Source organism: Caballeronia sp. INML1 (assembly GCF_023631085.1).
GTDB lineage: Bacteria > Pseudomonadota > Gammaproteobacteria > Burkholderiales > Burkholderiaceae > Caballeronia > Caballeronia turbans.
In genome coordinates this window covers 1-56,685 of the sequence record NZ_JALQDT010000084.1, presented here as the reverse complement: position 1 = coordinate 56,685, position 56,685 = coordinate 1, and the positions used below count along the sequence as shown (strand labels likewise).

The following is a 56,685-nucleotide window of genomic DNA, read 5'->3' as shown; positions in this document are numbered from 1 at the left end:
GCACGACCGAATACGGGCGCTGGCGCACCGCTTCGGTCAGCACGCCGCCTTCGCCATAGCCGACGTATCCCGGCGGCGAACCGATCAGGCGGCTCACGTTGTGCTTCTCCTGGAACTCGCTCATGTTGATGACGGTGGTCGACTTTTCGTCGCCGAACAGGATGTCCGCCACCGACAGCGCCGTCTCCGTCTTGCCGACGCCCGACGGCCCCGCGAGCAGGAACACGCCCATCGGCTGCTCGGGATCCTTCAGGCCGGATTTGGCGGTCTTCAGCACTTCGGCGATCTGATCCATCGCGTGATCCTGACCGCGGATGCGCGCCTTCAGCGTGTCGGCCATGCGCATTACGCTCTGCGCCTGATCGCGCAGCATCTTGCCTACGGGAATGCCGGTCCAGTCCGAAATCACGCGCGCGACCACGTCCGGATCGACGTCGATATGCACGAGCGGCTGGCTGCCCTGCGCCGTTTTGAACGTCTCGGCGGCGGCCGCGATGGCATCGGAGAGCGTTTGCAGCACATCAGCCGATGCGCCTTCGGCCTTCGCGCGATGCCGCGACGCACGCGCGTCGAGCAGCGCGCGCGCCGCTTCGCGCTGACGTTCCCAGACGGCGCGCAGGTCGTCCGCTTGCGCGCCGAGTTTCGGCAGTTCCGCGTCGATTTCGGCGAGACGCGCGAGATCGACGGGCTGCTGGTTGTCGGCATCGCGTTCGAGACCGTTCTTTTCGCGCTGCAACGCCTGAATGCGGCGCTCGGTGTTTTCGAGCACGTCGGGCTTCGCGCTTTGCAGGACCTTCACGCGCGCGCAGGCGGTGTCGAGCAGATCGACGGCCTTGTCCGGCAACTGACGGCCCGTGATATAGCGGCTGGACAACTCGGCCGCCGCGACGATCGCGTCGTCGCGCAGCACGACCTTGTGCACGTCCTCGTACTTCGCCTTCAGGCCGCGCAAGATGAGCACGGCGGTATCGAGATCCGGCTCGTCGAGCTTGACGAGCTGGAAGCGCCGCGCGAGCGCCGCGTCCTTTTCGAAATACTTCTTGTATTCGGCCCACGTCGTCGCCGCGATGGTGCGCAGCTCGCCGCGCGCGAGCGCCGGTTTCAGCAGGTTGGCGGCGTCGGAGGTGCCCGCCTGACCGCCCGCGCCGATCAGCGTGTGCGCTTCGTCGATGAACAGAATGATCGGTTTCGCCGATGCCTTCACTTCCGTAATCACGCCCTTCAGGCGGTTCTCGAACTCGCCCTTCACGCTCGCGCCCGCTTGCAGCAGGCCCATGTCGAGACCGAGGATGGTCACGTCCTTCAGCGAATCGGGCACATCGCCTTCGACCACGCGCAGCGCCAGTCCTTCGACGACCGCCGTCTTGCCGACGCCCGGATCGCCGACGCAGATCGGATTGTTCTTGCGGCGGCGCGCGAGGATATCGACCATCTGGCGGATTTCGGCATCGCGGCCGAACACCGGATCGAGCTTGCCCGCGCGCGCCTTCTCCGTGAAGTTTTCGCAGAAGCGCGCGATGGCGCTGCCGTCGCCGCTTGCCGCCGCCGATGCATCGCCCGCGCTCTCGCCGATCGCTTCGCGCGTGCCCGCTTCGACGGAGCCGCCGCAGACGCTATCGAACGAGCGGATCAGCGTTTCGCGGTTGAGCGCGCGCAGCGGCGCGGCGTAGTCGCCGGTCGCGTAATAGGTCGGGCGCGCGAGAAACGCGAGCAACGCCGCGCCGGAGCGGATGCGCGGCTCCTGCATATCCACCGATGCGATCAGCCACGCGTCCTGCAGCATTTCCAGCAGCAGCGGCGAGAACGCGGGACGGCCCGCGTTGCCCGTCTTCATCTGTTCGAGCGACAGGTTGATCGCGCGCTGCACCAGCGCCGCATCGACGTCGTGCTGGCGCAGCAGCAGCGCGATATCGGCCTGATGGTTTTCGAAGAGCTTGACGAGCAGATGCTCGACCGTGATCTCGTAATGACCGCGCGATACGCACAGCCCGACGCCGTCTTCGAGCGCCTGTTTGCAAAAGCCGTTGAGGCGGCCCACCAGGGGCTTCAGTTCGACCAGCAGCATGTTTGTGTTCCTCTTAGTCTTGCAGCAACGGCCAGCAAATGGTTAGAGAGAGTAGTGAACCCGGGTCGGCGACTTCGCCTCGCCGGGATTGAGCCAGGTGTCGAAACCGAGCCGCGACCACGCGCCGCGTCCCAGGCGCGCGGTGCCGGCGTCTTCGTGGCGCAGTTCCAGTTCGACATCGACGTCGAGCGGATCAGTCAAGTAGAAGCGCGTGAAAAAGCGCAGACGCGCGTGCGCGCTTCCGCCCGGCAGCATCTGATGAAACAGTTTTTGCGGCACGTCCGCGAATTCGATGCGAATCGCGCCTTCGTGATCGTCGATTTCAGCGCCGAGCCACGCGTCTTCGCCGAGGCGGCTTTGCTGCCGTCCCAGTTGCCAGCGCTGATCGGCGGGAATCGGCACCGCGCGCATCACGCCGCAGATCACCTTGACATCGGCGGGCGCGAAGGCGTCGGCGAGCAGGGTTTTCAGGCCGAGCGCCGAGCGCGGCCGCTGATTGAGCAGGCCCGCGTAGCGCAGCAGTTCGGCGCTGCCGGGCAAGAGATCGGCGCGCAGGTCCGGATCGTGCAGGCCGACGAACGCATACAGCTGATTGAGCGACGCCTCGTGCCGATCCTCGACGATGCGCTGCTCGACGCGGTACTTGGCCCACGCGTCGAAGAGCAGCGGATACATCGCGTAATGCACGACGTCGAGAAAGTCGCGCGTGACGTGATGGCCTTCGCGCTCTTCCTCGAAGAGATCTTCGGTGTAATAGGTCGGCAGCGGCGAGGCGACGCCGTACAGGCCGAAGAAGTTCGCCGTGATGCGATAGCCGCCCGACGGCATCGACTCGATACGGTCGATGTCGTTCTCTGGAAAGCCGAGCCCGAGCCGCGGGCGAACGCGCAGGTTTTCCTGATTCAGCCCCGTATGGCGGTCGTACAGGCGCAGCAGCCGGATCGCCTGGAAGTAGGAATACTTCTCACCGTTGGTGAGAAGCAGCGCCTTCACAGCATCGGCTGTTGTCCGAGTCTCGGCGGCCATTTGAATACGGTTCCGGAAAGCGTGTCTTCGAGTTCGACGCGCGTATAGGCATTGATGCCGGCGTAATCGCCGAGGAAGCGTTCGATCATGCAGCCGAACAGATACAGGTCGCCGATACCGGCGTAATGGTCCTCACGGCAACGAATGCGGATCAACTGGCCGCGCTGCATCCCGCCGCGCCCGACGAGACGCGACTCGCGCGTGGCCGTCACATCGACGATGCCTTCGATGCGGCGGCGATTCGACTGCTCCTGCCCTTGCCGTCCGTTGAACACGTACAGGCCGAGCATCTTGCGCAGGTTTTCCGCGCTCGCGAGCGACAGCAGATTCAGCGACACGTGCGATAGCAGGCACCACAGCAGTTCCTCGCCCGCGGGCGGGTCCTGCGCGGGCGTGATCGCGCGGATGTTGGTAAAGCTCATCTGATCGGGCGACGTGCTCGTCGGCACGTTGATGTCGCCCGGCTTGAGACCTTCGGGCAATGCGCGATTCGTGCACGTGACGCGGATCGACAGCGTTTCCGGCAGCGGCGTTTCGGAAGGCGGATAGTTGAGCGACAGATACACGTCGCTGCCGCGTTCGACGTTCGCGCTCTTCAACGTCGTGCGATAGCTCAGTTGCGCGCCGCGTCCGTCGTGGCGGAACATGCTGAACGGCTGATACACGCGCTCCTGCGCGCGGCCCTGCTGATAGCCGAGCACCTGGTCGACGGAATACACCTGAAAGTGCCGGCGATCGCGTCCTTCGGGATTCACGCGATATTCGGTCGCGCGATGATCGTGCGTGATCGGATCGGCGACATGCGAGAACACGTTGACCGCCGGGACCACGTTGAGCATCAAGCTGCCGGTGTCGAGTTCGGGCATCCAGCCATGCAGGCCGTCGAGCGTCATGACGATGCTGAAGCTCGAGCCGCTCGCATTCGCGGTCCAGCGCTCGAGCCCGGCGATATCGATGAAGAGAAACTTTTCCGGTTGCGTGAAGAATTCCTGGATCGTGCGATAACCGCTCGAAGCATGACTCGGATAGCCGATGAGACCCGCGTCGAAGCCGCTCGTGCGCAGGCTTTTCGCGCCGAGCGACAGGCGCTCGCCGCTGCCGCCGGAGATGCGCACGTCGGTCACGTGATTCATCAGCAGCAGAAGCAGTTTCGATGCATCGACATAGCCGCCGCTCAGGAACAGGCGGATCGAATCGCCGTTCCATTGCGCGATGCTCAGGCCGCCTTCCATTTCGAAGTCGATCATCAGCACCGGCGCCGTGCCCGCGTGACTCAGCAGATTGACCCCGGCGATGCGCAGCGGCTCGACGTCGAGATCGCAGCTCGTGCGAAAGCGGCACGCGGTGCCATCGACCGGTACGGAGGCGAGCTCGGTGCCCGCCGCGACCCGCGATGCGCCCGTACGCGGACCCTTCGCGGTGAAGCCGATCAGCGTCGAAGCCGGCACCGGCCGCAGATAATGCGGGAACAGCAGATTCGTGAGTTCCTGAACGAACTCGGGGAACTGGTCGTCGAGTTTCTGGCGCGTGAGGCCGTTGAGAAACGCGACGCCTTCGAGCAGACGCTCGACATCCGGATCGGCCGACGTGCCGGACAGCATCGGCGCGGTGGCGGGGTTCGCGAGCGCGAACTCACCGGCCAGGCCCTTCAGCTTGTTCAGCTCATCCTGATAGTATCGATTGAACATGCTTCACCGACTCGGCGGCACCCGGAAGAAAAAGGTTTTGACGATGCGATCAGCCGACGCTCACGCGGCCGTTCGCGCCCACGGTCGTCGAGATGCGCAGCGGAATTTCGCGGTCGTCCACTTCGAGCGAACCTTCGAGCGAGAAGCGGATGGACAGCACATCGGTTTCCTGACGATTGAGCGTGACGCGCGGTGACTTAATACGCGGTTCGTAGCGCACCACCATCCTGCGGATTTCTTCTTCGATCTCGCGCGTGGAACCCATCGCGGTGGTGCCGGCAAGGTTGGTGAAATCGGGCACGCCGAAAAGCGGATCGATCTGCACGCTGCCCTGCCGCGTGTTGAGCAGGCGGCTCAGGTGGCTCATCACCGAGTCGAGCAGAACGTCGACCTGGGTTTCGTTGGAGCGCTGCTCGCCCGCATTCCAGGTGGCGATGCGCTCCAGCAGCCGACGTTCTCTCACCTCGCCTCCTGCCTGCTACGTTCAGGACTTCGGCGCGAGCCAGGAATCTTCGGCTTCGATGCCATCCGGATCGAACGTCCACGTGATCTTCTCGTACGTGAACGAGATGTCTTCCATGTGGCCCATCTGCTTGTTCTCCGGCGACAGGCAGTTCGGCGTCCACGACTTCATGTTCGTCAGAATCGCGTTGGAGAGCTTCACGGTGTAGTACTTCTCCTCCGTGCCCTTGGGCGAAATGCGGTAGAACTCGAGCGTCACGTCCTTCATCTGCTCGCCCGACGTCAGCGCCTGGAACAGCTTCGGCGACGACTTGTCGATTTCCTTGGTGAGCGTCATCGGCAGATGCACGCGCTTGCCGGTGGGCAGGCCCGTTTGCGGGCTCTTCGGGATTTCGATGGTGTGATCGACGGCTTGCACGAGGATCTTTCCTTCGTGACCTTGAACCTTGGTCGAGCCTTCGATCTTGCCTTGGTTCTGGCCTTCGAGGGTGAGGTAGCACGGCATCGGCATGATATTTCCCCTAATGGGTAGCACTCTGTTTGGATGTCGGAGCGGCGCGATCTCTGATGAAGCGCCGCCTCCGGTTTTTTGCTCAGCTCTTGTTTGCGCTGCGCATGTTTCACATGTTGCAGAAGGCCCGTTACCGCCTGGTTTCAGTTCCTCCGCGCTGCGTTACAGATGAAACACGCCCTGCGCCACGACGCTTCAATGCTTATTTTTTGTCCAGCTTGCCGACGAGCGACAGCGTGAACGACGCGCCCATGTACTTGAAGTGCGGACGCACCTTCAGGTCCACGCGATACCAGCCCGGATCGCCTTCGACATCGGCCACGACGATCTCCGCCTGACGCAGCGGACGACGGCTGCGCACGCCTTCGGCGGGGTTGTCCATGTCCGCGACGTACTGGCGAATCCACGTATTGAGTTCGCTTTCGAGATCGACGCGCTCTTTCCATGTGCCGATGTTCTCGCGCTGGATCACCTTGATGTAATGCGCGAGGCGGCTCACGACGAACATGTACGGCAGTTGCGTGCTCAGCTTGTAGTTCAGCTCGGCGTCCTTGCCTTCCTTCGTGTTGCCGAAGAACTTCGGCTTTTGCGCCGAGTTCGCCGAGAAGAACGCGGCGTTGTCGCTGTTCTTGCGCATCGTCAGCGCAATGAAACCCTGCTCGGCAAGTTCGAACTCGCGACGCTCGGAGATGAGCACTTCGGTCGGAATCTTGTTCTGCAGCTCGCCCATAGATTCGTACGTGTACACCGGCAGATCGCCGACCGTGCCGCCGCCTTGCGGTCCGATCACGTTGGCGCACCAGCGGTAATCGGCGAAGCTCGACGTCAGGCGCGAAGCGAACGCGAACGCCGCGTTGCCCCACAGGAACTGGCTGTTGCCGCCCGAGACGTCTTCCTTGTAGTTGAACTTCTTGGCGGGCACGGTATCGGCGCCATACGGCACGCGCAGCAGGAAGTGCGGCAGCGTGAGGCCGACGTAACGCGCGTCTTCCGACTCGCGGAACGCGTTCCACTTGACGAACTGCGGACCTTCGAAGATCGACGACAAGTCCTTCAGGTTCGGCAACTGGTCATAGCTGTCGACGCCGAAGAAATGCGGACCGGCCGCGGCAATGAACGGCGCATGGCTCATCGCCGAGACGCTCGCCACGTTCTGCAGCAGCTTGACGTCCTGCGTGCCCGGGCCGAACTCGTAGTTCGCGACGATTGCGCCGAACGGCTGGCCGCCGAACTGGCCGTATTCGGCCGTGTAGAGATTCTTGTAGAGACCCGAGTTGGTGATGTCGGCGGCATCCTCGAAGTCTTCGAGAAGCTTGCCCTTGCTCACGCTCAGCAGTTGAATCTTGACGTTCTCGCGGAAGTTGGTGCGGTCCACGAGGAACTTGAGCGAGCGCCACGCCGATTCCATCTTCTGAAAGTCGGCGTGATGCAGGATCGCGTCGACCTGCGCGCACAGCTTCTGGTCGAGGTCAGCGATCATGCTGTCGACCGTTGCCTGCGTGATGCGCTCGACCGCGTTCTGCGGCTCCAGCAACTGGCCGATGAAGGCCTGAATGCCCTGGCGCGTGATCGAATACGCTTCGTCGCCCGGCTTGATGCGCGCCGACTCGATCAGCTGGTCGAGCAGCGAAATGCTCGCGTCCGCTTCCGGCGCGGCGGTGGCTGCCTGTTCTTTTTCCATGTCGCTCATGTCACTTTTCCTCGATGCCGAGTTCGCTCATCAGACGCGCGCGCACGCCTTCGTCTTCGATCAGTTCCTGAACCCGCTTGCGGAAATCGGGAATGTTGCCGAGCGGTCCCTTCAGTGCCTTCAGTGCATCGCGCAGGGCGATCATCTGACGCAGTTCGGGCACCTTCTCGACGATCGCGTCGGGCGAGAAATCGTCGACGGACTCGAACTTCAGGTTCATCGCGATCTTCGCTTCCGGGTCGGCGTTCGCTTCGAGGCGGTTCGGCACCGCGAGATCGAGCGAGAGCTTCTGGCCCTTGAGCACTTCGTTGAAGTTGTCCTTGTCGACGTTGACCGGCTTCATTTCCTCGATCGGCGTTTCGTCGTCGCGCAAGGTGAAGTCGCCGAGTACCAGCAATTTGAGCGGCAACTCGACTTCCGCCTTGGCATCTCCGGTGGCCGGACGATACACAATATTGACCCGCTCCTTCGGAGCCACTGAACCGTCAGATGCCATGCCTACCCCCTAACCCAATACCAAAAGTGTTGATGAAAAATCAGGCCGCTTTGTTAGCGTCGCAGCGCGGTGGCGCGTGAATGTCGCTTGAGTCGCACGATCGTTCGCGAAAGCTGGCGCATCGGCGTCATCGCGTGCTGCTGGCGACACGGAACGATCTCATGCCGTATCGCCGGTCATTGCCGCAAAGAGAACCGGGTTCGGGGTTCTATTCGTGCCTTAGGCATAAAACCCGCGTGATACGCTGACTTTCCTGTCGCTGAGGGCATTAACGACCGCGTTCGCAAATTCTTGAAGGCGTTTCGATGCTCAAGGATTTTTTATTTCTGCCGTCAACAATCGGAGCGTCATCGAACGACGCGACATGCCTCGACACAGGCAGGCCGCCATATCGCCCTTACGTGAGAAACCATTGTGGCAAACCAGTATGAAGTGCAGGGCGACGTGCTCATCGTGAGCCTCGAGGGCGCGCTGAACAGCACGAACGCGGCGCAGGTCGAAGCGGAAATCCAGCGCCAGCTCGATCAGGGCCTGAACCAGTTGCTTTTCGATCTGAGCGCGCTCGGCTATATCTCCAGCGCGGGACTGCGCGTCGTGCTGATCGCGGCGAAGCGTCTCAAGCAATCCGCCGGACGGCTCGTGCTCTGCGGTATGCACGACCAGATCCGCGAAGTCTTCGAGATCAGCGGATTTCTCAACATTCTCAACGTCACCGATACGCGGGCCTCCGCGCTCGAACGCTTCGACGAAGTGGCGTGAATCCCGCGTGTTTCATTCGTAACCTGGGCGCGTTTTTCTGAAACGCGGCGGTAACGGCGCGCACCCAGAATTCATCCCATGCACAGAACGAACTGCGCACAACCAACGAACAACTGGAGAACAAATCATGCCGATGCCCTGCTACCTCACGCTCGAAGGCCAGAACCAAGGCAAGATCGAAGGCTCGAACAAGGTTCGCGGTCACGAAGGAAAGATCCTCGTGCAAGCCGTCGATCACACCATCGAAATCCCGAAGAGCCCGCAGACGGGCCTGCCCACCGGCAAGCGCGTGCATGGCGCGATGACGCTGACCAAGGAAATCGACAAGTCGTCGCCGAAGCTGTTTCAGGCGCTGGCGTCGGGCGAGCAGATGAAGGACGTGACGCTCGAGTTCTATCGCATTTCGCCCAAGGGCACGGAAGAGAAGTACTACACCGTGAAGCTGTCGAACGCGATCCTCACGAACATGCAGTCGTGGACGCCGAACTGCCTGTCGCTCGAAAACAAGCAGATGGGTCACATGGAGAATCTGTCGTTCACGTACGAGAAGATCACCTGGACGTACGAACCCGACGGCATCGAAGCCGAGGATTCGTGGCTCGCGCCGAAGGCTTGAGCCGGATCGATCCATCGCGGTAAGCAAGGCCGCCTCGTCATCGAGGCGGCCTTTTTGTTTGCGGTTTCGAGCGCATGTTTCATCCGTAACCTGAGCCGGCTTTTCTGAAACTTCACCGTAACGGCTGACGCGCAGAATTCATCCCATGCACAGAACGAACTGCGCACAACCGACAAACAACCACTGGAGAAGAATCATGCCGATGCCCTGCTACCTCGCCCTCGAAGGCCAGAACCAAGGCAAGATCGAAGGCTCGACCAAGGTTCAAGGTCACGAAGGAAAGATCCTCGTGCAAGCCGTCGATCACACCATCGAAATCCCGAAGAGCCCGCAAACGGGCCTGCCCACCGGCAAGCGCGTGCATCTGCCGATGACGCTCACCAAGGAAATCGACAAGTCGTCGCCGAAGCTGTTCCAGGCGCTGACGTCGGGCGAGCAGATGAAGGACGTGACGCTCGAGTTCTACCGCATTTCGCCCAAGGGCACGGAGGAGAAGTACTACACCGTGAAGCTCTCCAACGCGATTCTGACGAACATGAAGTCGTGGACGCCGAACTGCCTGTCGCCGGAGAACAAGCAGATGGGCCACATGGAAGACATCTCGTTCACATACGAGAAGATCACGTGGACGTTCGATCCGGATGGCATCGAAGCCGAGGATTCCTGGCTCGCGCCGAAGGCTTGATCGAATGACCCGACGTGCAGGCCGCCTCACATGAGGCGGTCTTTTTTGTTTGCACGAGAAAAGGAAGAGCGATCAGGCGGTAAGCGCTGCCATCGCCGCCGCGCGATCGTGCACTATGCGAAACAGCGAATCGAAGCCGATCACCTGAAACACCTCGTGCACCTGTGGCAGCAAGCCGGCCAGCACCAGATCGTGTCCCGTGCCGCGGGCCGCCTTCGCCGCCTTCAGCAAGACGCGCAAGCCGGCGGAGCTCACATACTGCACGTCGCTCATGTCGAGCAGCACGCGGCGGCTCGCCTGCACGCGCTCCGGCAACACGTCCTCGAGCTGTTTCGACGTCGTGCTGTCGATGCGTCCTTCCACGGCGACCACCAGCACGTCGCCTTCGCGGGTTTCATTGATATTCATCGGGTTCCTCGGTAATTCATAACGCGCATCACGCAGCCGGCTGCGCGGCGATGCGCTTGCTGAAGTGCAGGCAATTGCGATCGTCGCGGCGCTCGTAGGTCACCGCATCCATGACCTTTCTGACCAGGAAGACGCCCAGACCGCCGATCGCGCGATCATCGACATCGCTTGTCACGTCAGGGTCCGGCAACTGGAGCGGATCGAAGGCGACGCCGTCGTCGCTGACCTCGGCGCGCACCGCGTCGGCCGCGATCGTCACGCGCACGCGAATCGGATCGTGCGCGGAGCCGTACGCGGCGATGTTCGAGATCACTTCGTCGAAAGCCATCGCGAAGCTCTGGAAGAGCGGCGGCGGCAGGCCGTGCGCGTCGAAGAGCGCCTCCAAGCGATCCACCAGGTCGCCGATATCCGGCGTCCGTGCGTCCAGTTGCGTGTCGAGCGTGCCGGTTGCGCTCATGATGTCGTCGGTCCGGAAGCCCCGTAATGAATCGCGAGGCAAGTGATGTCGTCGGATTGCGGCGCGCCATCGGCGAAACGATGCACGCTGTCGAAAAGGCGCTTCAGCAGCACTTCGACTTCCACGCCCTTCGCGTCGGCCAGATGCTGCGCGAGACGCAGTTCGCCGTATTCCTCGTCGGCGGGATTGAACGCTTCGGTCACGCCATCGGTGTACAGCAAAAGCGTCGTGCCGGCGTCGAGACGCATGTGTCCTTCCGCGAACGGCGTGCCTTCGATCACGCCCAGCGCCATGCCGCCCGTGCCCGGCAATTGCGATATCGAGCCGTCGGGCGCGATCACGTAAGGCGGATTATGGCCGCCATTCGCGTATTCGAGTTCGCCGGTCGCCGTGTCGAGAATGCCGTAGAACAGCGTGACGAACATCGTCGCCTCGTTGTCCTGCGCGAGCAGGTCGTTAGCGAGCGCGAGGCACGCGCCCGGACTCGCCGCGCTCGGCGCGATCGCGCGCAGCAGCGTGCGCGCCACCGCCATGAAAAGCGCGGCGGGCACGCCTTTGCCCGACACGTCCGCGATCACCACGCCGATCTTCTGATCGGACAGCCAGAAGTAATCGTAGAAGTCGCCGCCGACTTCGCGCGCCGGAACCATGCGCGCGAACATCTGCAAGTCGGGACGCGACGGAAAGCGCGTCGGCACGATCGACTGCTGCATACGCCGCGCGACGTCGAGTTCCTGCTGGATCGACACGAGCTTCGTATGCGCGTTGAAGACGTTCTGGATCGTCAGGAACCAGGGCCGCCACGCCTGCGGAATATCGGGAATCGACTTGACCGAGCCGCGGTCTTCGTCCTGGATGTAGCGCACGAGCTTCTGCGCGGGAAGAATCGCGTCGTTGTACGTCATGCGGCTCGCGATCATCAGCATGAGCGTGAGGCTCAGCACCAGCACGAGCACGCTCGGCACGCCGGTTTCGAGCGCCACGCGCTGCAGGTTCCAGCGCGGCAGCAGCAGCACGAGACGGAAAGGCGCATGGCCGATGCCGACCGCTTCGATGTAATAGTCGTCGAAGATCGTGAGACGGCCGTCGGCGTCGCGCAGCACGCGCTCGACGTCGCGGCGCAGCGCGGGCGGAAAGGCGTCGGCGGCCATCCGCACTTCCTGCGCGCCCGCGTGCACCAGTTCGGGATCGGCGAGCAACTGTCCGCGGTCGTTCACGATGAACATCCGCCCGAGTCCCGGCGGCCACGTACGCACGAACTGGTTGAGCCAGCCGAGCGTCAGATCGAGCGACACCGAGCCGCGAAACGCGCTGCCGTCGAACACGCCCGCCGATGCGGTCACCATCAAACCCTTGCCGGCTTCATCGACATAAACGGGCGTCCAGAACACCGAACGCTCGGGCCCCGGCGCGCGCTGCACTTCCGTAAAGAACTCCTGCTTCCTGAGGCTGTCGGCGTAAAAGTAATCCTTCGACGCCACCCACGGATAAATATTGATGAAGCGCCGCGCCGACGTGTAGTAGACCCACGTCGCGCCCGGCAGATTCGCCATGATCGTCTTGAACGGGCCGTTCAGGCTCAGCGCCATCTTGAGTTCGCGATCGAGCGCCCGCGTGCGCGGCCCGACGAGGCCTGTCAAGTTGCCCGCGTCGGCGGGCGTCCACGGCGCGGGCAGCGCATCGAGCTGAATGCTGTCCGGCTCCCTGCCGGGCCGGAGCGCGTCGAGCAATGCCGTATCGGGGGCGCCCTGCGGATGCAGCCGCAGCCACGTCTCGCCCTGAATGCGCATGGCGTTGACGGCGTCGGTGCTGCTGCGCACGAGCGCGTCGAGCGCGATCGCCTGCTCCTGCATCCGCTGGCTCACGCCGGAAGTCTGCGCTTGAAGCGTCATCCGGTATTGCAGATAGACGAGCGCGCACGCCACGACGAGCACGCCGACGAGCGCGATACGCATGACGCGGTTATAGCGGGCGAACAGTGCCGCCGTCAGATCGGACATACGTTGCTTGGGTTATCGGGCTGGCGTCGGCCATCGCCCTTCGGTTGTTCTCGTGCTTCCGGCCGATCGGAAACATCGGCAAGAGTGTAGCGAGCCGCCGCGCGTCCGATGCCTCGAAATAAGCGCCAAAGAGGCGAGTGTTCGGGGCTTCGCATCAGACGGCCGGCGGCCGGTACTTGAGGATCGTCCGCTCGATGTTCGAGCCTTCGACCATCGCGAGGGTCGGTTGCGTCTCGTCGAAATTGACGCCGTACAGATTCGCGTGCCGGAGCAGCGCGCCGTCGAGCCTCGCCTTGCGCAGCGAACCTTTGAACAGGTTGATCGCGGTCAGATCGGCGCCGCTGAGATCGGCCTTCGCGAACTTCGCGCCTGGCGCCAGCGCGCGCCGGAAGATCGCCGTCGCGGCTTGCGCGTTGCTGAAATCGGCATCGTCCAGCAACGCGCGCTCCAGATTCGCGCCGCGCAGTTGCGCGCCCTGCCAGTTCCCGCGGACGAGGTTCGCGCCCGCCAGTTGCGCGCCGTCGAAGCACGCCGACTGCGCGCGCGATGCGCCCAGGTTCGCGCCGGCGAACGTTGCCTGCCGCGCCTGTGCGCCGTGGAAGACCGTCTGCTCGCAGCGCGCGCCTTCGAAGTTGCCGCCGTTCAGCACGCTTTCGCGGAATGTCGCACGATCCAGTGCCGCGCCACGGAAGTTCGCGCCGGTCAGATCGCCGGCATCGAAGTGGGTTTCCTGCGCATGACATGCCGATGCATCCGCGCCCGCCATCTTCGCCTTGTTGAAGAGCGCGCGGCCGAGCCGTGCCGCGCCGAGCCGCGCGGCGCTGAAATCGGCCATCGAGAAATCGCCGCCCGTCAGGTTCGCGGCGCGCAGATCGGCGTCGGTGAACTTTGCGCCGCCGCCGCTCGTGTCCATCAGTTCGGCATCCTGCAAATCCGCGCCGCTGAAATCCGTCTCCCGGAGCAGCGCCTGGCTGAACTTCGCGCGTTGCAGCGCGCTCTTCGCGAACGAGGTCTTTTCGAGCAGCGCCGCCGAAAAATCCGCGCCGGACAAATCGAGCGCGGACAGATCGAGGCCGGACAGATCGTAGCCGGCGAGGCTCTCGCGCGCCGCGTGCCGCGCGATCACCTGCTCGCGCGTCAGTTGCGCCGTCGGCGGCTGCGGCAACGGCGGCGCGGACAAGTCGGGCGCGTCCGGCATGGCGGGTGTTGCCGGCAGCGCCGCCAGCGCCGCGAGCGCGGACGGATCGACGGAAGGCAGCGGCGTGCCGGGCTGCGGCAGCGCGGCGAGATCCGCGGTTGCCGGATTCGACGCCAGCCAGCCGTTCACCTCGCCCTCGCTCATGCCGGCCTGCTTCAGCATTTCGCGCGTGGCGTCCTGCATCCTCGCCGCCATCGACGGCAAGTCGGCGAGGTTCGGCTCCGGTCCCGGGTCGGCGGCCTTCAGAAGCGGCGCGAGGTCCGCGTCGCTCAGGCCGTGCGTCTGCATGAACGCACGCGTGCGCGCGTTCTGCGCCGCGGTCATGCGCTCGATTTCGGCGAGGCTCACCGGAGCCGGCGGCTCCTCGACCTTCAGGAACGGTTCGAGATCCTTCGCGGTCAGTCCGTGCCTGTTCATGAAGGCGTCGGTCTGACGGTTCAGGTCCGCGGTCATCGTCTGGACCTGAGCCAGTTCTTGCGCCGCTTCCTCTGTGATCGGCGCGGGCATCGCCGGGACGGACAGCGCGGCGGGCGCCGTTGCCGCCGCCGTGCTTGCGGCGATCGGCGCGGCCGGTTCGGCGGGCGTCGCGTCGGCGGCTTTGGTCAGGCTGGCCAGCAACTCGTCGCGATAATGCTCGAACGGCAACGGCGCCGATGCCATCGGTTCCCACGCGGCCAGCATGTGCGTGACGTCGCTCGCGTCGGAATCGGTGACGGCGGCGAGCGCGCGATACAGAACCATCCCGCATCCGAGCTCGGGAAACAGCCAGACCGTGTCCGCCCGCGCGTCGAGTTCGCGCACGACCGCTGAATCGGACGCCGCATCGGACGCCCGGCCGTACACGAAGCAGCGCGCGCGCAAGCCCGGCAACTGGCCGCGCAACAGCGGACGACGCGCATCCATGCCCTGAATCTCGAACGTCTCGTCGCCGGCGAAATAGCCGGACGCGCGCCATTGATCGGACGGCGCGCTCATGAAGAACTGCTCGCGCGTGTCGGCGGGCAGATGCGGCCAGTCGGTCGCGAGCCAGCGTTCATCGCACGCGCCGAGATACTGCTGGCGCTGCGGCGACATCGGATCGAACGCCCAGAAGCCCGCCGGGTCGGGACAATCGGCGCGGCCGAGCATCCGCCGCGTTTCGTATTCGACGTTCGGCAGCGCCAGACGCGCGCCGCCGTCCTGCCCGGGCGATACCCATCCCTTGCCGGACGGATTCGCCGTCCAGCCCGCCCCGCCGAACGCCGTCGCCGGGACGATCGGAATGCGCGCATACGGCGCTGGCCGCGAGGGCAATCCGCCGACGCCGAAGTGCCGCTCGCCGCTGACGACGAGCGTTTTCGCGAGCTCGCCCACACGCACGCTCACGCGCATCTGCTCGACCTCGCTGCCGAGCGGCGCGCAGGCCGCGCCGTAGACGAGATATTCGCCCGCCGGCTTCGGATAGCCCTGATCGAGCATTCCGTCGTTGCCGAGCGCCTGCTCGACCAGCGCCCAGACTTCGTTTTCCGGCACGAGACCGTCGATCCCGCCGGGCGCGTCGAAGCGGAAACACGCCATCAGGCTCAGCGCAAGCGAGTCGCGCCGCGCGAAACGGAAGGCGCGGTAGAGCAGCGCCATATCGAGCGATTTCAGGACTTTCATCGTTCAGCCCAACTGGATCAGTTTGCCGGTGCAGGCCACCCAGGAATCGGCGTACAGGAGCACCGTGGCGCCGCTCACGGTCGTCGATCCGAGGCCGCGCAGCACGGCCTTGCCCGCGGCGTTGATCTCGACATCGGCGGTTGCCTGCGCCGACACGGAAGCGCCGCTCAGGTTCGCCTTGCCGATAGCCTTGAGCGCCAGGTCTGCCGCCGCCTCGACGGTGACGGCCGGCGCCTTGATCGTCGTCGTGGCGACTCCGGTGATCGCGACATCGCTGCCGGTGGCGCCGAATTTCGCCGGCGTGGTCATCGCGATGCCCGCCGCGGACATCGACAGCTTCGCGAGCGAGCCCGCCGGCCCCACGGTCATGGCGACGCTCGCGTTCGCGCCGAGATCGGGCGTCGACATCGCGAGCTTCGCGCCCACGCCCGCGAGACCGACGCCGAGATTGACGCCCTTGTCGTCGAGCGTGACGTTGCTCACGTAGGCGGCTTCGGTGTTGAGCGTCGTGGCGAGCGATCGCGCCGCGTACTGCATGAAGCCATAGACGCCGAGCGCCTCGGCCCCGGCGAGCGCGTACTGCGCGTCCAGCAGCCCGGTCGTGTTGGGCGTCCACGCGCCGGCTTTCGCGCCGTCGCTCTGATACGCCTTGTAGGTCGAGGCGATCGCGAGCGCCGCCTGCGCGGCGAGCGCGGTGCTGGCCGCGATCTTGACGCCCGTCTTCACCGTGTTCACGGTCGCCGTGACGAGCGGCAACTGGCCGCCGGACAGCGTCACTTTCTCCACCGCGCGCTGGTTCTGCTTCTGATTGAGCGTGATGCCGGTCGAATCGTCGATGGTCAGCGACTGCACCGATGGCGACAGCCACGAGCCCGCGCCCGACGCGCCCGCCGCCGCGCCCATGAGACCGCCGATCGCCGCGCCGGCGACGGTATTGCCCGCAATCGACGATGCCCCGCCGCCCGATGTCGCGGCGAGCGCCCCGAGTCCCGCGCCGCCCGCCGCCGCCCCGGCGATCCCGCCCACCGCCGCCGCGTTGGGCAGCCCGGCGAACACGCCGTTCCACGTGACGCTCATGCCCGCCGACATCGCAAGCGTCGCGCCGAGCGTCGCATTGTTGTTGACGGCCGCCGACAGCGTCGTCGCCGCGCCGACCGTCAACGTGTTCTTGCCGCCGACGCTCGTCGCGTTGGTCGTGCCGAGCGTGACGGTTTCGCTGTTGCCCGCCGTGCTGCTCCAGATGCTGCCGCCGCCTTTCGGATCGATCGAGCCTATGCCGATCGTGCTGTTATGGAACGGCGAATGCAGCCACATGACTTCCTTGCCTTCGCTGTCGCCCATATGCAGCATGTTGCCGCCCGCCGTGCTGATGCGGTTCTCGTGCGCGCTCGCCTGTTCGACGACGCTTGGATTCTCCGAATTCGGCACCGCGCCGACGATCACGGGCCGGTCCGGATCGCCGTCGGTGAAGGACAGCAGCACCTCGGCGCCCTTGTGCAGCGGAAAGTGCATGCCGTGGTCGCTGCCCGCATAGGGCGTCGCCATGCGCACGCGCGCGGAGCCCTTGTTGGGATTCTTGTCGGTCAGATCGAACGGCAGTTGCACCTTGTACTGACCGAACTCGTCGAGCTCCGCGTACTGGCCCGAACCTTCGCTGTCGATGAACGCGGTCATCGTGCCGGCCACGCGCGGCTTGGACGTCGCGCGCTGCGGCCGGAACTGCACGTTCGCGGGAATCGCGCGAAAACTGTTGCGATACGACGTCTCGCCGCGCGCGCCACTGGCGCCGGCCAGCAGCGCGCCCGCCTGCGTGCCCCGGTGATGAATCTCCGTGATGAGATAGGTGTCGTTGAAATCCTGCCGGTAATGGCCCGCGAGCCGCGCGAAGTAGCCGCTGCGCAGCCCGACCGCCGTCGCCTCGCCCGAAAACACGCGGCCCTGGCAGACGAGCGCCTGCGCGCGCAGTTTCGCGTAGCGCCGGCCTTCGGTCTCGCCGCGAAAATTCTCGCCGTAGAGCATGACCTGGCCGAGCCCGTCGTCCGATACGGTTTCGACGATCTTCAGCGGCACCGCCGCCTTGCGATGATTGAACTCCTGCAGGATCACTTCCTTGGGCAAGGGCTTCTGGCGGCTCACGAAGTCGCGCACGGAGCGCCCGGAGACGCCGGTGTCCATCTCGTCGTCGGGACGATAGTCGACTTGCACCGCGTTCGCGTCGTGCATGATGCGGTCATCGACGACGATCAGTTGCCCGCCCGCGTCGTGATCGAAGTAGTAATACATGCCTTCGTTTTCGAGCCAGCGCGACACGAAATCAAGATGCGTCTCCTCGTACTGACAGACGAAGCTGCGCGGCCGGTACGCGCCGTTGCGCTCGAAATTGCCGCTCAGGCGGAAAGCGTAATCGCTGTCGGTGAACTGGCTGTCCTTCAGCACGCGCTCGAGCGTGGCGGGAATCGGCTGTTCGTCGAGATACACCTCGGAGATGCGATACAGCGACAGCCGCCATAGACGCGGCACCAGCACGGCGCGATAGAACACGTAGCCGTCCGCACGATGCAACTGGTCGAATTCGGCCAGCACGCCGTGATACGGCACGTTGTCGCGGCCATCGGGCGGATAGATGACGAACGTCGCGGGATGCCTGAGCATGGCGTCGAAATCGATCGACGCATCTTCCGACACGAGGGTCAGCGTGAAGCGGAAGGGCTGCGAGATCGCCTCGAAGCCTTCCATTTCGACGACGGCGAACTTGCCGGCATCGTGCGCGGCGGATCGGAAATCGAAGCGCCGATTCGCGAGTACGTTGTCAGACGGTGCATTCACAATGCTTTCCTCACAGGCTTTTTTGGGTTCGAACAGCCCCGCGGCGTCGCGCGCCGCTCGCTTGGTCGCGCCGCGCGTCCTTCACTGCCGCAGGTTCCGGGCGTTCGCATGGCCGTTTCATGTGTGCGCGAGCCTCAGCTCATTACCATGACGATCGCCTGGCTCGGCGCCACCACCGAGCCGACGATATTGCCGTCGTTGTGCTGCGTCATGTCGCCGAGCCGCACGGCGGGCGCGCCTTCGAGCATCACGCAGACGCTGCCGAGCGGGAAGGCGACCGGCCCCATCACCTGATTCGATACGACGCCGCCCGCCACGCCGGCCTGATCGCCGTCGCTCATGGAAATCTGCGATGCGGTCGTCAGCGCCGGCATCCCGCCGATCATCACCTTGGTCGTCGCCGGATTGCCGAGCATCGGCATCCCGATGTTCGGATAGGGAATCGGCACGGGCGGTGCGGGCGGCGCGGGCGTCTTGCAGACGTCGGGCGCGCCCATGCACTGCCCGGCCTGTTTGGTGACTGCGAACATGGTGTTCCCCTTAGCCGAGATCGATTTTTTCGCCGTCGATACGCACATGGCCCTCGGCCAGCACGCTCGCGTGCTGCGCGGTGATGTGCAGCCGCTCCTCGACCTGCATCCGCACGCGGCCGGCGCGCGTTTCGTCGACGTCTTCGGTCCAGCGGAAACTCGTGCGCGCCTTTTGCACCAGCCGCTCCACCGTCGATGTCATCTCCCGCGCGACCGTCCGCACGATGCCGAAGCGCGCCTGCGTCTCGCGAATCGACGCGTTCATCCGGTCGAAGGCGAGATCGCCGATCACGCCCTCCACGGCCACGCGCGGCGCACCGATGGCCACCTCCGACGTCGCGTTCATGCGGATGCGCGCGGCGTCGATCCGCAGCCCGCCTTGCGCCGCGTGCAGCGCGACGCCGCCCGGCAGCAGCAGATCGGCGCTGTCCGGGACCGCGCGCGCCAGCACCGCCAGCACGTAAGCCGCGACGTTTGCGCCGGCGCGGCAGACCAGCACGGAATCGCCGCAATCCGGCTCGACGAGGCAGCTATCCGCGCGCAGCGCGCGCTCCAGAGAGCCATCGGCTGCGCTCAGGAAGTACCACTGTCCCGCGCGCCCGGTCACGGTCGCGTAGACGAGACTGGCCGCTTCGTCGTTGCTCGCCCGCATCATCGGGACCAGATTGGTTTGCTTCATGGTTCGTTCCGCCTGTCGAGTCGTGTGTCGAGTCGTGTTTGCCGCGTCCGCTCTGCCGGGCGCGTCATCGGGCGCGCCACTCTTCGGCCTGCAACAGCAGGTCGTCCGTGGGACGCACGTTGCTCAGGTTCGCGCCGTCCCAGCGCGTGCGTTCCTGTTTCAGCGCGTGTGCGTTGGAGCCGCTCAAATCCGCGCGGGAGCCGTCCGCCTCGGAAAAATCCGCATGAGACAGCTCGCAGTTCACGAACCGCGCGGCTTTCAGCGATGCGCGCCGCCACGTCGCCTTCTTCAATACCGAGCGGTCCCAGTGCACGCCATCGGCGCGTGCGTCGGAAAAATCCGCCCCGCTCGCATCCGATAAATCGAAGCGCGCGCCCTGCAAGTCGGCCTGCGCGAGCCGCGCGCCGAGCAGCGCCGTGTACTGGCCTTTCACGCCGGCCAGCATTGCGCCGTCGAGTTGCGCATCGATGAAACTCGTGCGGTCCAGCGCGAGCCCGCCGAGATTCGCGCCTTGCAGTTGCGCGGCGTCGAGAATCGTCATGGTCAGGTCGCACGTCCGCAGATCATGGCCGCGAAGGTTCGCGCCCTTTAGATAAGCATTGCGCAACGACGCGCCCGCCAGCTTGGCGCTCGCGAGATCGGTGTTCATCGCGGTCCAGCGAACGAGCGTCGCGCGCGAGAAGTCCGTTCCGGCGAATACGCTGCCGTAGGCATCGGCGCGAATGAGCCGCGCCCCGGCGAACGAGCTCGCGTTGCAATCGCAGGCGTTGAAATGTGCGCCGGAAAAGTCCGCGTCCTGCGCATTCGCTGCGCGCAGATCGACGCGCGTGAATGTCGCGCCCGCGGCCTGCGCGCGCGTCAGATTCGCGCCGGACAGTGCGACCTTTTGGAATTCCGCGCCGGCGAGCATCGCGCCCGACAGATTCGCGCCCGCTAGCGAGACATTCGTGAAGCGGCTTCCGGACAAGTCCTGACCGGACAGATCAATGCCGCTCAGATCGATATCGGCGATCTGCCGGTCGCGGGCGAGCGCGTTCCTGAGCTGCTCCGGCGTCATGCTGCCTTTCTCCGCGTGCGGCGCGCTTTGCCTTGCCTGCCTGTTGCTTTCATCGCTTGCTCCGTCGTTGTTGCTTCTGCGTGAGTCTCGCGCGACGGTGCTACCGCCGTGTTGCAATGTCCGGCGGCTGCGTTACGGATGTAACCGGAGCCGTTCACGCGGCGACGCCCGGCACGATGTCCGCGCGTGCCGTCTCGTCCTGCCGTGCGCCGCCGTGGCCGAGAAACGCCAGGCGCTTTTGCAGCACGCTCGCGCTCGTCAGTTCCAGGATTTCGGAAAAGGCCATGCGCGTCATGGATTTGGGATCGGCCGTGCGCGCGCCCTGCTCCGCCATCAGCGTGGCGATGACCTCGCGGTAGTCCTCGATGCCCGCCACCATGATGTCGAACCAGCTCAGCCACGCGGCCTCGATGGTCTCGTCCTGCACGAGCAGCTTGCACAGACGTCCGATGCGCGTCGCCTGATCGAGCAGGATCACGTCGATCTCGCTTTCGTTCGCGCCGAGGCGCTCGCGCAGGCCGGCGTCCCATCGGACGCTGATTTCGGGAAGGAAGATGTAGCGCAAACCCTGCACGATGCCGATGCGGCTATCGGCCGAGGGAATCATCGTGAAACCGTCGATCGCCCAGCCTTCGCCGGGAAAGCCGACGATCTGGCGCACGAGTTCGACCGTATCCGCGATGCGCGTGGGCACCTTGAACATGACCGTGAGGCCGGGACGCGCGTTGTCGGTCCACTCGCCCGGCGGCAGCACGCGGCCGACGAAAGCATCGGTCTGCGCCGCGCCGTTCGCGAGCGAGAACACGCTCGCGGCGAGCCTTGCGGCGTCGAAGCCCGCTTCGGCTTTCACTTCGAGACCGACGGATAGTTCCTGACTCGATCCATACCGCCCGAGCACGGGGCGCAGCACGACTTCGCGCACGCGCGCGTCGCTCGTCAGCAGCGTGACCAGCGGCCCGACGAAATGCCTGAAACGCGCGCCGACCGGATAGACGACCGACGCCGGCATCGTGGGCGCGCCATGACCGCGCAGTCGCGCGAGTCCGCCAGCCGAAATCTGCTGTGTCAAGCCCACGAAATAATGATCCACAGCGTCGGCCATCGCCGTTCCTTGTTGTTGTGTCGCGCCGGTTCGAGTACGTCGCAGTGTAGCCATGCGCGGCGCGGCCAAAGCTCCGAGCAGAGCGCCAAAGAGGCGACTATTCGTGGCTTTGCCGCGCCGCGTGTTTTGCATCGCGCGTTGCATCGCGCTTGCTCGGCGCCGGCTGTTCGCTAACCTCGCGCTTATTTCGCGACACCGACCCGCTGGCAGCTCGCGAGCGCGCCGTTGCTGCCTTGCGTGTAGGCGAGGCGGTATCCGCCGTTCGCGAGACCGTGCTTCGACGCCAGTACGATCTGACCGAGCGTGCCCCTGGCGGCGGGACGCGCCATCGACGGCTGTTGCTCGATGATCAGATCCGCGAGTTGCGGATTCGCGCGCGCTTCGTCCGCGCCGATGATGCGCCGCACGTTCGACACGCTGCCGCGGTACCACCCGTAGAACGGCCGATACGCCGGCCCCGCGTAATGGCTGTCGATGATCATGTACGGATCGAGCGTCTTCAGCGCGTGCAGCACGTCGTTATCGTTGAGGATGTAGGCGAGATCGCCGCCGAGACGCGAACCCGGCTCGCCGATGTGCGCCGGATCGTAGCGCCAGCCTTCCGGCCCGTTGCGCAGCTCGGACCACTTCTTCCCCGTCCAGGTCACGACATGCGACAGCGCGATGGTGCAGGTTGCCGTCTCCGGAACCGTCACGTTGTTGACCTTCGGCGGCGCGACCGTGATGTACAGCAGATCGCCCGGCAGCAGGTGCTTCGACGTGTCGTCGAAGTTGCCGTGATTGATGTCGAGCAGCACGCCCGTCTGTTGCGGACCGGCCCATTTGGGCGTGCTCGCCGCGCCGGCGGGCGTCATGCACGCCTGCGTGGTGATGCCGGTTTCGACTTCGCGGTTGTCCGTGGTCAGTCCCGCGAAGTTGTAGACCCACGCGGTGAAGTCGGAGCAGTCCACGCCGTGCCATTGAATCTGCGCGGGCGGCAAGGCCTGCGCGCTCGCTTCGCCCTGGTGCTGAACGATCTGCGAGCCGTCGATGCCGCTGCGCTGCGCGGTGCAGGTCATGCCGTACTTCTGCGTCGAACTGCTCTTCTCGCCCGACGTGCTGCCCTTCGACGAATTGCGATACCTCGGATCGGCCGACGACGAATCGTCCGGCGGCAGCCAGCCCGGAACGTGGTGATGGCAATAGTTGACATTCTGATCGACCCAGTAATTTTCGACTGCGATCACGAGTTCGCGCTGGAACATGGCGATGTCCGTGCATCCGGCGGGCGGCTCGATCGCGCCGTACTGGCCGGCGAGCGGGCCCCAGCTGCTCGTCGTCTGGAAGGTCGACCAGTTGGTCTTCGTCATATTGCCGGTGAGCTTCGCCTGCACGTCGTTCCTGCGGCCTTCGAAGAGCGCGAGGTTGTCGTTCAGCAAGGCGATGCGGTCGCCGCACGTCGACGCGCTGCCCTTCGCCGTCTGGATCGCGCCCGGCATCACCGGCTCCAGTTGCGCGACCGACGTGATGCCCGAGCGGTTGCGCGGGTTCGACATGTGCATCGACGCGCCCGCCGTGATCGAGCAGTTGCCGCCGTCGGGCGCGCCGAGCGTGCCGTCGGCGGCGACATTGCCCGCGCCCGCGTGGCACGAAGTCAGCGTGTCGCCGTTGGCGGCCTGCGCGACGATGTCCTGCGTGCTCGCATCGATGGAACTGCCGTCGGTAGTGCGGCTTTCGGATTCCGCGCCGAGGGCGAGCGCCATCTTCGCGCCGTCCGTGACCGCCGACGCCGTGCCCATCGCGACGAGCGTCGGCGTCGTCTGCTGCACGTCGATATCGCCGGCGAACGCGTTCACGCGCGCCATCGCCGCGGCGATATGGCCCGCGACGAGGCCGCCCGCGGCGCGCGCATCGGCGACGACCGCGTTCGAGTACGCGGATACGACCATCTGCGACGGCGCGCTGAGATAGACCGCGTCGAGTTCGCCGGAGAGGCTCGTGGCCGTTCCATTCGCTTCCTCCTCGAAGCTGCCGCCCGTCACGCGCACGAGCAGCGGATAGCGCAGCGTGCCGCGCAGGCTGAACGTGCCGTCGCTATCGGTGGTGGCGACGGCGGCGGGTTTGTCGGACACCGTGCCGTCGGCGGAGATCTCGTGCGCGGTCACGGATGCGTTCGCAACCGGACCCATATACACGCCGCCCGACGTGGACGGCGTCGAGCCGCCGCACGCGGAAAGAAACAGGGAAAACGCCGCACCCGCCGCGACGGTGGAAAGAATGGGCTTCACGATGACCTTTTCGTTGGAATTTGCGCGCCGCAGGCACGGCGTGTGACATACGGATGCGGCTTCGCAAAGCCTTGCATCGACGTCGCCAGCGTAAGGGAAGCGTATGAAAGCCGATCCTGCGATCAGACTCGAAAAGCAGCGGCTTTTCGGGGAAATGGGCGCGGCGCGCGGCGAACAGGCTCCTCGACGCTCGCAAGACCGTCGACGTCTAGCTCCGCAAGCTGAACTGCAACATGTTCTTGGCGAGACCGATCCACGAACGGCAAAAAATCAGCATGGTCTTCCGAAGCACCTGGTCGCGGGGAAGCTCTTATGAATCGCCGTGCGGAGAACGTGGCGGCTTTCATCGCCATTGCGGAAAAGCTGTTTCAGTCGGAGAAACTGCCGGAAGGCGAATGCCGCGTCGCCGCGCGCGTGTTCGAGCGGCTGCAGACACCATCCGACGATGGCGTTCGGCCCCAGACGCGCTATCCCGCATGCGAGTGGCTCGACGCCACGCTTGCGCCCTTCATCGACGACGACACCGCCTACGTGCTCTTCACGCCCGGTGAACTCCGGCAGGACGACGGCGAATGGATCGATCCGGGCATGGGCGGCGGCATTCATAACGTTCGCAATAATCCGCATGCGATGCGAGCCGGTTCCGTGCCCTTTCTCGCCGTCTGGTCGCTGCTGACGAAAGACGGCGACTGGCGATCCTCAATCCGGCGCACGTATCGCCCTCTCAATACGAATCCCATGCCGCTTCATCTTCGCGTAGAGTGCGGGCTTCGACACCTGCAGCAGCTTCGCGCAGTTCGTCACATTGAAGCCGCACGCTTCGAGCGCGGCCTGTATCGCGATGCGTTCCGCTTCCTTCAGCGAAACCGGCGCGCCAAGATTGTCCGGCGACGCGCGGCCCGTCTGCGCGACAGGCGCACTGCCGAGAAGCGACGACACATCCGCGATACGCTCGCCCTCATTGAAATTGACGATCTTCTCGACGAGATTTTCGATCTCGCGCACATTGCCCGGCCAGTCGTGCGCTTCGAGTTGCCGCAATGCCTCTTCCGCGATCTCCGGCGTCGGCTTGTGCATGCGCGTGCAGTATCGATCGAGAAAGAATGCCGCCATTGCACGGATATCCTCGCGACGCTCGCGAAGCGGCGGAATCGTGATTTCGATCACGTTGCAGCGGTAGTACAAGTCTTCGCGGAAGGTCTTCGCGATCACCATCGACGCGAGATCACGATTGCTCGCGCAGATGATGCGCACATCGACGGGAATGCCGCGCGTATCGCCGATGCGCGTGACTTCGCGCTCTTGCAGCACGCGCAGCAGCTTCGCCTGCACGTCGATGGGCAGCTCCGATATCTCGTCGAGAAACACCGTGCCGCCATCGGCCGATTCGAACTTGCCCGGACGGCCGTCGCGCGCCGCTCCGGTGAAGCTGCCGGGCGCGTGGCCGAACAGCTCGCTTTCGATCAGCGCATGCGGCAACGCCGCGCAGTTGATCGCGATGAACGGCTGCGCGGCGCGCGCGCTCGCATTGTGGATCGCCTGAGCGAAGACTTCCTTGCCGACCCCGCTCTCGCCCGACAACAACACGTTCGATGCGCCGCGCGCCGCCTTCTTCGCGGCATCGACGGCGCGCTTCAGACCCGCGCTCGATCCGATCACGCTACCGAACGTGAAGCGGGCGTGATTGCCCGCGTAGCGCCCGGCCATCTTGCGCACGCGCCGCATCTCGCGAAACGTGTTGACGACCGACACCACTTCGCCGCAACGGTTCTTGATCGGAATGGCGGTGTCGAGCAGATGCAGATGCCGCGCCGGCGAATCGATGATCAGTTCGCGATCGACATAGCCCACGCCCGTGCGATAAATCGGTCCGACGATCGGCTCGAAATCGATCACTTCGTTGAGCGTCTTGCCGATGCTCGTCTTCGGATCGATGCCGAGGATGCGCCCCGCGACCGAATTGACGTGCCGCAGCACGTGGCCTTGCCCGATGACCATCAGACCGTCGCCGATATGATCGATGATCGCGCGCTGTTCCTCGACGAGCGTGTCATAGGCGGCGAGATCAAAGGCGCTGTGAAGCAGGACGTCGAGCGTCGCGCCGAGCAGCGCGATCCACGGAGCGGGCGTCGGATCATCTGATGAAGGCGAACGCAACGCGACGAGAAAGACCCGCCGCCCGTGCGCATCGACGCGCAGCGCGAACGCCTGCGCAACCGATGCAGCCGCGCCTTGCAACGAGAGCATCACGCACCGTCCATCCGATGTCGCCGTCGCCGCTTCCGCGAGGGCGGCGAGCCGATCCGACGGACACTGCGCGAGGAACGCATCGAGCGTGGCATCGGCGATATGCGCGGCGCCTTCGAGCACATGGCCGCCGCGATCCAGCGTGCAGATGCATGCCTTCGCTTCGCGCGCCGCGAGACGGCGCGCCAAGCGCCAGCGGGGAGACGCGAGCGCGCTCTCCAGCGTGGCGATGTCGGGATCGAGCGCAACGGTGGCCATGTCTGCCTGCGAACGGTCGGGCAACGGCTTCGAATATATCAGGACAAAATCCCGCCGCCCGGCGTCGCGTGGCGCATCAGTCCTTCTGCGCGATCGCGGTCAGCGCGCCGCCGTTCAGCCGATACACCGTGACCGGCGCATCGATCCAGTCACCGTTCGCATCGAACTTCACGGGGCCGAGGATGCTCGCGAACGACTGAACGCGCAACGTCTTCACGAATACTTCGGGTTTCGCTGATCCCGCCTTTTGCATCGCGTCGGCGACCACGAGCGTCGCTGCGTAGAACGCGGGCGCGTAAGTATCGACATCGGCGCCGAACGCGCTCTTGAACTTCGCGCGGAACGTCTTGCCGTCGGGCAGCGTGTCGAGCGGCGCACCGCCCTGCGCGCAGAACATGCGCTTGTCGGCGACGCCCGCCGAGAGCTTGTCGAACTCGGGCGAACAGATGCCGTCGCCGCCGACGAGCGTCGCGTTCACGCCGAGCTCGCCCATCTGCCGCGCGAGCGTCGCGGCTTGCGCGTAGTAGCCGCCGTAGAACACGACCTGCGGATTGCGCGACTTGATCTGCGTGAGGATCGCCTTGAAATCGGTTGACTTGTCGGTGCTGTATTCCCGCGCGACGACCTGCATGCCCTCCTTCTGCGCGGTCTTGATGAACACGTCGGCGACGCCCGTGCCGTATGCGGTCCGGTCATCGATCACGGCGGCGCGCTGCGCGCCGAGCACCTTCGATGCATAGACCGCCATGCGACCTCCCATCACGTTGTCGTTGGTGGCGAGGCGAAACACGTAGCGATAACCGAGATGCGTGAGATCCGGATTCGACGATGCGCCCGTAATCATCACGACATGCGCATCGTTATAGATACGCGCCGCCGGAATGCTCACGCCCGAGTTGTAATGGCCGATCACCGCCGAAACGCCATCGTCGACGAGCTTCTGCGCGACGTTCACGCCGACTTTCGGATCGCCCTGATCGTCCATCGAGATCAGCTCGAATTTCACGGGCTTGCCGGCGATCGTAAAGTCCGTCGCGTTCAGCTCGTCGATGGCGAGGCGCACGCCGCGCTCGTCGTCCTTGCCGCTTTGCGCCGCGCTGCCGGTGAGCGGTCCCGCCACGCCGATCTTGACCACTTGCTGCGCGTGTACAACGCTGCACAGCATCGCAGCGGATACGACGCACGCAATCGCCATGTTCATCGGTTTCATATCGTTTCCCCAGTCGCTGTGAATGACAGACTATCCAGAACGTCCCGTACCGGCGACAACGTGTCGAACTCGAAATCCGGACGCGGCTGCCACGCGCCGAGCGTATCGCCGCCGCGATTGATCCACGCCACCGCCATGCCGAGCGGCTTCGCGCCGTCGATATCGGCCCAGCTCGCGAGCGAGCAATGCAGCACCTCCTGCGCGGGCAGCGCGAGGCGGTCGAGCGCGAGCGAGAAGATCGCCTGCGACGGCTTGTACGCCTGCGCCATCTCCGCGGTCGTCACGTGCTCGAAGTAGCGCGTGAGCTGCGTGCGGCGCCACAGGTCGCTATCCATGTTCGTGATCGGCATGAGCGGATAGCGCGACGCGGCCCAGTCCAGAAACGGCGCCGCGTCCTCGTGCGCGGGCGATGCCTCGACGAGATGCGTGAGGAACACATCGGTCAGCGCATCCATCGTGTGGCCACGGCGCGCGCCGGGCCAGCGCGCATCCAGCACGGCCGCGAGCGCCTGCTGCGCGACATCGCGATAACGCGCGTACGCCTGGCCGCGGTAGAGCCGCACGTTGCGGATGTCCCAGTCGAGATAGATGTCGAACGGTGCGTCATTGGTTTCGACGGACAGCCGCCGCAGCACTTCCGTCATGCCGAGCGTGCCGCCGCGATCGACATCGACGAGCGTGCCGAAGTAATCGAAGGTCAGGGCTTTCGGGTTCATCGTGCATTCTCCTTGCGCGTCGCGAAGGCCTTCACGCGCTCGGCGGCGTCGGGGTCCGCGAAGGCCTCGATGGTCGCCGCGAATTCGAGTTCGAGGCTGCGCGAAAGCGTGTCCGTTAGTGCCGTGGTGACGGTCCGCTTGAGACGCGCAATCGACGTGTGCGACTTCCGCGCGATGCGCGCCGCCAGCGTCATCGCCGTGGCGAGCATCGCAGCGCGCGGCACGACGCGATTGACGAGCCCCATCGACAACAGCGACTGCGCGCTTTGCCGTTCGCCGAGCAGCCACAGTTCCATCGCGCGTTGATGGCCGACCGATTGCGGCAGCAGATGCGTGACGCCGCCCGTCACGAACTGGCCCCACTCCATTTCCGGAAAGAACGCGACGAGATCGTCCGACGCCACGACGATGTCGCAATTGAGCATCCACTCGAAACCGCCGCCGACCGCGAAGCCATGCACCGCACCGACGACCGGCTTCGCGTTGAACATCAAATCGCGCGTGATGCGCTGGATGCGCTCGATGTGACTACGAATGTTCGCATCGCTCGCGCTCTGCTCGCCGAATTCCTTGAGATCGTCGCCCGCGCAGAACGCGCGGCCTTCGCCCGTCAGCACGATCACGCGGCACGACGCGTCGTCGTTCGCGCGTTGCAACGCGTCGTGCAGATCGTCGAGCAGCGGCCCGCCGATCGCGTTCATGCGCTCGGGGCGCGCGAGCGTCACGATGCAAACGGGCCCATCCATGCTTGTCTTCACGTAGCTCATGCGGGCTCCTTGTCGATCCAGCGTGTCTTGCCTTCGGTGCGCGGAAAGTGTTCGAACGGGACCATGGTCACGGCCGCGCTCGCGCCGATGCGCTCGCGCACGGTCGTCTCGATGCGCAGCGCCGCATCCGGCCAGCGCTCGACGGGCAAGCCGTTCGCGGCCTCGACGGTCATCGCGATGCGGTCGTACGGACCCGGCCCTTTCAGCACGATGCGGAACATGCCCGACGCCCATTGCGGCAGCGCCTCGACCGCGAGCCGCACCGCGCCCGGAAACACGTTCACCCCGCGCACGTTGAACATGTCGTCGGTGCGGCCCGTCACACGAAAGCGCCACGCGCTGCGGCCGTCCGGACCAGGATCGGTGGCGGTCACCGTGACGACGTCGCGCGTCCGATAGCGCACGAGCGGCTGACATTGCTTGCGCAAGTGCGTGCAAACGAGCTCGCCTGTCGTGCCCGCTTCGATCGGCACACGCGCGAGCGTCTCGGGGTCAACGATCTCGGCGAACACCACGTCCGCCGCGTGATAAAGCAGATCGTGGGTCCAGTCGGTCTGTCCGCCAAGAATGCTCAGCACTTCCGATAGGCCGAAGTTCGCATTGCGCACCTTGAAGCCCCACTTCTCTTCCATCGCGGCGCGCAGTTCGGGATTGTCGAGACCCGCTTCGCCGCCGAAGAGACCGAGCTTCAGCCGGAGATCGCGCGGCGCGGGGCCGCGGGTCTCGCGCAACACCTGTTCGATCAGCGCGGGATAGGACGGCGTGCAGGAAATCGCGTTGATGCCGAGATTGAGGATCGAATCGATCAGGAGCCGCGTGTTGCCGACGCCGAACGGCACGACCGTCGCACCGGTGGCTTCGAGAATCGTGTGATCGGTGAAGCCGCCCGTCCACATGCAGTAGTTCAGGCAATGCACGACGCGATCGTCCGGACGGAGGCCCGCCGCCCACATCGAGCGCGCGCCGACGCGGGCGATGTCCGCAGCGTCGCGAGCGCTGTTGGCGAGAATCAGCGGCCGGCCGGTCGTGCCCGACGTGCGATGCAGCCGCGCGATGCCGGCTTCCGCGCACGCGGCGTAATTGCCGTACGGCGACGCGCCTTCCTGGCTCACGCGCAGCTCGTCCTTCTCGGTGAAAGGCATGTCCTGGAGCGTATCGAGCGTGATGTCGTCGCGGCCGGTCCAGTGCGCGAGCTTGGTCCGGTAGAACGCGGACATCGAGCGCAGATACGGCCAGTGCGATGCCCAGAGCGCGTCCTGCTGGCGGCGCACGTCGGCGGGCGGAAGCGTTTCGAACGCTTCGTCGAAAAAGACGCCGTGCGTCGGGGAATGATCAGCCATGTGCCTTCTCTCGTCGTGTGAGCGGGTCATCGCGGCGCGCGCTTCGATCGCGCATCGCTCGACGATGGCGCGCGCGTGGCTCGCCGTGCCGACCGGGCCGCCGGCATCGGAAGCGACAATGTCGAACCAGTACAGCGAGCCTTCGAGGTCGCGGAAAGTCGCGGTCGCGAAGACTTCGGCGCCGAGCGGCGTGGGCGCGAAATGATTAAGATGCGTCGTCACGCCGACGGACAGTTGCCCTTCGCCGACAGCATCGCGCAGTGTTTCGGCGCACGCGCGCTCGATCAGCGACAGCAGCGCGGGCGTGGACAGCACGTCGGGGTAGCGCTCGCCCGTGCGTTGCGCGTGAGCAGACGCGAGATCCGCGGTCGTGACGGTATGGGTGAGCGTGGTGGCTCGGCCTCGTTCGATCATGTGCAGCTCCGGGTTGTCTGGAGCGCAATTAATGCAAGGGCCGGGCCAAATGCGTCAAGGCCCCGGCTGGCGGGGCTTTGCGGGTTTGCGGATGCCGCGGGTCGGCATGGTGGAAAGATTCTTAACGTTGCGATTCGAAACGGTCGTCGGATTGTTTTACGGTGATAGCTTCCCGTCATCGGCGTCAACACCACCCCGAACCACCAACGGAAAGCAAAAAGCCGCCTCGACGTTTTCGAAATTATTTTCAGCGCGATTCCTGATAATACGAATTGTCACGCATGGGGGTACGGCGGGAGGTGCAGTCGCACCCAATGGGGGAAGGTTCGGCCCGACCGAACTGAATCTGACTTTTTGCCGAATCTGCGCTACGTGAGCCTGGCGTCCTGCAATTCGCGGAGCCGCTCGCCAGCGCGCACTTCAGCAGTATTCAGGTCGCTCGAAGATTGATCCCGCGAGCTGCGCGAGGCCCGTCTCGCCGCGCCATCTGAACGGCCGCTCGCTCTACGATGTGAGCCTCGATATCGAAGCGTGAAGGTCAGTCGTGAGACATCCGAGGCCGATGAGCGTCTTTTCGACGGCCACGTCCAGCGGCGTATGCGGCTCGTGCCCGAGTGTGTGGACGAGCCGCGCGTTATTCAGATGCACGGGCGTCGTCCATAGATAGCGCATTTCCCGAAGCTCCCTGAACGTCACATTGAACGGCGCGGCGAGCGCAAGCAGCCACCACGGAAAGCCGCCGACAGAGGGCTCGCGTCCGATGCGGCGCGCGACTACACGACGAATCGCGTCGGCCAAGCCGGTGCCGTCCTCGTCCCAATGACCGCTCATGTGGAAGCGCGCGAACGCATCAAGCGAATGGCGGTGCGCAAGCAGTTTTACCATCGTGCGAGCCACATCGGGCAGATACGCCCATTGATGTCCGATGCCGCGCGCACCCGGATTGCTGATCTTCGTGACCGGCTTTCCGGGCTTCACGAGTCCTTGCGCGAGCCAGTTATTGCCCGCTCTTGGCCCGAAAAAGTCCCCCGCGCGCACTATCAGCACGCGCGCGCCTTCCTTGCTCGCGCGTTGCAGACGCGCTTCCATTTCCACGCGAATCGCGCCTTTCCTGGTGACGGGATGCTGCGACGCGTCTTCGTCGATGAACGGAAACGCGTCCGGCCCGAAGTTGTAGACCGTGCCCGGCAACACGATGGTAGCGCCCTGCGCCTTCGCGGCCGCGATGGTGTTGTCGATCATCGGCAGCACGAGTTCGGCCCAGCGCTTGTAGCCCGGCGGATTTACCGCGTGCACGATCACGGATACGCCCTGCGCCGCGCGCGTCACGTCGGCCGCGTTCATCGCATCGCCGTGAATCCATTCGATGCCGTCGCCCTTTGATGCCCCCGCGCCACGCCGCAGCCCGCGCACGCGCCAGCCCGCGTCGCGCAATTGCCGCGCCACTTCCCCGCCAATGCCGCCCGTCGCCCCAAGTATCAAAACCGTTTCGCCTTGCGCCATGTCACGCCCCCAAAGTTGTTGGCGGAGCCATTCTCCGCCCTTCGCGCGCACATTAAAATTGGCGAACTTCGTTTATCCGATATACAAAAACGTATGGCAGACGACATCGGCTGGGAGCTCTACCGAACGTTCCTCGCAGTGCTGCGCGAAGGCTCGCTGTCGGGTGCAGCGCGGGCGCTCGGCATCACGCAGCCGACGGCGGGGCGCCACGTTGAAGCGCTCGAACGGGCGCTGAAGGTGAGCTTATTCACGCGCTCACAGAACGGGCTTCAGCCAACCGACGTTGGGCTTGCATTACAGTCGCACGCCGAAGCGATGCAGAGCACGGCGGCATCGCTCAAGCGCGCGGCGAGCGGCCACACGGGCGACGATGGCGCGGGCGTGCAGGGCGTCGTGCGCGTATCCACGAGCGAAGTGGTCGGGGTCGAAGTGCTGCCGCCGGTCATCGCGGCGTTGCGCGAGCGGCATCCGCGATTGATCGTCGAACTCGTGCTGTCGAACCGCGTGCAGGACTTGCTGAGGCGCGAAGTGGATATTGCCGTGCGCATGGTGCGTCCGCGTCAGACGCAACTCGTCGCGCGGCGCGTCGGCGTGATCGACGTCGGGCTTCACGCGCGGCGCGACTATCTCGACCGTCACGGCACGCCGCGCAGCATGGCGGCGCTCGCAGAGCACGCCGTCATCGGCTACGACCAGCCAAACGCGTTCATTCGCGATGTGAGTCGCACGTTGCCGGGTTTTCGTCACGCGATGTTTTCGATGCGCGCCGATAGCGATCTTGCGCAACTCGCACTCATCCGCGCGGGCGCGGGAATCGGCGGATGTCATGTCGCGATTGCGCGCCGTGATGGTCTCGTACGCGTGCTGTCGAAGGCGTTCGCGCTCCAACTCGAAACCTGGGTGACGATGCACGAGAATCTGCGCGCGAGCCCGCGCTGCCGCGTTACCTTCGATGCCCTCGCTGACGCGCTCGAACAGTACGCGCGATAACGCCGCGACTGCCGCTCGGCACGGTGCTGACTGCCTGCGCGCACGGCTTTGTCGACATCTGCTGTATCGCGCCGCGACCGGCATCGGCGAGGCAATGCAACTGTCGGTGATCATCGCAATCGGCACCCGCTACTTCACCCGCTTCCGGTCAACTGCGGTGGGCGCGGTGAACTTCTCGTTCGGCGTCGGCGCGATCGTCGGCCCTATCGCAGGCAGCGGCTTGCTTGCGATGCGGCATACGTGGCGGTTTCCCATGGTCGTATTCGGCCTCCTCTGGGTGGTCGCGATCGTGCTGCTCGCTGTGGCGGTGCGCCCATGGTTCAGCGAAGTCCGGGCCGCGGAAGCGAGCCGCAATAGCGCGCAGATTTCCGCGGCGCCGACGCTGCTCAACCGCAACACCGCTCTGTTGACGGTGCTCAGCCTGATCGGCAGCCTGATCATCTATGAGTATCTCGGCATGTACCCAACGTTCCTGCGCGAGCATCTGGCCTTCACGCCGGCCGTTACCGGACACGTGATGAGCGCCTACGGAATCGGTGTGTTCGCATCGATTGCTGGCGGCTGGATCGGCGACTCCCTGTCGGCTCGCAAAATGCTCTCGGTGAGCTTTCTGATTGCCGCCGTGCTCGGCTACGGGTTGTTCTACTCCGCCACCAGCGTGGCTGCACAGGAAGCGTTGTCGTTCGTGTGGGGGCTCGTCGTCAGCGGAACCATTTATGTGAACCTCGCCGGTTATCACAGCGCGTAAAGCATCCGATGATTCGCGGCCGACTCGTCGAAATGTGGCGCGAGGCGCGCAAGACGCTCGATCCGGTCGCGGCGTGGGCGTCGATCTGCGAAGACCCAAAGAAGGCGAAGCGCTACAAGAGCGTGCGCGGCCTCGGCGGTTTCGTGCGCGCGGACTGGGACACGGCGACCGAGATCATCGCGGCGGCGAATGCATATACCATCGGCAAGTACGGACCCGATCGCGTGATCGGCTTCTCGCCGATTCCGGCCATGTCGATGGTGTCCTACGCCGCCGGCGCGCGCTATCTGAGTCTGATCGGCGGTGCGTGTCTGTCGTTCTACGACTGGTATTGCGACTTGCCGCCTGCCTCGCCGCAAATCTGGGGCGAACAGACCGACGTACCCGAATCCGCCGACTGGTACAACTCCACGTACCTGATGGTGTGGGGCCCGACACTGCCGGCAACGCGGTGAGCCAGAACAACTGATCTTTCGTGAAGTGGAAGCCGCCTTTATCGAGACTGACGACCACCACGCTCCAGAGCGACCACACCGCGAAGGCCAGCGCGAGCGCGGGAATTGAAATCCAGAGATTGCGGCGGGCAACTGATTCTCCCGTCGCACGCCAGAAGACGGCGTTCTCGGGCTCCCATCGGGTGAGCAGGTATCTTGATGACATGGCTAGTGTTTGGGTTGAAACGTGAAATGCATGCTGATGAGACTGACGGCGGTGGCGCCGAACATCAGCATGAAACAGGTGGTGCGTACGCCCGTGAGATCGACGAGCACGCCGAAGAGGATCGGCAAAAGGAAGCCGGCGAGACCGCCCGCAAGGCCGACGATGCCCGACACCGCACCGATATTCGCGGAGAACTCATCCGAGACGAACTTGAATACCGACGCCTTGCCGATCGCCATGGCAACGCCGACAACGAACATCAGCGCCGTGTAGGCGACCGGCCCCGTCTCGATGCGAAACGTGCATGGACCGTCCTTCGCGTGGACGACGAAATCCGTGACCGGGTATCCGCCGTGAGGATGAGGCGGCGATGTGCCGCTAGTCAAAAAGGATTAGCGGCACCGCCGTGTACGACCGGGGCCGAGGTAGATGCGCATTGCCCATCAATGCCTTTGTCGCGCCGTTTAGCCGACGCTATCCGAAATGCACGCGGCATTCGAATAGCACTCGGCTTGGCGGCCCGGATCAGGCGATCCATCCACCGTCGACCGTCAGGCTCTCGCCGGTCGTATAGCCTGCTTCGGGGCTGGCGAGATAAGCTACGGCCGCCGCGATTTCTGCCGGTTTGCCGAAACGTCCCACGCTTGCGAGCTTCGTCATCGTTGCGTGGTCTTCCGTGCCGGGCTGGGGAGCAAGTTCTGTATCGATCGGGCCGGGCTGGACGGCATTCACGGTCACGCCGTATTTGCCGAGTTCGCGAGATAGCCCGCGAGTAAAGCCTCTGAGAGCGAACTTCGATGCTATGTAGAGCGTCACGCCAGGCAGGGGCGCGGCTTCGCCAAAGGCCGAGCCCACGTTGATAATGCGTCCCCATCCCGCCGCGACCATTCGCGCTGCCGCGTCTTTTGCCAGTTCGATCGGCGCACGCACGTTCAGGTTGAAGTGAGTGTCGTATGACGTCTCCGAAGAATCGAGAAATGGGCCGTACTCGACCGTGCCAGCGTTGTTAACAAGGATATCGAGCCGCCCCTCGAAGCGGCCGCCGAACGCGCCGTTCAGTGAGTCAGTAAGGCTCTTGACGCCTTCGGGCTGCGACAGGTTGGCGCCGACAGCCTCAGCCTCGCCACCGGCATCACGGATCTCCTTGACGACTGCTTCGGCCCGCGCCGGACTCGACGCATAGTGAACGATGACCGACGCGCCGTCGCGCGCAAGACGTGCGGCAATAGCTGCACCGATTCCTCGCGAAGCGCCAGTAACGAGGGCGAGTTTGCCTTTCAGAGCTTGAGTCATTTTTTCCTCAACAGGTAGGTTTCAAAGCGGTTCTCCGGCCCGGGTAGCCGGGGGGGACCGCTGCATCGGAGCCAATGTTTTCGTGCACCGGCTGATGCGTATCCTCCGCTCGGGTGGCATCGCGCGGTAGTCGCGCGTGAGGAATAGCTCCTATTCCTGCGACGAGGGGGCAGACCGAAGCAGTCAGCGCCCAGGTGCGAAGCGGCTAGGCGGTGAGGTCCTCGCTCGATTTGCGCTCATTGAGAAGGTGCTCGACAAAAGCGACGAAAGCACGCGCCTTCGTGGTTGCCATGCGGCCGGACGGAAAAACTGCCCACAGATCAATCGGCGGCAACGTCCAGTCAGTCAGGACGGCCTTGACTGTGCCGTTCGCGAGTTCGGGGGCGAACATCCATTCCGAAGCGACAGCAAGGCCCATGTGAGCGAGTACCGCCGAGCGCATGCCTTCAGCTGCGTTCACGCTTATTCGGCCAGACAGCGTCACGGTTGAGTCGGAGCCGTCACTGCGGCTGAACAACCACGATTCACCGCCGCCTCGGACGGAGTACACGACCGCTTGATGTCGGTTTAGCTCGACAGGTGTTTGCGGACATCCCGCTTCCGCGAAATATGACGGTGTGCCGACGACGAGCCGCCGCCCGGTGGCGATACGGCGCGCAGTCATGGTCGAATCGTCCAGGGTGCCCATACGCAATGAGACATCGACGCCCTCTTCAAGCAAATCGACGGACCGGTCATGAAGTACGATATCGATGCTCAGACTGGGGTGTTGATCCAGGAAGGACTTCAGTGCCGGCAAGACGTGCAACCGTGCGAAGGTGACGGCTGCGCCTATGCGCAGTCGGCCGGACAAGCCATCCGCCGATTCACGCACTGCTTGTTCGGCCAACTCCGCCTCGTCGATGGCTCTGAGTGCGTGATCGTAGAACCGCTGACCGGCATCCGTCGGCGCCAGGCCCCGTGTCGATCTTAATAACAGACGGGCGCCCAGACGTTCCTCCAACTGTGCGACTGCCTTTGAGACGGCTGGTTGGCCCAGCTTCAACCTGCGTGCGGCGGCAGAGAATGAACCCGCATCGACAACTGTTACGAAAGTCTCCAACGCCACCATGCGGTCCATGTGCATCCTCCTGGCAGGATATCAGCGCAAGTGCGCAGTGTAGCGAACGGACGACCTCACGAGACAAAGCACGCCTTAGCTGGCGCCGCCCCGAAATCTTTCCGACGCGGCGCTTCATGCCGTCGAAATTGAAGGCGTTTCTCGATGCGCTGAAAGCGTGGGAGGGACCGCTTTGGCTTCCGTTGCGCTGAAGCCCGAGCCGTCGCGCTAGCGCCAGCCGAGCGCGGGGGCGACGTGCGTGAGGATCGATTCGATCACGTGTGCGCAGTACTCCACGCCGAGTTGATTCGGCACGGTCAACAGTAGCGTGTCGGCTTCCGCAATGGCCTCGTCGGCTGCGAGTTGCCTGACGAGCGCGTCGGGCTCTGCCGCATAACTGCGGCCGAACACTGTCCGGATGTTGCCGTCCAGCAGGCCGATCGTGTCGTCGCTGTTCGCATCGCGTCCGAAGTACATGCGGTCGCGATCGTTCATCAGCGCGAAGATGCTGCGACTCACCGACACGCGCGGCACGCGTACGTGTCCGGCGTCCTTCCATGCCTGCCGATACGCGCGAATCTGCTCGGCCTGCTGAACATGGAGCGGACGGCCCGACTCGTCGTTCTTCAGTGTCGAGCATTGCAGGTTCATGCCCATACCGGCTGCCCAGACGGCGGTGGCATCCGATCCCGAGCCCCACCAGATGCGATCGCGCAACCCTTCGGAATGGGGCTCGACGCGTAGCAGGCCCGGCGGGTTCGCAAACATCGGTCGGGGATTTGGCTCAGCGAAACCTTCGCCGCGCAGCACTTCGTAGAACACTTCAGTGTGTCGACGGGCCAGATCGACGTGTGTCTCACCTTCGCCCGGCGCATAGCCGAAATAGCGCCAGCCGTCGATCACCTGTTCGCCCGAGCCGCGGCTGATGCCGAGTTGCAGGCGTCCACCGGCGATGAGGTCGGCCGCGCCCGCATCCTCGGCCATGTACAGCGGGTTCTCGTACCTCATGTCAATGACGGCCGTGCCGATCTCGATGCGGCTGGTTCTCGCACCCACAGCCGCCAGCAGCGGAAACGGCGACGCGAGCTGGCGCGCGAAATGATGCACGCGGAAAAACGCGCCATCCGCGCCGAGCTGCTCCGCGGCAACCGCGAGGTCGATGGATTGCAGCAGGACGTCGGAAGCAGAACGCGCAAGCGAATGGGACGAAGGAGACCAATGGCCAAACGATAGAAAACCGATTTTTTTCATGTCAGCGTTGCGCGCAAGCGTGAGAAGACAATGAGCGTATGTTGCCCGAGTCGGGCAGACGCCGCTTGCACGCGCGCTGTCTGCCCGTTCTTTCTTCGCGGATCAGGCCGGAAAGTCGGTGGATGCGGAAAGCGCCTTCCAGGTTTGCGTTGCGGCAGTCACGTGCGCATTCTTTTCCGCGAGCGCCTTGAGCGTGTCCGTGCCGAACGGCAAACGCAGCGGCGGCTTCATTCCATCCGTGCCCGTCTAATCAAAAGTCCCTGTCGCGCCGACATTCCTTACCACTTCGTTTCGAATCCATCACGAACGAACGGAATGCGATATAGGAGAGCGACTCGTCGACTTCCAATAGAAAAAATTCTGGATCTCGGTCGCTTGTCCAATCCCCCGCTGATTGCGACCTGCTGTGACGAGGGAAAACCCTCAGCGTCGAACTTCCACCCCACAGCTCCGTCGGGCGCGGCACACGGGATGCGCCCCGACCGATCGTTACCCTCGTGATAACGAACGCATTCTGAAGCTGATTGAAACCACTTCGTCCGCTCCCTAGACTTGCCTCATGTCCTGAGCGAGAGTCCACATGTCCATTCAAAGTCAGAGCCAATCCCGCTGGGCCACGCGCCGCGCGGAAAAACATCGCCGGCTTGCGCGGGTTGCATCGATCGCGGATGGCATGGTGCTGCCCACCGGGCGCATCGTCGATGTCCTGCAAGCGCTCGTCGCACCTGGCGACCGCGTCGTCGTCGAGGGGAACAACCAGAAGCAGGCGGATTTCCTGTCGCGTTCGCTTGCGAAGGTCGATCCGGACATCGTCCACGACCTGCATCTCATCATTCCGAGCGTGAGCCGCGCCGAACATCTCGATCTCTTCGAGCGCGGCATCGCAAGGAAACTCGACTTCGCCTATGCCGGCGCGCAAAGTCTGCGCATCTCGCAGTTCCTGCAGGACGGCATCCTGGAGATCGGCGCGATTCACACCTACATCGAGCTGTATGCGCGGCTCTATGTGGACCTGACGCCGAACGTCGTGCTGTGCGCGGGCTACAAGGCCGATCGCGCAGGCAATCTCTATACGGGTCCGAGCACGGAGGACACGCCCTCGCTCGTCGAAGCCGCGGCGTTTCGCGACGGCATCGTGATCGCGCAGGTCAACGAGATCGTCGACGATCCGAAGGACCTGCCGCGCGTCGATATCCCCGGCTCGTGGATCGATTTCGTGGTGCAGGCCGACAAGCCTTTCTTCATCGAGCCGCTCTTTACGCGCGATCCACGTCTCATCACGCCGATCCAGGTGCTGATGGCGATGATGGCGATTCGCGGCATCTACGAGCGGCATCAGGTGCAGTCGCTCAATCATGGCATCGGCTTCAACACCGCGGCAATCGAACTGATCCTGCCGACCTACGGCGAAAGGCTCGGCCTCAAGGGCAAGATCTGTCGCCACTGGACGCTGAATCCTCATCCGACGCTGATCCCGGCGATCGAAACCGGCTGGGTCGAGAGCGTGCACTGCTTCGGCGGCGAACTCGGCATGGAAGCGTATGTCGCGCAACGGCCCGACATCTTCTTCACCGGCCGCGACGGCTCGATGCGCTCCAATCGCACGATGTGCCAGCTCGCCGGGCAATACGCGGTGGACATGTTCATCGGCTCGACGCTGCAGATGGACGGCGCTGGCAATTCGTCGACGGTCACGCATGGGCGGCTCACCGGCTTCGGCGGCGCGCCGAACATGGGCCACGATCCGCACGGCCGGCGCCACGCGACGCCCGCATGGCTCGATCTCCTGCAAACGGATAGCCCCCTCGAACGCGGCCGCAAGCTCGTCGTGCAAATGGTCGAGACGTTCCAGGCGGGCGGCCAGCCGACCATCGTCGAATCGATCGATGCCGTCGAGGTGGGCCGCGAGTCCGGCATGCCGCTCGCACCGGTCATGATCTATGGCGACGACGTCACGCACGTGCTGACCGAGGAAGGCATCGCATATCTCTACAAGGCGCGCTCGCTCGAACATCGCAAGGAGATGATCGCCGCCGTCGCGGGGGTCACGCCGATCGGTCTCAAGAGCGACGCAGGCAAGCTTGCGGCGCTGCGCCGCGACGGCTTCGTCGCGCTGCCCGAGGACCTCGGCGTCCATCGCAGCGAGGCGAGCCGGTCGCTGCTCGCCGCGAAAAGCATGGCCGATATCGTCGACTGGTCGGACGGGCTGTACGAACCGCCCGCACGCTTTCGGAGCTGGTAATGCGCGAGAACCTCGCTATGAATGCGGCGCGGCCGCTGCGCCACGCACCGGATCTGGCCGAGCGTTTCGGCGCGCATGTGGTGGAAGCGCTGATCGATGAAGTCACGCTCGCGCCGAAACCCGGCCTCGTCGATATCCGCAGCCGCGGCGCGCATCGCGATCTCGACTGGAGGCTGATGTGCGTATCGGCGCTCGCATTGCAGCCGACGTTCGTCGAGCTGGCGCGAGCCGGCTTCGAAATCGAGCCGATGCTCGCGCTGCGCGAGCGCATCGGCGCAATCGGACGCGACGGCGAAGCGCGCATGCTCGGCGCGACTGGCGGGGTGAACACGCATCGCGGCGCGATCTGGGCGCTCGGGCTGCTCGTGACCGCAGCGGCACGCGCACCTTTGGAACTTGCACCGCGAGCCGTCGCGTTGCGTGCCGGGTCCATCGCTCGCGTGCAGGACCGCCACGCCCCGGCGATCACCGGCAACAAGGGCGAGCAGGCGTGCCTCGACTACCACGTCGGCGGCGCGCGCGCACAGGCGCAGGCCGGCTTCCCGCATGTCGTGGATATCGCGCTGCCGGAGCTCATGCGTTCGCGCTCGCGTGGCGACAGCGAAACGGCTGCGCGCCTCAACGCATTGCTCGCCGTGATGGCAACGCTCGATGACACCTGCGTGCTCGCGCGCGGCGGCCCTGACGCGCTCGCCGAAATGCAGCACGGCGCGCGGTGCGTGCTCGAACGAGGCGGCGCCGCCGCGCTCGCGGGGCGCCGCGAACTGAAGACCCTCGACCGGCGTCTCGTCGAACTGCACGTATCGCCCGGCGGCGCCGCCGATCTGCTCGCCGCAGCCATCTTTCTCGACCGGCTTCGAGGCGAAGCCAATCATCCGTCGAACGCATAGGAACACACATGGAAACCATCGTCCTCGAATTCCCGGCGGGGCAGCCCGCGCAAGGCCGCGCGCTCGTGGGGGTCGTCGCTTCGGGAGACCTCGAAGTGCTGCTCGAAGCGAACGCGGCGAATCGCACCGTCGTGAACATCACGACCTCCGTCGACGGAAAAGGCCGCCTCTGGCAAGCCGTGCTCGAACGCATCTTCGGCGACGGATCGCTGCCCGCCGCGAAACTCGAGATCAACGACTCGGGCGCGACGCCGGGCGTCGTGCAGATGCGCATCGGGCAAGTCTTCGAACAACTGAAATCAACCGGCGGAGCGTGAACATCATGGATACACGGCAACTGCTCGAACGCCAGAGCTTCATCGAGCTCGATGCGCGCAGCCGCGCAAAAAGACTCCTCGACAAAGGCACGTTCAGCGAACTGCTCGACCCGTTCCAGCGCGTCACGTCGCCGTGGCTCATGCGCCAGGGCATCGTCACGCAGGCCGACGACGGCATGGTGGTCGCCCGGGGCACTATCGACGGAGAGCCCGCCGTCGTGCTCGGCATCGACGGCGGATTCCAGGGCGGCAGCATGGGCGAGGTGTCGGCGGCGAAGATCGCGGGCAGCCTCGAACTCGCGGCCGAGGACAACCGCAACGGCATTCCGACGCGCGCGGTCATCCTCTTCGAAACGGGCGGTGTGCGCCTGCAGGAAGCCAATCTCGGGCTCGCGGCGATCGCGGAGATTCACGCGGGCATCGTCGACTTGCGGCGCTACCAGCCGGTGATCGGCATCACGGCCGGACCGATCGGCTGCTACGGCGGCATGTCTATCGCGGCAGGCCTGTGCAGCTATCTCATCGGCACGCGCGAAGCGCGCCTCGGCCTCAACGGGCCTGCTGTCATCGAGCAGGAAGCGGGCATCGCCGAATTCGATTCGCGCGACCGTCCGATGATCTGGAGCTTCACCGGTTGCGAGCAACGGCATCGCACGGGACTCGTCGATGACTACGTCGCCGACGACGCCGATGCGATGCGCGCGGCCGTCATCGACCTGTTTCGCGCGGGCCGGCCCGAGGCATGCCGCAGCGAACGCGTCGCGGGTTTCCTGGCGCGGCTTTCCGAGGTCGATCCGGGCGTGCAGGCCACGCCCGAACAGGTAGCCGCCATCTACGGCAAGGGGTTTCAGTCATGAGCACACAAGAGCTTTCGAAGCGCGGCGCGGTCTGGCTCGACGCGCTCACGTACAGCGCGCCGTTGCAGCCCGGCTATCCGCCGTCCGTGCGTGTCGCCGATGCGCGGCTGGGCGAGCATCGCGCACGCTTTATCGCCGTGGTGCCCGATCCGGACAACCCGTTCCCGCGCGCGCGCGGCGGCGAGGTCGGGCTTGTCGAGGCGTGGGAACTTGCGCGGGCGGTGCGCGAAGTCATTGCGGCCGACAAGGAGCGCGACGAGAAGCGCGTAATCGTCGCGGTCATCGATGTCGCGAGTCAGGCGTACGGACGGCGCGAAGAAGCGTATGGCATCCACCAGGCGCTCGCCGGTGCCGCGGATGCTTACGCCAGCGCACGGCTCGCGGGTCATCCGGTGATCGGGCTGATCGTCGGGCGCGCGATGTCCGGGGCGTTTCTCGCGCACGGCTATCAGGCGAACCGGCTGATCGCGCTCGCCGATTCGCAGGTCATGGTTCATGCGATGGGCAAGGAATCGGCCGCGCGGGTCACGCTGCGCTCGGTCGCGGATCTCGAAGCCTTCACGGCGCGCGTGCCGCCGATGGCCTACGACATCGACAACTATGCGTCGCTCGGGCTGCTGTGGAAGCTCCTCAGCGTGAGCGATGCCGATGCGCCGACCCGCGCCGATCAGACGGCCGTCGAGACGTCCCTGCAAGCCGCCTTCGACGACATTCGCCGCGACCCTTCGCGCGGGCTGGAAAGCCGGCTCGGCAGCGAACACCGCGCGGCCTCCGCGACCGTGCGGCGCAAGTTGCGGGAGCAGTGGCGCTAGAACCGGCCCTTCGCAGCGGCTCGCTAGAAGCCAATAAATTTATTAACGGAGACACGAAATGATCATCTACGGAACCGCCCTTCTGGCGTTCTGCCACCTCGCAGGACTATTTCTCGGCGATCTGCTCGGCGTTGCCATCGGCGTGAAGACCAACGTCGGCGGCGTCGGCATCGCAATGTTGCTGCTGATTTTCCTGCGCCTCTATCTGCACAAGAAGGGCTGGCTGCCGAAGGAGACCGAAGCGGGCGTGGGCTTCTGGGGCGCGATGTACATCCCCGTCGTCGTCGCGATGGCGGCCAACCAGAACGTTGTCGCCGCGCTCAAGGGCGGTCCCGTCGCGCTGCTGTCGGCGTTGGGCGCTGCCGCTGTCTGCGCGGGCTGCATCGCCGTCCTTTCCCGCACCGGTCACGACAGCACGTCGTTCGTGAACGCCCCGCACCTCGAAGAAATCTGAAGCAGGAGACCGCCATGCTGCATATGCTCGACAAGATTCTGATCCAGAACGGCCTCGTCACCGCGTTCTTCCTCGTGGGCCTCATCATGTGGGTGTCGTCGGTGATTTCGCGCAAGCTGACCTTCGGGCGCGTGCACGGCTCGGCGATCGCGATCGTCATCGGCCTCGTGCTTGCCTACCTCGGCGGCGCGTTCACCGGAGGACAAAAAGGTCTCGCGGACCTGCCGCTGTTTACCGGCGTCGGTCTGATGGGCGGTGCGATGCTGCGCGACTTCGCCATCGTCGCGACCGCGTTCGAAGTGCAGGCGACCGAAGCCCGCAAGGCGGGACTGATCGGCGTGGTCTCGCTGCTGCTCGGGACAGTGCTGCCGTTCATCGTCGGCGCGAGCATCGCGCATGCGTTCGGCTACACGGACGCGGTCAGCATGACGACCATCGGTGCGGGCGCGGTCACGTATATCGTGGGTCCCGTGACGGGCGCGGCGATCGGCGCGAGCTCGGATGTGATCGCGCTCAGCATCGCGACGGGTCTCATCAAGGCGATCATCGTGATGATCGGCACGCCGATCGCGGCAGGCTTCATGGGGTTGAAGACGCCACGGTCCGCGATGATCTTCGGCGGGCTGGCCGGCACGGTGAGCGGCGTCAGCGCGGGGCTGGCCGCAACCGACCGGCGGCTCGTTCCCTACGGCGCGCTGATCGCGACCTTCCATACGGGCGTCGGCTGCCTGCTCGGGCCCTCGCTGCTTTTCTTTGCGACCAAGGCGCTGATGGGCGCGTGATGCGTCCGAGAGAACCATCGTGTCCATCACCGAAGAAATCATCCGCCCGCACGACCTCCTGTGGATTGCAACGCCGCAAGACATCCGGCCGATTTCGGACGTGCCTGCATGGGCTTCGCCCGAGTGGCTGTCGGTCGCGCCGGTCGTCGTGCGGCGCGAGGCGGTCGCGGAACATGGCCTCGTGCCGGTGGGGATTCGAGGGCGCACGCGCGGCGAGCGCTTCGCGGCGTTCGTGGCCCGCGAGCGCATCGTGCGGCGCGTGACACCCGAGGCGCTCGCCCGGGGGCGCGGCTGGCGGGCACACGTCGCGCTCGCGAACCTGCCCTGCATTCGCGCACTCGATCGCATCGCGCCCGAACTCGACCGGCTCGCGTTGACCTGGGGCGTTGCCGGCAGCGTCGGCTTTGCGCTGGCAAGCGGCGTGAGCACGCTCCGGGAGGACAGCGACCTCGACCTTCTGGTGCGTGCGGAGCGGCCGTTGCCGCGAGAGGAAGCGCGGGCGCTGCTGTCGCTGCTGCGAGCCGCGCCCGCGCGCATCGACATGCAAGTGGATAACGGCCACGGCGGTTTCGCTCTGGCGGAGTGGGCCGGCCGGGCCGACCGCGTGCTGCTGAAGACAGGGCGCGGTCCCGTGCTCGTAGCCGATCCCTGGGCGCCCGACGCATCATGAGCGTGCTATTCACGTTTCCCGGTCAGGGCTCGCAGCGCGCCGGCATGCTGCATGCGTTGCCGGCGCACACCGAAGTCGCCCGCACGCTCGAAGAAGCCAGCGACGTGCTCGGCTACGACGTGAAGTGCATCGACGACGCGGCAGCGCTTCGCTCCACCGTCGCCGTGCAGCTTTGTCTGCTGATCGCGGGCGTCGCTCAGGCGCGCGTCATTCGGGCCCGCGGCCACGAGCCCGACATGGTGTCGGGACTTTCGGTCGGCGCGTATCCCGCCGCCGTGATCGCCGGCGCCCTCGCCTACGCCGATGCCACCAGGCTTGTCGCCTTGCGCGGCCAGTTGATGGAGCGCGCCTATCCGGGCGGCTACGGCATGACTGCGATCATCGGCATGACGCAACGGGCGCTCGAACGGCTGATCGCGCAAGTGAATAGCGACACCGAGCCCGTCTTTCTTGCGAACATCAACACGGAAACGCAGATGGTGGTCTCGGGCAGCGATGCCGGGATGCAACGTTTGTCCACGCTCGCAATCGAACACGGCGCGCAACGTTGCGAGCGTCTCGATGTCGCGGTGCCATCGCATTGCGCCCTGCTCGACGCACCCGCGGCCTCCCTCGCCGATGCATTCGCAGACGTCCACGTACGTGCGCCGGGTATCGCGTATCTGAGCAGCAGCGCCGCCCGGCCGCTGTTCGACGGTGCGCGCATCGCCGCCGATCTTGCCGGCAATATGGCGCGGCCGGTGCGCTGGCACGACACGATGAGACTTGCGTGGGAGCGCGGCGCGCGCCTCGCGATCGAGATGCCGCCCGCAAATGTCCTGACGCGCATGGCCAGCCCGATTTTCACGGAGGGCGTCGCGGTGAGTTGCAGCGAGACCTCGCTGCCGGACCTCGGCGCGCTCGTCGAACGCGAACGCAGACGCGACGAACGGTGAAGCGTCAGCCAGCGCTTCTTGTGCGCAAGCGGCAGACGGCCATCAGCGCGAGCAGGTTCGGGTCGCGCTCACGCGCGCGCAGGAAGCTCACGCCGATAGTCTGGCGCATCAGGTATTGCGGCTTGAGCGGAATGAATTGCACCTTGTCGCCGAAGACCCCGCGCACGCGCCCGGGCAGAAGCGTGTAGCCGACACCGCCGCTCACCAGGTTCATCAGCGAGAAGATATCGCCGGTTCGCATCGTCACGTTCGGCGTGAAGTCAGCGACGCGAAATGCCTCCACGAAGCCGTGATAGGTCGCAAAGCCCTCGCCGAGCGAAACGAATGCCTCGTCGCGGCAGTCCCGCAGGTCGACCGCCTCCTGGTTTGCGTAGGCGGAACCCGCCGGTGCGGCGAAAAAGATGTCGTCTTCGAAAAGGGGGATGGATTCGACCTCGGGTTCGGCATCCGGCACCGCCATCAGCGCCGCATCGATTTCGCCCCGCTTCAGTTTGTCGAGCAGTTCCACATTCGGACCGAGCACCAGTTCGACGTGGAGTGTCGGCCGGCGCACCTTGATATCGACGACGATGCCGGGCACGGTTTTGATGGTCAGCGAATACAGCGAGCCGATCTTGAGCCGGTCTGACGAATAACCCGCGGCCTCGCGTGTCGCACGAATGCCTTCGGACATCAGCGTCAGCACCTCCTGCGCCACGTCGGCGAGCATCTGCGCCGCTTCGGTCGACTTGAGATTGCGGCCCTCGTGGCGGAACAGCGCGCATCGCACGCCTTGCTCGAGCGAGTGCAGCGCGCGGTGCACGCTGACGGTGCTCACGTTCAGCGCTTCGGCCGCCTTCGCCAGATTGCCCGTCTCCATGAATGCGAGCAGGACTTCGAGCTTGCGGAAGGTTATTTCGTCGTCGATTCGGTCGCGCATCGTCGGTCATGGAACGGTCGAGGTTGTCGATTATCGCCCCGCGAGTGCGGCGAACGAATAGCGTTTATCCCTCAATCCGCTTCTACACTTCGAATACCAGAAGGCATCGCCCGAGATCCTCGAGAAGGTCGCGCGTATCAAGGCAATCGCCGATCGCCACAACGTGAGTGTCAAGGCCGCGGCGCTGCAATTCGTGCTTGCGAATCCGGTCGTCGCGGCAGTGATTCCGGGCGCAAGCAAGCCCGAACGCATTGCGGAAGATCATGCTGCCGTCAAGGAAGCGATTCCGGCGGCGGGCGTTCGCCTGGGAGATCCCCACCTGAAAGTCCGTGTAGTCCATCGTTTCGCCGCAGTGTCAAAGGAACCGCTAGGCGCGGCGCTGAACTACATACTCGAGTAAGTGACACAATAGGCCGCAGGCGTGACCTCGAGTCAACTCCCAACGTGGAGGCAACGGCAACTATGGACGGAAGCATCACATCCCGGGTCATCCGGTATTTCACGCCGGCTCTCGTTGTCGCGATATTCGCATTGGGTTCGGCACACGCCCAGTCCCCATCGTTCGATTCGTTCGCCGTTCCCGCCGGCAGCGCACCGCACGACGTCGCTCCGTCTCCCGACGGCACCGTCTGGTACACCGCGCAGGCGCAAGGCGCAGTCGGACGGCTGGACCCGCGTAACGGCAAGACCGATCGGGTCCTGCTCGGCAACGGGTCGGCACCGCACGGCGTGATCATCGGTCCGGATCGGGCGGCATGGATCACGGACGGCGGCCTCAATGCAATCGTGCGCGTCGACGCCGGGACACTCGCCGTCACGCACTTTCCATTGCCCAAGGACCGACAGAACGCGAACCTCAACACGGCGGTTTTCGACAAGCGAGGCCATCTCTGGTTTACCGGGCAACGTGGTATCTACGGTGAGCTTGATCCGGCAAGCAAGAGGATGCGTGTGTTCGACGCTCCGCGCGGACCTGGGGCCTACGGAATCTGCGTCACGCCCGACGGGAGCTTATATTTCGCATCCCTTGCCGGCAGCTACCTTGGCCGCATCGATCCGGTGAGCGGCGCGGCGAAGGTCATCGAACCGCCGACACCGGACCAGGGCGCGCGCAGAGCGTGGTCCGATTCGCGGGGACGCGTCTGGATCAGCGAGTGGAATGCAGGAAAGGTCGGTATGTTCGACCCAGCAACGAATCAATGGCGCGAGTGGGGTCTGCCGGGCGCAAGTCCGCATGCTTACGCGATATTCGTCGATGACCGTGACATCGTCTGGCTTAGCGAGTGGAGCGCCAACGCGTTAGTCCGCTTCGACCCGCGCACGGAGCGTTTCGAGACGTTCGCGCTGCCGCGGGCGCACGCGAACGTGCGTCAGATGATGGGTCGCCCAGGAGAAGTCTGGTTGTCCGAATCCGGCACCGATCATCTGCTGCGCTACCGGTCCGGCTCATCGAATGCCGGCGGTAACTGACGGCACTTGATCTGCGTGATGCCCGGCGCTTCCTGCAAGGCGCGCACTTTCCGTTATCTTCACCAGGCGTTCCAATGACAGACGACTCCGATCACGATTCTTGCCCCGATCCCGACAAACTGACGGGTCCTGGTGGCATGACGATGCGCCAGGTCTACGAAAAGGTGCAGCAGTCAGTACAGCGAGACCAGGAGGCACAGGCTGCGCACAAGTCAACCTCGCAAACGAACCGATGGCGACGGTGGGTGCGTTACGTCTGGGGCCGTTCCGGACGGCGCTAGTCGCGTCATTCATCGAGTTCGAAAGCTATTCGGCGGTTCGCAACCCTGAACCGCCGGTTGACGTGCTTCGAATCGGACTTTCGAGCCCACTGCATCGAACAGAATTGACCAAGTTACTCTATTGTTTTCATCACATCACGCTGACCCGAACATGAACGTATCCGAACGCCTTGCACAAGCGGGCCTCGAATTGCCGCCTCCAATCGACCCGCTCGGCTCCTATCGAACGGTCTCCGTCTCCGGAAGTCAACTCTATGTCTCCGGTCTCGGGCCCTTCGAGGGTGGCAAGCCGATCGTCGGAATAGTCGGCGCCGATGTGTCTCTGGAAAGAGCCCAGCACGCAGCGCGTCTGACGATGCTCATGATCCTCGCCTGCGTCGATCAGGCGTGCGGGCTCGACAACGTCGAGAGATGCAGCCGGCTGACGGTCTACGTGCGTGCCGATCAGTCGTTCACCCAACATCCGCAGGTGGCCAACGGCGCCAGTGACCTCTTGCTGACATTGTTCGGGCAAGACAAGCTTCCGGCTCGAAGCGCGCTCGGGGTGCATACGTTGCCGATGGGCATCCCGGTTGAGATCGACAGCATCTTCGAATTGAAGCGATGAAGCTGCCAATTCATCGGCTGAGTCGGTCGTCGGACGGCAGGAAGTAAGCTCAGAGGGCCGTCAGGCGGCGGTCCGGAGCATCGTCGAGATTGGCGCGGGTCGTTGCGGCTCGCGCGATCTCGAGCCGGTTGCCACCGCGCGATTTTGCGCTGTAGAGCGCGCGATCCGCGGCGGCGAGAACTTTTGCGAGCGTGTCTTCCTCGGTGCCAAAGCGCGCCATGCCGATGCTCACCGTGGCCGCGATCTCCACGCCGCCCGTCGTGCGCGTGACCGTCTGCGAGAATCGGCGAACGACGGCTTCGGCCAGGTCTTTCGCGCGGGCGCTTTCGTGCCCCGGCAGCAGCGCGGCAAACTCTTCGCCACCGATGCGCGCCAGAATCACATCGCGGCCGAGCACGCTGCGGAGAATTTTGGCGAACGACTTCAGCACTTCATCGCCGGCTTCGTGGCCGAAGCGGTCATTGACCGCCTTGAAGTGGTCGAGGTCGAGCGCGAGACAGGACACTGGCGGAAAGGCGTTGCTTTCGCGGATGGCGCTTGCGCCTTCTTCGAAGAACCATCGGCGGTTGCCCAAACCAGTGAGGTAATCGGTCTGCGATTCGCGTCGCAGATCGGCGTGGGCTTCGTCGCGCGCGAGGCGCAGGAGCGTCATCGGCAGGACGACGGAATAGAGCACCCCTTCGTACATCGTCGCCTGGCCGAAGAGCGCCAGCAAGTGCGGTCCGAACGATGCCGCCAGCCACGGCAGAATGGTGACCCTGAACGCGTAGAAGAGCGCGTGACCGCCCGTGACGGCCACGGCGATGTTGCGCGACTGCTTCCATTTTGAATCGCGCATGCCGAGGAGTTCGCGCGCGGTCAGGCCGCACACCACGGAGATGGGAATGGCGCTGATGTATGCCCACATAACCGCTTCGCCGCGCTCGCCCGCGATGGCCCAGGCGAACGCGAGCATCGACATAATGCCGAGGGCGATCCGGCCGTAGCGGCGTTCCTTCAGGAGCGCGACACCTTGCAAGTTCAGCAGATACCCGCCGACGATGATGAGATTCGCCAGCGCGGAGCCCGCGACGCCGGGAAGGCCGGGAAGGTTATGCCGGAACGCGGCGGCGGCGCAGCCTAATGCGAGCGTAGCGTAACCCGCCGCCAGCACGCCAAGTTCGCGCCTGCGCCGCGGATACGACCGGCGCTCCCAGAGCGTCAAGGCGCCGCTGGCGAGGAGCGTTCCGATTGCTAACAGGTAAAAGGTGATGAGGTCGACACGCATGCGCTCGTTGAGCCTTCGCCCAGCCGAAGACGATCTGACATGACTCGTTTACGGCAGAAAAATCAGAAAATTGAGGCGCATGTCTTATTGGGGCTGACGCGTTCAACGCGATTTGCCGCGAGCCGTCTTTTCCCGAAAGCCGTCAATGCGGCGGGACGCGACTCGAGGTGGCCGACTGCTTTGCCCGGTGTCGTCCGCCGTGGTTCGCACGACCTCACTTCCGATCCAGTGAGTATCGGCCAGGGCCTGTTGCTGCGAGCAGCAACAGGCCACCCATGATGCTGACGTTCTTGTAGAAATTGATCATGTTTGCGTACTGCGCCGTGCCCGTCATGGTCCAGTAGTGGTGGCCTATGAACGCGGTGCCGAGCGTATACAGGGCCAGCAGCAAGGCAAGTGGGCGGGTGTAAAAGCCGACGACGATCGCGATGCCTACCACGAATTCCATGACGACCGCGACAACCGCAGAAAGCATCGGCGCGGGTGCGCCGACCGAAGTCATATAGCCAACAGTGCCTGAGAAGCCCGTCAGCTTCTGCCAGCCAAAGAGCACAAAAAGCGCCATCAGGAGCACGCGAGCGAGGAGAAGAAGTGCGTCCTTGCCTTGATCGAAAGAGTAGTAGCGCATGGTAGTTTCGGCCTCGCGTAATAAAGGTGTTTGTTACACAGTCTGTCAGCAAGTTCGGCGGCGCGCATCCCCGATTCTCGGCGATTTCAGGTTTGCTGACGACCGTTCTCTGCGCGCGCTTGGCAGCGCGCATGCTTGCCGAGAGCGCCCGCGAGTTGCCCGATGCTCGACCAGCTCGCCTGCGCGACGTTCAGCCATTGGGTAATGCTGCCCGGGGCGAGCAGCGCATACGCGACGATGTTCGCAAGCAAGCCGGTGGCCACTGCCCACCAGTCTTCCGTGCTTCGCACTTACGCCGCAACACTTTCGACAAACTGCCTGACGTTGTCCAGGACGGGTTGTTGATCTCCGGCGAAAGGCCAGTGATCTGCCCCGTCGAGTTCGACGAACCGCGCATGCGCGATATGGCTGGCGAGATGGCGGCCAGCGCCGATGCGAACGGCGCGGTCGTCGTGACGGTGCAGCACCAGCGTCGGGACGGAAATCTGGCCCAGAAGATGCCGCACATCCATATCGCGCAACGCCTCGAGCACGCCCTTGATGGCTCCCGGGCTCGACGCAGCCCGAAGCATGCCTGCCCACCAGGCTCTCGCCCGAGGATCGCCGGACAGGCTCGGCGCGAAAGTCTCAATGCCCGCAGGCCCACCCCAAACTGCAATGAGTTGCCGCAGCCATTCGTCGTACTGACCTGCCAGCAGCGCGTGGCGATAATCATGCGTTGCGGTCCCCTTCGCCAGTGAGCCGAACAGAATGAGGCCGGCGACACGGTCGGGGTGATCGACGGCAAACTTGATGCATGCCGGTCCGCCCTCCGACGCGCCGAACAGAACGACCCGACGGCTGCCGGCGGCGTCGAGTACCGTCCCGATGTCCTGCGCGGTTGCGTCGACGCCGGGATTGAACCCGACTCTGTCGGAGAGCCCGACACCGCGGCGATCGAGCAAGATGAGACGGCCCATTCTGGCGAGGGAGGACAAAAACGCCCGGCAACGTGGCTCCTCCCACACCCGCTCGACGTGGGAGACGAAACCGGGCAGAAGCAGAACATCGATCCGGCCGACGCCGCAGGCCTGGAATGCAAGATGGACGCCGCCGCCGCCGACGTAGCGCGTCGACGGCGGATCGTCGATGGACAAGGCTGCGCTGTCGCTCAGCAGCGCGCGCGTCTCGGATTCGGGCGCCACATGAAGCTCGTCGCGAAGGCGGCGTGTCAGGGCCTCGAGGTGGCGCTGGGCCGTGGCCCGGTCTCCGGCAAGCAGGAGATTGCGGATGAGGTGACGGCCGTACACTTCGCTAAGCGGATCGAACTCGACAAGACGGCCGGCGTGCGCGGCCGCCGCAGCGTACTCACCGGCCGCATTCCTGTCGTGCACCACTCTCTCTAGCGCCTGGATCGCCCGGCCTCGCAATGCTTCCCGGCGAAAGAAGGCCCACTCGTCGAACTCCGGGCAGTCGCCGGGTGAAAAACCCTCGAGAAAGTCGCCCGAATACGCGCGGCACGCCCGCTCGAACTCCCCGCGGTCGCAGGCTTCTTCGAATAGCCGGGCATCCACCTGCAGTTCGATCGATTCCGACCATCGAACTGTCGAGCGGTCGATGGTCAGAACACTGTCGCCAAGCGAGAGCTGGAGGCGATGCAGCAGACGCCGCAGCCGCGCCCGCACAACCTCTTCGCAGTCTTCCGGCCACAACATCGTGGCGAAGGTGTCGCGCCCGACCGACGTCCTCGCTTCGGCCAGGTAGACGAGCAGAGCCAGTCCCTTGCGCAAGGCCAGCTGGCACAGCCGGCCGTCCCGACGGATCTCCGGAAATCCAAGCGTTCGCACGCTGAAAAAAGCCATGGCAAGACAGCCCTCGACGACGGCGTCCCGGGGACGCTCAGGGGACGACGCAATCCTAGCATTTGCCTGCAGACGATGGCCGCTGTGCTCATCGCGACAGACTGAACTGGGGGATTGCCATGAAGAAACTCGGCGAGCATGCCATTGTGATCGGCGCCGGCATAGGTGGGCTCCTGGCCGCCCGCGTCCTGTCGGATTTCTATACCAACGTCACCGTGCTCGAACGCGATGCGTTTCCCACCGACGACAGCCCGCGCAAGGGCGTGCCGCAGGGTCGTCATACTCACGGGCTCCTGGCCCGCGGCAGTGCGATATTCGAGGAATTCTTCCCGGGATATAACAATGACGTCGTCGCGCAAAGCGGCGGTCTGATCGGCGATGTAGCCAACGATGTGATCTGGATCGGCCGCAACGTCAGGCTTGCCAACGGCACAAGCGACCTGAGCGGTCTGCTTGCGAGCCGTCCGGTGCTCGAAGGCCATTTGCGTCGACGGCTTCTGGGATTACCCAACGTGCATGCCATCGAAAATTGCGCTGCGCGGGCGATTGCCACCGGTCCCGATCGCAAGAGCGTGACGGGCGTGCGCACATTCGCCAAGGGCAAGCCGGAAGAGATCATCGACGCGGACCTCGTCGTCGATGCGACCGGTCGCGGCTCATCCAGTGCCGCGTGGCTCGATGACCTCGGCTACCCCCCGCCCGCCGAGGAGAAGGTCGAGATCGGCATCTGCTACACGACCCGTACCTATCGGCGCCGGCCGACCGATCTCGACGGCAAGCACGGTATCGTCGTCGCTGGCAGCGCGCCGAACTGGCGCAACGGCGTCATGCTCGCACAGGAAAGCGAAACCTGGATTGTCAGCGCCGGGGGTTATCTTGGCGACGACGCCCCGGACAACGACGCGGGCTTTCTCACGTATCTGGCGACGCTGCCGACGATGGAGATTCATGACGTCGTCGCAAGAGCAGAGCCGCTGACCGATTACAGGCGCTACCGCCACGTCTCAAGCCTGCGCCGGCGGTATGAAAGGCTCGCGCGCTTCCCCGAAAATTACCTGGTTTTCGGCGACGCTATCTGCAGCTTCAACCCCGTCTACGGGCAGGGCATGACGGTCGCAGCAGAGGAGGCGCTGACGCTGCATCAGTGCTTGCGTGCGGGCTCGATCGACCTTGCGCGTCGATTCTTCGGGGCGGCCGCAAAGATCGTCGATATTCCGTGGGACATCGCGGTTGGCAACGACCTGCGCCATCCAGACGTGAAGGGCGCGCGGCCGCCGACGATGCGTTTCATCAACTGGTACATCGGCAAGCTTCATCTTGCTGCGACACGGGACAGCACGTTGGCGACTGCGTTCCTGAAGGTTGTCAACTTGATGATGCCGCCGTCGTCGCTGTTCAGCCCTGCGATCGTCGGACGCGTCTGGCACGGCAACCGGCGGCCTGTACCCATTCATTCCATCGCCTGCAACCGAAGGAACGAGGCGCAATAGCGTGGACGGTTACGGTTTGGAACGGATACCTGAACGTCTGACCGACGTTACATGCGAATCTCGCTTCATGGCCGGCTCCTGCCTGACGGGTTCCGTGGAAGGGCTGGGAATTCGATCGCCGCCAGGGCGTCACCTAACCTGCGCACTGCGCCGCCCAGTCGCTGAAACCGGGCCCGTCGTAAATAGTTTTACGGCTCGCCCACTCGACTTCAGCGGCGGTTCCATACGTCACGCCTGGCTCCCACCAAAGCGCGCCCTCCTGCTGGAAAGACGGTCGTCTTTGCATTCGCGCCACCAAAGACTCGAGCTTGGGTCGGCCTGGAGCCCGCCATGATAGTCGCAGTGGCCGGCGTTCGATGAAGTGACAAAAACATGCGAGCAGGATGTCCTGGGCGGAAACCACGCCGGGGACGAAACCGTCGTCGGCGCCGAGTAGCTGAGCCTCGAACCAGTCGAGAAGATGCTGATTGCGAATTGCACATCGCCCGGCATGTCCATTCTCTTCATGCCGGACGCCGGACCATTGCAGTTGCGACACCGTCGTCGTCGACACGCCGAAGGTTTGCAACGTGGCCAGGACGAGCTTATCGTGCCAGCCCACTGTCGCGCGCACGTAATCAGCCGCTAACGGCGCCATGCCTTGTGGCGCAGGACGGCCTGCATAGCTGGACATGAGATAGTCGATGATCACGGCGGAATCCCATAAGGTCAGCTCGCCATCGACCAGGGTAGGAACTTGCAGAGTGGGCGTCACCTTCGCACGGTCTTCAGCGCTGGGCGTGGTATAGGTTTCCGCACGCTCGAAGTCGAGTCCTTTTTCAACAAGCACGATCCTGTTGTAAAGAACAGCTTGCGCATGTTTTCCTCCGTGATCGTCGATCTCGTTGAGTTCACCGACGGCTTGCTTTGCTCTTCTACGCCTTGGCACAGACTGATCGACTGCCGGGCGATATGCCCGGAAAAGTTATGAAAAGGCTATTCCGATTACAAAGCGAAGCATGACGCACTGAAGGCGTATATCAGCGAATCCAAATTCCAGTACGCGGTAGGCGACCTTCGACATCCGTCACCCAAAACAATGTTTTCCCAGACTCCTCTCTGCCTAAATAACCCGAACGATCGAGCTTAACGAATCGCTGTGTAGTAAACCCTGATTAATATGCGAACGGTTAGCATGTTTTAATGCTACAAAGGTTGGACGGCACTTGCAGCTATTTGTACTGCCAGACGAAACCACGAAACGACGTACATTAATAGCGATTTAACCTATGAATGTGCACGAGTTACAGCGGAGAGAGCTTTCGCACCTCGAAAGCATTGTGGCTCATCTCGAATGGTTGAGAAGCTGCGGTTCATTTGGCGCCGGTTCTATTATTTATAGTTCCGAATATTGGCGATCCAGGGTGCTCGCGCTTTGCAGTCCAAATTCGGAGGCCGACATCCAAGAGAGAACGCACCGGCTTCTAGAATGCTTGCCAACGGTCGGTGAACGAAACCGCTCGCGCGGTAGGGGGCCACGGCTAGGCGTGAGAGGTTCAGAGAAGCCCGCAGCGCAGTTCCGTAT

The 56,685-nt window shown here is 64.5% G+C and carries 50 protein-coding genes and 7 pseudogenes (1 of these 57 only partly in view); 22 read left to right on the top strand and 35 right to left on the bottom strand.

Annotated elements, in window-relative coordinates; all coding sequences use genetic code 11:
* The 7 genes from tssH to tssB form a co-directional block, all read right to left on the bottom strand.
* Positions 1–2,065: the 5' portion of a type VI secretion system ATPase TssH gene (tssH, locus tag NCR38_RS33165; protein WP_250478483.1), read on the bottom strand. It extends 575 nt beyond the left edge of the window; 2,065 of the gene's 2,640 nt are visible here — the first part of the coding sequence; the start codon lies at positions 2,063–2,065; the stop codon falls past the left edge of the window.
* Positions 2,066–2,107: 42 nt separating this feature from the next.
* Complete coding sequence (tssG, locus tag NCR38_RS33160) at positions 2,108–3,091, bottom strand: type VI secretion system baseplate subunit TssG (RefSeq protein WP_250478482.1); 984 nt, start codon at positions 3,089–3,091, stop codon at positions 2,108–2,110.
* A complete protein-coding gene (tssF, locus tag NCR38_RS33155) occupies positions 3,055–4,779 on the bottom strand; it encodes a type VI secretion system baseplate subunit TssF (protein WP_250478481.1) in 1,725 nt (574 codons plus the stop codon). The genes tssG and tssF overlap by 37 nt, the downstream gene beginning before the upstream one ends.
* A 49-nt stretch (positions 4,780–4,828) precedes the next feature.
* Positions 4,829–5,242, bottom strand: a complete 414-nt coding sequence (tssE, locus tag NCR38_RS33150; RefSeq protein WP_250478480.1) for a type VI secretion system baseplate subunit TssE — start codon at positions 5,240–5,242, stop codon at positions 4,829–4,831.
* Positions 5,243–5,263: 21 nt separating this feature from the next.
* Complete coding sequence (locus NCR38_RS33145) at positions 5,264–5,752, bottom strand: Hcp family type VI secretion system effector (protein ID WP_250478479.1); 489 nt, start codon at positions 5,750–5,752, stop codon at positions 5,264–5,266.
* 202 nt (positions 5,753–5,954) lie between these two features.
* A complete protein-coding gene (gene tssC / locus NCR38_RS33140) occupies positions 5,955–7,442 on the bottom strand; it encodes a type VI secretion system contractile sheath large subunit (RefSeq protein ID WP_250478478.1) in 1,488 nt (495 codons plus the stop codon).
* Between the two features lies 1 nt (position 7,443).
* Positions 7,444–7,938 (bottom strand): type VI secretion system contractile sheath small subunit, encoded by a 495-nt coding sequence (gene tssB / locus NCR38_RS33135; RefSeq protein ID WP_250478477.1) that lies wholly within the window; start codon positions 7,936–7,938, stop codon positions 7,444–7,446.
* A gap of 414 nt (positions 7,939–8,352) precedes the next feature.
* Here tssB and NCR38_RS33130 point away from each other — a divergent pair, with 414 nt between their 5' ends.
* The 3 genes from NCR38_RS33130 (at position 8,353) to NCR38_RS33120 (ending at position 9,998) form a co-directional block, all read left to right on the top strand.
* The gene (locus NCR38_RS33130) at positions 8,353–8,697 is read left to right on the top strand and encodes an STAS domain-containing protein (protein WP_250478476.1); all 345 of its coding nucleotides are present in this window, start codon (positions 8,353–8,355) and stop codon (positions 8,695–8,697) included.
* A gap of 127 nt (positions 8,698–8,824) precedes the next feature.
* Positions 8,825–9,313, top strand: coding sequence for an Hcp family type VI secretion system effector (locus NCR38_RS33125; RefSeq protein WP_250478475.1), 489 nt, complete (start codon positions 8,825–8,827; stop codon positions 9,311–9,313).
* Positions 9,314–9,509: 196 nt separating this feature from the next.
* Positions 9,510–9,998, top strand: coding sequence for an Hcp family type VI secretion system effector (locus NCR38_RS33120; RefSeq protein ID WP_250478474.1), 489 nt, complete (start codon positions 9,510–9,512; stop codon positions 9,996–9,998).
* A 72-nt stretch (positions 9,999–10,070) separates the two neighbouring features.
* Here the strand turns inward: NCR38_RS33120 and NCR38_RS33115 are convergent, their stop codons facing one another.
* The 10 genes from NCR38_RS33115 to NCR38_RS33070 form a co-directional block, all read right to left on the bottom strand.
* Positions 10,071–10,406, bottom strand: coding sequence for an STAS domain-containing protein (locus NCR38_RS33115; protein WP_250478473.1), 336 nt, complete (start codon positions 10,404–10,406; stop codon positions 10,071–10,073).
* A 28-nt stretch (positions 10,407–10,434) separates the two neighbouring features.
* Positions 10,435–10,863: an ATP-binding protein gene (locus NCR38_RS33110; protein WP_250478472.1), complete on the bottom strand. Its 429-nt coding sequence runs from the start codon at positions 10,861–10,863 to the stop codon at positions 10,435–10,437.
* Positions 10,860–12,863, bottom strand: a complete 2,004-nt coding sequence (locus NCR38_RS33105; RefSeq protein WP_250478471.1) for a SpoIIE family protein phosphatase — start codon at positions 12,861–12,863, stop codon at positions 10,860–10,862. The genes NCR38_RS33110 and NCR38_RS33105 overlap by 4 nt, the downstream gene beginning before the upstream one ends.
* 154 nt (positions 12,864–13,017) lie before the next feature.
* On the bottom strand, positions 13,018–15,702 hold the full coding sequence (locus NCR38_RS33100) for a DUF2169 domain-containing protein (protein WP_250478470.1): 2,685 nt from the start codon (positions 15,700–15,702) through the stop codon (positions 13,018–13,020).
* Positions 15,703–15,705: 3 nt separating this feature from the next.
* The gene (locus NCR38_RS33095; protein WP_250478469.1) at positions 15,706–18,528 is read right to left on the bottom strand and encodes a type VI secretion system tip protein TssI/VgrG; all 2,823 of its coding nucleotides are present in this window, start codon (positions 18,526–18,528) and stop codon (positions 15,706–15,708) included.
* 134 nt (positions 18,529–18,662) lie between these two features.
* Positions 18,663–19,058 carry a DUF4150 domain-containing protein gene (locus NCR38_RS33090; RefSeq protein ID WP_250478468.1) on the bottom strand — a complete coding sequence of 132 codons (396 nt, stop codon included), beginning with the start codon at positions 19,056–19,058 and terminating at the stop codon, positions 18,663–18,665.
* Positions 19,059–19,068: 10 nt separating this feature from the next.
* Positions 19,069–19,737, bottom strand: coding sequence for a DUF3540 domain-containing protein (locus NCR38_RS33085; protein WP_250478467.1), 669 nt, complete (start codon positions 19,735–19,737; stop codon positions 19,069–19,071).
* A gap of 64 nt (positions 19,738–19,801) precedes the next feature.
* A complete protein-coding gene (locus NCR38_RS33080; protein WP_250478466.1) occupies positions 19,802–20,794 on the bottom strand; it encodes a pentapeptide repeat-containing protein in 993 nt (330 codons plus the stop codon).
* A gap of 154 nt (positions 20,795–20,948) precedes the next feature.
* Positions 20,949–21,896 carry a hypothetical protein gene (locus tag NCR38_RS33075; RefSeq protein ID WP_250478465.1) on the bottom strand — a complete coding sequence of 316 codons (948 nt, stop codon included), beginning with the start codon at positions 21,894–21,896 and terminating at the stop codon, positions 20,949–20,951.
* A gap of 182 nt (positions 21,897–22,078) precedes the next feature.
* Positions 22,079–24,064 (bottom strand): hypothetical protein, encoded by a 1,986-nt coding sequence (locus NCR38_RS33070; RefSeq protein WP_284503729.1) that lies wholly within the window; start codon positions 24,062–24,064, stop codon positions 22,079–22,081.
* A 202-nt stretch (positions 24,065–24,266) separates the two neighbouring features.
* Here NCR38_RS33070 and NCR38_RS33065 point away from each other — a divergent pair, with 202 nt between their 5' ends.
* Both NCR38_RS33065 and NCR38_RS33060 read left to right on the top strand, forming a co-directional pair.
* Entirely contained in the window at positions 24,267–24,479 is a 213-nt protein-coding gene (locus tag NCR38_RS33065) for a hypothetical protein (RefSeq protein ID WP_250478463.1), read from the top strand.
* Positions 24,476–24,811: pseudogene (locus NCR38_RS33060) on the top strand (dimethylsulfonioproprionate lyase family protein); the annotation flags it as partial. The gene NCR38_RS33065 and the pseudogene NCR38_RS33060, both read left to right, overlap by 4 nt.
* 51 nt (positions 24,812–24,862) lie before the next feature.
* Here the strand turns inward: NCR38_RS33060 and NCR38_RS33055 are convergent.
* The 6 genes from NCR38_RS33055 to NCR38_RS33030 all read right to left on the bottom strand — a co-directional run bounded on the left by NCR38_RS33055 (position 24,863) and on the right by NCR38_RS33030 (position 32,618).
* Positions 24,863–26,668, bottom strand: a complete 1,806-nt coding sequence (locus NCR38_RS33055; RefSeq protein ID WP_250478462.1) for a sigma-54-dependent Fis family transcriptional regulator — start codon at positions 26,666–26,668, stop codon at positions 24,863–24,865.
* 76 nt (positions 26,669–26,744) lie between these two features.
* Positions 26,745–27,878: a branched-chain amino acid ABC transporter substrate-binding protein gene (locus tag NCR38_RS33050; protein ID WP_250478461.1), complete on the bottom strand. Its 1,134-nt coding sequence runs from the start codon at positions 27,876–27,878 to the stop codon at positions 26,745–26,747.
* Complete coding sequence (locus NCR38_RS33045; RefSeq protein WP_250478460.1) at positions 27,875–28,594, bottom strand: HAD family hydrolase; 720 nt, start codon at positions 28,592–28,594, stop codon at positions 27,875–27,877. The genes NCR38_RS33050 and NCR38_RS33045 overlap by 4 nt, the downstream gene beginning before the upstream one ends.
* Positions 28,591–29,361 (bottom strand): enoyl-CoA hydratase/isomerase family protein, encoded by a 771-nt coding sequence (locus NCR38_RS33040; RefSeq protein ID WP_250478459.1) that lies wholly within the window; start codon positions 29,359–29,361, stop codon positions 28,591–28,593. Before NCR38_RS33040 ends, NCR38_RS33045 begins: the two co-directional genes overlap by 4 nt.
* The gene (locus NCR38_RS33035; protein WP_250478458.1) at positions 29,358–31,115 is read right to left on the bottom strand and encodes a thioesterase, FlK family; all 1,758 of its coding nucleotides are present in this window, start codon (positions 31,113–31,115) and stop codon (positions 29,358–29,360) included. The genes NCR38_RS33040 and NCR38_RS33035 overlap by 4 nt, the downstream gene beginning before the upstream one ends.
* A 504-nt stretch (positions 31,116–31,619) precedes the next feature.
* On the bottom strand, positions 31,620–32,618 hold the full coding sequence (locus NCR38_RS33030; RefSeq protein WP_250478457.1) for an NAD-dependent epimerase/dehydratase family protein: 999 nt from the start codon (positions 32,616–32,618) through the stop codon (positions 31,620–31,622).
* Positions 32,619–32,711: 93 nt separating this feature from the next.
* Here NCR38_RS33030 and NCR38_RS33025 point away from each other — a divergent pair, with 93 nt between their 5' ends.
* The 3 genes and pseudogenes from NCR38_RS33025 to NCR38_RS33015 form a co-directional block, all read left to right on the top strand.
* Positions 32,712–33,608 carry a LysR family transcriptional regulator gene (locus NCR38_RS33025; protein ID WP_250478456.1) on the top strand — a complete coding sequence of 299 codons (897 nt, stop codon included), beginning with the start codon at positions 32,712–32,714 and terminating at the stop codon, positions 33,606–33,608.
* Positions 33,571–34,356 carry an MFS transporter gene (locus NCR38_RS33020; RefSeq protein ID WP_284502489.1) on the top strand — a complete coding sequence of 262 codons (786 nt, stop codon included), beginning with the start codon at positions 33,571–33,573 and terminating at the stop codon, positions 34,354–34,356. Before NCR38_RS33025 ends, NCR38_RS33020 begins: the two co-directional genes overlap by 38 nt.
* Positions 34,344–34,808 (top strand): annotated as a pseudogene (locus NCR38_RS33015) (molybdopterin-dependent oxidoreductase); the annotation flags it as partial. The gene NCR38_RS33020 and the pseudogene NCR38_RS33015, both read left to right, overlap by 13 nt.
* On the opposite strand, the pseudogene NCR38_RS33010 reads toward NCR38_RS33015, so the two are convergent.
* The 4 genes and pseudogenes from NCR38_RS33010 to NCR38_RS32995 all read right to left on the bottom strand — a co-directional run.
* A pseudogene (locus NCR38_RS33010) lies at positions 34,780–35,016 on the bottom strand (nitrate/nitrite transporter); the annotation flags it as partial. The pseudogenes NCR38_RS33015 and NCR38_RS33010 sit on opposite strands and share 29 nt — an antisense overlap.
* Before the next feature lie 2 nt (positions 35,017–35,018).
* Positions 35,019–35,363: pseudogene (locus NCR38_RS33005) on the bottom strand (MFS transporter); the annotation flags it as partial.
* A gap of 178 nt (positions 35,364–35,541) precedes the next feature.
* The gene (locus NCR38_RS33000) at positions 35,542–36,309 is read right to left on the bottom strand and encodes an SDR family NAD(P)-dependent oxidoreductase (RefSeq protein ID WP_250478455.1); all 768 of its coding nucleotides are present in this window, start codon (positions 36,307–36,309) and stop codon (positions 35,542–35,544) included.
* A 205-nt stretch (positions 36,310–36,514) separates the two neighbouring features.
* Positions 36,515–37,429 (bottom strand): LysR family transcriptional regulator, encoded by a 915-nt coding sequence (locus NCR38_RS32995; RefSeq protein ID WP_250478454.1) that lies wholly within the window; start codon positions 37,427–37,429, stop codon positions 36,515–36,517.
* A gap of 80 nt (positions 37,430–37,509) precedes the next feature.
* On the opposite strand from NCR38_RS32995, the pseudogene NCR38_RS34595 reads away from it, so the two are divergent.
* A pseudogene (locus NCR38_RS34595) lies at positions 37,510–37,620 on the top strand (LysR family transcriptional regulator); the annotation flags it as partial.
* Positions 37,621–37,636: 16 nt separating this feature from the next.
* Here the strand turns inward: NCR38_RS34595 and NCR38_RS32990 are convergent.
* Complete coding sequence (locus NCR38_RS32990; RefSeq protein ID WP_061118525.1) at positions 37,637–38,659, bottom strand: LLM class flavin-dependent oxidoreductase; 1,023 nt, start codon at positions 38,657–38,659, stop codon at positions 37,637–37,639.
* A gap of 102 nt (positions 38,660–38,761) precedes the next feature.
* Positions 38,762–38,896, bottom strand: a pseudogene (locus NCR38_RS32985) (short-chain dehydrogenase/reductase); the annotation flags it as partial.
* Between the two features lie 343 nt (positions 38,897–39,239).
* Between NCR38_RS32985 and mdcA the strand changes: the two are divergent.
* From mdcA to mdcH, 9 genes are read left to right on the top strand one after another with little or no spacing between them, the layout of a single operon-like run.
* Positions 39,240–40,901: a malonate decarboxylase subunit alpha gene (gene mdcA, locus NCR38_RS32980; RefSeq protein WP_061118524.1), complete on the top strand. Its 1,662-nt coding sequence runs from the start codon at positions 39,240–39,242 to the stop codon at positions 40,899–40,901.
* Positions 40,901–41,791, top strand: a complete 891-nt coding sequence (locus tag NCR38_RS32975) for a triphosphoribosyl-dephospho-CoA synthase (RefSeq protein WP_250478453.1) — start codon at positions 40,901–40,903, stop codon at positions 41,789–41,791. The genes mdcA and NCR38_RS32975 overlap by 1 nt, the downstream gene beginning before the upstream one ends.
* 8 nt (positions 41,792–41,799) lie before the next feature.
* Positions 41,800–42,108 carry a malonate decarboxylase subunit delta gene (locus NCR38_RS32970; RefSeq protein ID WP_061118522.1) on the top strand — a complete coding sequence of 103 codons (309 nt, stop codon included), beginning with the start codon at positions 41,800–41,802 and terminating at the stop codon, positions 42,106–42,108.
* 5 nt (positions 42,109–42,113) lie between these two features.
* A complete protein-coding gene (locus NCR38_RS32965; protein WP_061118568.1) occupies positions 42,114–42,965 on the top strand; it encodes a biotin-independent malonate decarboxylase subunit beta in 852 nt (283 codons plus the stop codon).
* Positions 42,962–43,777 carry a biotin-independent malonate decarboxylase subunit gamma gene (gene mdcE, locus NCR38_RS32960; RefSeq protein ID WP_250478452.1) on the top strand — a complete coding sequence of 272 codons (816 nt, stop codon included), beginning with the start codon at positions 42,962–42,964 and terminating at the stop codon, positions 43,775–43,777. The genes NCR38_RS32965 and mdcE overlap by 4 nt, the downstream gene beginning before the upstream one ends.
* A 58-nt stretch (positions 43,778–43,835) precedes the next feature.
* Positions 43,836–44,231, top strand: a complete 396-nt coding sequence (gene madL, locus NCR38_RS32955; RefSeq protein ID WP_061118520.1) for a malonate transporter subunit MadL — start codon at positions 43,836–43,838, stop codon at positions 44,229–44,231.
* 14 nt (positions 44,232–44,245) lie between these two features.
* A complete protein-coding gene (gene madM, locus NCR38_RS32950) occupies positions 44,246–45,013 on the top strand; it encodes a malonate transporter subunit MadM (RefSeq protein ID WP_061118519.1) in 768 nt (255 codons plus the stop codon).
* A 19-nt stretch (positions 45,014–45,032) separates the two neighbouring features.
* A complete protein-coding gene (locus tag NCR38_RS32945) occupies positions 45,033–45,683 on the top strand; it encodes a malonate decarboxylase holo-ACP synthase (protein ID WP_250478451.1) in 651 nt (216 codons plus the stop codon).
* Positions 45,680–46,618, top strand: coding sequence for a malonate decarboxylase subunit epsilon (mdcH, locus tag NCR38_RS32940; protein WP_250478450.1), 939 nt, complete (start codon positions 45,680–45,682; stop codon positions 46,616–46,618). Before NCR38_RS32945 ends, mdcH begins: the two co-directional genes overlap by 4 nt.
* A gap of 4 nt (positions 46,619–46,622) precedes the next feature.
* Here mdcH and NCR38_RS32935 read toward each other — a convergent pair whose 3' ends face one another.
* Positions 46,623–47,537 (bottom strand): LysR family transcriptional regulator, encoded by a 915-nt coding sequence (locus NCR38_RS32935; protein WP_061118516.1) that lies wholly within the window; start codon positions 47,535–47,537, stop codon positions 46,623–46,625.
* An 85-nt stretch (positions 47,538–47,622) separates the two neighbouring features.
* Between NCR38_RS32935 and NCR38_RS32930 the strand changes: the two are divergent.
* From NCR38_RS32930 to NCR38_RS32920, 3 genes and pseudogenes are all read left to right on the top strand, one after another.
* Positions 47,623–47,937 (top strand): annotated as a pseudogene (locus NCR38_RS32930) (aldo/keto reductase); the annotation flags it as partial.
* Between the two features lie 62 nt (positions 47,938–47,999).
* Positions 48,000–49,007, top strand: a complete 1,008-nt coding sequence (locus NCR38_RS32925) for a lyase (protein WP_250478449.1) — start codon at positions 48,000–48,002, stop codon at positions 49,005–49,007.
* Positions 49,008–49,439: 432 nt separating this feature from the next.
* Positions 49,440–49,895 carry a RidA family protein gene (locus tag NCR38_RS32920; protein WP_250478448.1) on the top strand — a complete coding sequence of 152 codons (456 nt, stop codon included), beginning with the start codon at positions 49,440–49,442 and terminating at the stop codon, positions 49,893–49,895.
* A gap of 49 nt (positions 49,896–49,944) precedes the next feature.
* Here NCR38_RS32920 and NCR38_RS32915 read toward each other — a convergent pair whose 3' ends face one another.
* From NCR38_RS32915 to NCR38_RS32900, 4 genes are all read right to left on the bottom strand, one after another.
* The gene (locus NCR38_RS32915) at positions 49,945–51,162 is read right to left on the bottom strand and encodes a diguanylate cyclase (protein ID WP_250478447.1); all 1,218 of its coding nucleotides are present in this window, start codon (positions 51,160–51,162) and stop codon (positions 49,945–49,947) included.
* A 214-nt stretch (positions 51,163–51,376) separates the two neighbouring features.
* Positions 51,377–51,790 carry a DoxX family protein gene (locus NCR38_RS32910; protein WP_061118512.1) on the bottom strand — a complete coding sequence of 138 codons (414 nt, stop codon included), beginning with the start codon at positions 51,788–51,790 and terminating at the stop codon, positions 51,377–51,379.
* Between the two features lie 86 nt (positions 51,791–51,876).
* On the bottom strand, positions 51,877–52,080 hold the full coding sequence (locus NCR38_RS32905; RefSeq protein ID WP_250478446.1) for a hypothetical protein: 204 nt from the start codon (positions 52,078–52,080) through the stop codon (positions 51,877–51,879).
* Positions 52,081–53,631, bottom strand: a complete 1,551-nt coding sequence (locus NCR38_RS32900; protein WP_250478445.1) for an alpha/beta hydrolase — start codon at positions 53,629–53,631, stop codon at positions 52,081–52,083.
* A 119-nt stretch (positions 53,632–53,750) separates the two neighbouring features.
* Here NCR38_RS32900 and NCR38_RS32895 point away from each other — a divergent pair, with 119 nt between their 5' ends.
* Positions 53,751–55,121, top strand: coding sequence for an NAD(P)/FAD-dependent oxidoreductase (locus NCR38_RS32895; protein WP_250478444.1), 1,371 nt, complete (start codon positions 53,751–53,753; stop codon positions 55,119–55,121).
* Positions 55,122–55,254: 133 nt separating this feature from the next.
* Here NCR38_RS32895 and NCR38_RS32890 read toward each other — a convergent pair whose 3' ends face one another.
* The gene (locus NCR38_RS32890; RefSeq protein ID WP_250478443.1) at positions 55,255–56,049 is read right to left on the bottom strand and encodes a glutathione S-transferase family protein; all 795 of its coding nucleotides are present in this window, start codon (positions 56,047–56,049) and stop codon (positions 55,255–55,257) included.
* Positions 56,050–56,685 lie beyond the last annotated feature (636 nt).

Coding starts and splice junctions, on each gene's coding strand:
- tssG (WP_250478482.1), bottom strand. CDS start 3,091: ATGGCCGCCGAGACTCGGACAACAGCCGATGCTGTGAAGGCGCTGCTT.
- tssF (WP_250478481.1), bottom strand. CDS start 4,779: ATGTTCAATCGATACTATCAGGATGAGCTGAACAAGCTGAAGGGCCTG.
- NCR38_RS33145 (WP_250478479.1), bottom strand. CDS start 5,752: ATGCCGATGCCGTGCTACCTCACCCTCGAAGGCCAGAACCAAGGCAAG.
- tssC (WP_250478478.1), bottom strand. CDS start 7,442: ATGAGCGACATGGAAAAAGAACAGGCAGCCACCGCCGCGCCGGAAGCG.
- tssB (WP_250478477.1), bottom strand. CDS start 7,938: ATGGCATCTGACGGTTCAGTGGCTCCGAAGGAGCGGGTCAATATTGTG.
- NCR38_RS33125 (WP_250478475.1), top strand. CDS start 8,825: ATGCCGATGCCCTGCTACCTCACGCTCGAAGGCCAGAACCAAGGCAAG.
- NCR38_RS33120 (WP_250478474.1), top strand. CDS start 9,510: ATGCCGATGCCCTGCTACCTCGCCCTCGAAGGCCAGAACCAAGGCAAG.
- NCR38_RS33115 (WP_250478473.1), bottom strand. CDS start 10,406: ATGAATATCAATGAAACCCGCGAAGGCGACGTGCTGGTGGTCGCCGTG.
- NCR38_RS33110 (WP_250478472.1), bottom strand. CDS start 10,863: ATGAGCGCAACCGGCACGCTCGACACGCAACTGGACGCACGGACGCCG.
- NCR38_RS33105 (WP_250478471.1), bottom strand. CDS start 12,863: ATGTCCGATCTGACGGCGGCACTGTTCGCCCGCTATAACCGCGTCATG.
- NCR38_RS33100 (WP_250478470.1), bottom strand. CDS start 15,702: ATGAAAGTCCTGAAATCGCTCGATATGGCGCTGCTCTACCGCGCCTTC.
- NCR38_RS33090 (WP_250478468.1), bottom strand. CDS start 19,058: ATGTTCGCAGTCACCAAACAGGCCGGGCAGTGCATGGGCGCGCCCGAC.
- NCR38_RS33085 (WP_250478467.1), bottom strand. CDS start 19,737: ATGAAGCAAACCAATCTGGTCCCGATGATGCGGGCGAGCAACGACGAA.
- NCR38_RS33080 (WP_250478466.1), bottom strand. CDS start 20,794: ATGACGCCGGAGCAGCTCAGGAACGCGCTCGCCCGCGACCGGCAGATC.
- NCR38_RS33075 (WP_250478465.1), bottom strand. CDS start 21,896: ATGGCCGACGCTGTGGATCATTATTTCGTGGGCTTGACACAGCAGATT.
- NCR38_RS33070 (WP_284503729.1), bottom strand. CDS start 24,064: ATGGGTCCGGTTGCGAACGCATCCGTGACCGCGCACGAGATCTCCGCC.
- NCR38_RS33065 (WP_250478463.1), top strand. CDS start 24,267: ATGAAAGCCGATCCTGCGATCAGACTCGAAAAGCAGCGGCTTTTCGGG.
- NCR38_RS33055 (WP_250478462.1), bottom strand. CDS start 26,668: ATGGCCACCGTTGCGCTCGATCCCGACATCGCCACGCTGGAGAGCGCG.
- NCR38_RS33050 (WP_250478461.1), bottom strand. CDS start 27,878: ATGAAACCGATGAACATGGCGATTGCGTGCGTCGTATCCGCTGCGATG.
- NCR38_RS33045 (WP_250478460.1), bottom strand. CDS start 28,594: ATGAACCCGAAAGCCCTGACCTTCGATTACTTCGGCACGCTCGTCGAT.
- NCR38_RS33040 (WP_250478459.1), bottom strand. CDS start 29,361: ATGAGCTACGTGAAGACAAGCATGGATGGGCCCGTTTGCATCGTGACG.
- NCR38_RS33035 (WP_250478458.1), bottom strand. CDS start 31,115: ATGATCGAACGAGGCCGAGCCACCACGCTCACCCATACCGTCACGACC.
- NCR38_RS33030 (WP_250478457.1), bottom strand. CDS start 32,618: ATGGCGCAAGGCGAAACGGTTTTGATACTTGGGGCGACGGGCGGCATT.
- NCR38_RS33025 (WP_250478456.1), top strand. CDS start 32,712: ATGGCAGACGACATCGGCTGGGAGCTCTACCGAACGTTCCTCGCAGTG.
- NCR38_RS33020 (WP_284502489.1), top strand. CDS start 33,571: ATGCCCTCGCTGACGCGCTCGAACAGTACGCGCGATAACGCCGCGACT.
- NCR38_RS33000 (WP_250478455.1), bottom strand. CDS start 36,309: ATGACTCAAGCTCTGAAAGGCAAACTCGCCCTCGTTACTGGCGCTTCG.
- NCR38_RS32995 (WP_250478454.1), bottom strand. CDS start 37,429: ATGGACCGCATGGTGGCGTTGGAGACTTTCGTAACAGTTGTCGATGCG.
- NCR38_RS32990 (WP_061118525.1), bottom strand. CDS start 38,659: ATGAAAAAAATCGGTTTTCTATCGTTTGGCCATTGGTCTCCTTCGTCC.
- mdcA (WP_061118524.1), top strand. CDS start 39,240: ATGTCCATTCAAAGTCAGAGCCAATCCCGCTGGGCCACGCGCCGCGCG.
- NCR38_RS32975 (WP_250478453.1), top strand. CDS start 40,901: ATGCGCGAGAACCTCGCTATGAATGCGGCGCGGCCGCTGCGCCACGCA.
- NCR38_RS32970 (WP_061118522.1), top strand. CDS start 41,800: ATGGAAACCATCGTCCTCGAATTCCCGGCGGGGCAGCCCGCGCAAGGC.
- NCR38_RS32965 (WP_061118568.1), top strand. CDS start 42,114: ATGGATACACGGCAACTGCTCGAACGCCAGAGCTTCATCGAGCTCGAT.
- mdcE (WP_250478452.1), top strand. CDS start 42,962: ATGAGCACACAAGAGCTTTCGAAGCGCGGCGCGGTCTGGCTCGACGCG.
- madL (WP_061118520.1), top strand. CDS start 43,836: ATGATCATCTACGGAACCGCCCTTCTGGCGTTCTGCCACCTCGCAGGA.
- madM (WP_061118519.1), top strand. CDS start 44,246: ATGCTGCATATGCTCGACAAGATTCTGATCCAGAACGGCCTCGTCACC.
- mdcH (WP_250478450.1), top strand. CDS start 45,680: ATGAGCGTGCTATTCACGTTTCCCGGTCAGGGCTCGCAGCGCGCCGGC.
- NCR38_RS32935 (WP_061118516.1), bottom strand. CDS start 47,537: ATGCGCGACCGAATCGACGACGAAATAACCTTCCGCAAGCTCGAAGTC.
- NCR38_RS32925 (WP_250478449.1), top strand. CDS start 48,000: ATGGACGGAAGCATCACATCCCGGGTCATCCGGTATTTCACGCCGGCT.
- NCR38_RS32920 (WP_250478448.1), top strand. CDS start 49,440: ATGAACGTATCCGAACGCCTTGCACAAGCGGGCCTCGAATTGCCGCCT.
- NCR38_RS32915 (WP_250478447.1), bottom strand. CDS start 51,162: ATGCGTGTCGACCTCATCACCTTTTACCTGTTAGCAATCGGAACGCTC.
- NCR38_RS32910 (WP_061118512.1), bottom strand. CDS start 51,790: ATGCGCTACTACTCTTTCGATCAAGGCAAGGACGCACTTCTTCTCCTC.
- NCR38_RS32900 (WP_250478445.1), bottom strand. CDS start 53,631: ATGGCTTTTTTCAGCGTGCGAACGCTTGGATTTCCGGAGATCCGTCGG.
- NCR38_RS32895 (WP_250478444.1), top strand. CDS start 53,751: ATGAAGAAACTCGGCGAGCATGCCATTGTGATCGGCGCCGGCATAGGT.